Annotated in this window: 56 protein-coding genes, 2 tRNA genes and 4 rRNA genes (2 of these 62 only partly in view); 1 reads left to right on the forward strand and 61 read right to left on the reverse strand. The window is 40.1% G+C overall.

Annotated elements, in window-relative coordinates; translation table 11 throughout:
- The 49 genes from ACVIJU_RS01590 to metG form a co-directional block, all read right to left on the reverse strand.
- Positions 1-1059: ribosomal RNA gene (locus tag ACVIJU_RS01590) — 23S ribosomal RNA — on the reverse strand; it reaches 1873 nt to the left of the window's first position.
- A 138-nt stretch (positions 1060-1197) separates the two neighbouring features.
- Positions 1198-2750 (reverse strand): 16S ribosomal RNA (locus ACVIJU_RS01595).
- The 16S and 23S rRNA genes sit together here, the layout of an rRNA operon.
- Positions 2751-3046: 296 nt before the next feature.
- The gene (gene lysS / locus ACVIJU_RS01600) at positions 3047-4549 is read right to left on the reverse strand and encodes a lysine--tRNA ligase (protein ID WP_063387551.1); all 1503 of its coding nucleotides are present in this window, start codon (positions 4547-4549) and stop codon (positions 3047-3049) included.
- A gap of 89 nt (positions 4550-4638) precedes the next feature.
- The gene (gene dusB, locus ACVIJU_RS01605) at positions 4639-5631 is read right to left on the reverse strand and encodes a tRNA dihydrouridine synthase DusB (protein WP_063387552.1); all 993 of its coding nucleotides are present in this window, start codon (positions 5629-5631) and stop codon (positions 4639-4641) included.
- A 15-nt stretch (positions 5632-5646) separates the two neighbouring features.
- Positions 5647-5862 carry a helix-turn-helix domain-containing protein gene (locus ACVIJU_RS01610; RefSeq protein ID WP_063387553.1) on the reverse strand — a complete coding sequence of 72 codons (216 nt, stop codon included), beginning with the start codon at positions 5860-5862 and terminating at the stop codon, positions 5647-5649.
- Positions 5814-6341 (reverse strand): 2-amino-4-hydroxy-6-hydroxymethyldihydropteridine diphosphokinase, encoded by a 528-nt coding sequence (gene folK, locus ACVIJU_RS01615; protein ID WP_063387554.1) that lies wholly within the window; start codon positions 6339-6341, stop codon positions 5814-5816. The genes ACVIJU_RS01610 and folK overlap by 49 nt, the downstream gene beginning before the upstream one ends.
- Positions 6338-6700, reverse strand: coding sequence for a dihydroneopterin aldolase (gene folB / locus ACVIJU_RS01620; protein ID WP_063387603.1), 363 nt, complete (start codon positions 6698-6700; stop codon positions 6338-6340). Before folB ends, folK begins: the two co-directional genes overlap by 4 nt.
- Positions 6696-7544 (reverse strand): dihydropteroate synthase, encoded by an 849-nt coding sequence (gene folP, locus ACVIJU_RS01625; protein WP_063387555.1) that lies wholly within the window; start codon positions 7542-7544, stop codon positions 6696-6698. Before folP ends, folB begins: the two co-directional genes overlap by 5 nt.
- A complete protein-coding gene (pabC, locus tag ACVIJU_RS01630) occupies positions 7535-8413 on the reverse strand; it encodes an aminodeoxychorismate lyase (RefSeq protein ID WP_066247256.1) in 879 nt (292 codons plus the stop codon). The genes folP and pabC overlap by 10 nt, the downstream gene beginning before the upstream one ends.
- Before the next feature lie 2 nt (positions 8414-8415).
- Positions 8416-9003 (reverse strand): aminodeoxychorismate/anthranilate synthase component II, encoded by a 588-nt coding sequence (pabA, locus tag ACVIJU_RS01635; RefSeq protein ID WP_066247253.1) that lies wholly within the window; start codon positions 9001-9003, stop codon positions 8416-8418.
- Positions 9000-10430 (reverse strand): aminodeoxychorismate synthase component I, encoded by a 1431-nt coding sequence (gene pabB, locus ACVIJU_RS01640; protein ID WP_456687187.1) that lies wholly within the window; start codon positions 10428-10430, stop codon positions 9000-9002. Before pabB ends, pabA begins: the two co-directional genes overlap by 4 nt.
- Before the next feature lie 142 nt (positions 10431-10572).
- Positions 10573-11502 carry a cysteine synthase A gene (cysK, locus tag ACVIJU_RS01645; RefSeq protein WP_066247248.1) on the reverse strand — a complete coding sequence of 310 codons (930 nt, stop codon included), beginning with the start codon at positions 11500-11502 and terminating at the stop codon, positions 10573-10575.
- 85 nt (positions 11503-11587) lie between these two features.
- The gene (locus ACVIJU_RS01650; protein WP_066247246.1) at positions 11588-12469 is read right to left on the reverse strand and encodes a peptidyl-prolyl cis-trans isomerase; all 882 of its coding nucleotides are present in this window, start codon (positions 12467-12469) and stop codon (positions 11588-11590) included.
- A gap of 22 nt (positions 12470-12491) precedes the next feature.
- Positions 12492-13376 carry an Hsp33 family molecular chaperone HslO gene (gene hslO, locus ACVIJU_RS01655; RefSeq protein ID WP_066247243.1) on the reverse strand — a complete coding sequence of 295 codons (885 nt, stop codon included), beginning with the start codon at positions 13374-13376 and terminating at the stop codon, positions 12492-12494.
- Positions 13377-13383: 7 nt separating this feature from the next.
- Entirely contained in the window at positions 13384-14157 is a 774-nt protein-coding gene (locus ACVIJU_RS01660) for a type III pantothenate kinase (protein WP_063387562.1), read from the reverse strand.
- A 128-nt stretch (positions 14158-14285) separates the two neighbouring features.
- Entirely contained in the window at positions 14286-16247 is a 1962-nt protein-coding gene (ftsH, locus tag ACVIJU_RS01665) for an ATP-dependent zinc metalloprotease FtsH (protein WP_456687188.1), read from the reverse strand.
- A 93-nt stretch (positions 16248-16340) separates the two neighbouring features.
- A complete protein-coding gene (gene hpt / locus ACVIJU_RS01670) occupies positions 16341-16883 on the reverse strand; it encodes a hypoxanthine phosphoribosyltransferase (RefSeq protein WP_063387564.1) in 543 nt (180 codons plus the stop codon).
- 20 nt (positions 16884-16903) lie between these two features.
- Entirely contained in the window at positions 16904-18280 is a 1377-nt protein-coding gene (gene tilS, locus ACVIJU_RS01675) for a tRNA lysidine(34) synthetase TilS (RefSeq protein WP_153028084.1), read from the reverse strand.
- A gap of 207 nt (positions 18281-18487) precedes the next feature.
- Complete coding sequence (locus ACVIJU_RS01680; RefSeq protein ID WP_063387566.1) at positions 18488-19462, reverse strand: protein kinase domain-containing protein; 975 nt, start codon at positions 19460-19462, stop codon at positions 18488-18490.
- The gene (locus ACVIJU_RS01685; protein WP_066247229.1) at positions 19431-20162 is read right to left on the reverse strand and encodes a vWA domain-containing protein; all 732 of its coding nucleotides are present in this window, start codon (positions 20160-20162) and stop codon (positions 19431-19433) included. The genes ACVIJU_RS01680 and ACVIJU_RS01685 overlap by 32 nt, the downstream gene beginning before the upstream one ends.
- A gap of 76 nt (positions 20163-20238) precedes the next feature.
- A complete protein-coding gene (spoIIE, locus tag ACVIJU_RS01690; protein ID WP_117017230.1) occupies positions 20239-22722 on the reverse strand; it encodes a stage II sporulation protein E in 2484 nt (827 codons plus the stop codon).
- Between the two features lie 350 nt (positions 22723-23072).
- Positions 23073-23144: transfer RNA gene (locus ACVIJU_RS01695), tRNA-Glu, on the reverse strand.
- A 10-nt stretch (positions 23145-23154) separates the two neighbouring features.
- Positions 23155-23231 (reverse strand) — tRNA-Met (locus tag ACVIJU_RS01700).
- A 170-nt stretch (positions 23232-23401) separates the two neighbouring features.
- Positions 23402-23779 carry a S1 domain-containing RNA-binding protein gene (locus tag ACVIJU_RS01705; RefSeq protein ID WP_063387569.1) on the reverse strand — a complete coding sequence of 126 codons (378 nt, stop codon included), beginning with the start codon at positions 23777-23779 and terminating at the stop codon, positions 23402-23404.
- Positions 23780-23861: 82 nt separating this feature from the next.
- A complete protein-coding gene (locus tag ACVIJU_RS01710) occupies positions 23862-24239 on the reverse strand; it encodes an FtsB family cell division protein (protein WP_063387570.1) in 378 nt (125 codons plus the stop codon).
- Between the two features lie 20 nt (positions 24240-24259).
- The gene (gene yabQ, locus ACVIJU_RS01715) at positions 24260-24880 is read right to left on the reverse strand and encodes a spore cortex biosynthesis protein YabQ (protein ID WP_117017229.1); all 621 of its coding nucleotides are present in this window, start codon (positions 24878-24880) and stop codon (positions 24260-24262) included.
- Complete coding sequence (gene yabP / locus ACVIJU_RS01720) at positions 24877-25182, reverse strand: sporulation protein YabP (RefSeq protein ID WP_063387572.1); 306 nt, start codon at positions 25180-25182, stop codon at positions 24877-24879. Before yabP ends, yabQ begins: the two co-directional genes overlap by 4 nt.
- A 111-nt stretch (positions 25183-25293) precedes the next feature.
- Positions 25294-25557, reverse strand: a complete 264-nt coding sequence (locus ACVIJU_RS01725) for an RNA-binding S4 domain-containing protein (protein WP_063387573.1) — start codon at positions 25555-25557, stop codon at positions 25294-25296.
- Positions 25554-27032 (reverse strand): bifunctional methyltransferase/pyrophosphohydrolase YabN, encoded by a 1479-nt coding sequence (yabN, locus tag ACVIJU_RS01730; RefSeq protein WP_063387574.1) that lies wholly within the window; start codon positions 27030-27032, stop codon positions 25554-25556. Before yabN ends, ACVIJU_RS01725 begins: the two co-directional genes overlap by 4 nt.
- Positions 27025-28644: a putative polysaccharide biosynthesis protein gene (locus ACVIJU_RS01735; protein ID WP_162877047.1), complete on the reverse strand. Its 1620-nt coding sequence runs from the start codon at positions 28642-28644 to the stop codon at positions 27025-27027. The genes yabN and ACVIJU_RS01735 overlap by 8 nt, the downstream gene beginning before the upstream one ends.
- A gap of 705 nt (positions 28645-29349) precedes the next feature.
- Positions 29350-29886, reverse strand: a complete 537-nt coding sequence (gene spoVT / locus ACVIJU_RS01740) for a stage V sporulation protein T (RefSeq protein ID WP_063387575.1) — start codon at positions 29884-29886, stop codon at positions 29350-29352.
- Between the two features lie 190 nt (positions 29887-30076).
- Complete coding sequence (mfd, locus tag ACVIJU_RS01745) at positions 30077-33604, reverse strand: transcription-repair coupling factor (protein WP_063387576.1); 3528 nt, start codon at positions 33602-33604, stop codon at positions 30077-30079.
- A gap of 66 nt (positions 33605-33670) precedes the next feature.
- Complete coding sequence (locus tag ACVIJU_RS01750; protein ID WP_063387577.1) at positions 33671-33898, reverse strand: anti-sigma-F factor Fin family protein; 228 nt, start codon at positions 33896-33898, stop codon at positions 33671-33673.
- Between the two features lie 76 nt (positions 33899-33974).
- On the reverse strand, positions 33975-34532 hold the full coding sequence (pth, locus tag ACVIJU_RS01755; protein ID WP_063387578.1) for an aminoacyl-tRNA hydrolase: 558 nt from the start codon (positions 34530-34532) through the stop codon (positions 33975-33977).
- 80 nt (positions 34533-34612) lie between these two features.
- Positions 34613-35227, reverse strand: a complete 615-nt coding sequence (locus ACVIJU_RS01760; RefSeq protein ID WP_063387579.1) for a 50S ribosomal protein L25/general stress protein Ctc — start codon at positions 35225-35227, stop codon at positions 34613-34615.
- 190 nt (positions 35228-35417) lie between these two features.
- The gene (locus ACVIJU_RS01765) at positions 35418-36374 is read right to left on the reverse strand and encodes a ribose-phosphate diphosphokinase (RefSeq protein ID WP_063387580.1); all 957 of its coding nucleotides are present in this window, start codon (positions 36372-36374) and stop codon (positions 35418-35420) included.
- Positions 36375-36393: 19 nt separating this feature from the next.
- Complete coding sequence (gene glmU, locus ACVIJU_RS01770; RefSeq protein ID WP_063387581.1) at positions 36394-37773, reverse strand: bifunctional UDP-N-acetylglucosamine diphosphorylase/glucosamine-1-phosphate N-acetyltransferase GlmU; 1380 nt, start codon at positions 37771-37773, stop codon at positions 36394-36396.
- 663 nt (positions 37774-38436) lie between these two features.
- On the reverse strand, positions 38437-38730 hold the full coding sequence (gene spoVG, locus ACVIJU_RS01775) for a septation regulator SpoVG (protein ID WP_063387582.1): 294 nt from the start codon (positions 38728-38730) through the stop codon (positions 38437-38439).
- A gap of 160 nt (positions 38731-38890) precedes the next feature.
- Complete coding sequence (gene ridA, locus ACVIJU_RS01780) at positions 38891-39265, reverse strand: 2-iminobutanoate/2-iminopropanoate deaminase (protein WP_063387583.1); 375 nt, start codon at positions 39263-39265, stop codon at positions 38891-38893.
- 35 nt (positions 39266-39300) lie between these two features.
- Positions 39301-40122: a pur operon repressor gene (gene purR / locus ACVIJU_RS01785; RefSeq protein WP_063387584.1), complete on the reverse strand. Its 822-nt coding sequence runs from the start codon at positions 40120-40122 to the stop codon at positions 39301-39303.
- 56 nt (positions 40123-40178) lie between these two features.
- Positions 40179-41048, reverse strand: coding sequence for a 4-(cytidine 5'-diphospho)-2-C-methyl-D-erythritol kinase (gene ispE / locus ACVIJU_RS01790; protein WP_063387585.1), 870 nt, complete (start codon positions 41046-41048; stop codon positions 40179-40181).
- A 149-nt stretch (positions 41049-41197) separates the two neighbouring features.
- Positions 41198-41386: a small, acid-soluble spore protein, alpha/beta type gene (locus ACVIJU_RS01795; RefSeq protein WP_063387586.1), complete on the reverse strand. Its 189-nt coding sequence runs from the start codon at positions 41384-41386 to the stop codon at positions 41198-41200.
- Positions 41387-41522: 136 nt separating this feature from the next.
- The gene (gene veg, locus ACVIJU_RS01800) at positions 41523-41789 is read right to left on the reverse strand and encodes a biofilm formation stimulator Veg (RefSeq protein WP_063387587.1); all 267 of its coding nucleotides are present in this window, start codon (positions 41787-41789) and stop codon (positions 41523-41525) included.
- A 189-nt stretch (positions 41790-41978) separates the two neighbouring features.
- On the reverse strand, positions 41979-42875 hold the full coding sequence (yabG, locus tag ACVIJU_RS01805) for a sporulation peptidase YabG (protein ID WP_063387588.1): 897 nt from the start codon (positions 42873-42875) through the stop codon (positions 41979-41981).
- Positions 42876-42950: 75 nt separating this feature from the next.
- Positions 42951-43829 (reverse strand): 16S rRNA (adenine(1518)-N(6)/adenine(1519)-N(6))-dimethyltransferase RsmA, encoded by an 879-nt coding sequence (gene rsmA, locus ACVIJU_RS01810; RefSeq protein WP_066247210.1) that lies wholly within the window; start codon positions 43827-43829, stop codon positions 42951-42953.
- Complete coding sequence (rnmV, locus tag ACVIJU_RS01815) at positions 43783-44391, reverse strand: ribonuclease M5 (RefSeq protein WP_186439261.1); 609 nt, start codon at positions 44389-44391, stop codon at positions 43783-43785. The genes rsmA and rnmV overlap by 47 nt, the downstream gene beginning before the upstream one ends.
- A gap of 129 nt (positions 44392-44520) precedes the next feature.
- Complete coding sequence (locus ACVIJU_RS01820; RefSeq protein WP_117017234.1) at positions 44521-45708, reverse strand: ubiquitin-like domain-containing protein; 1188 nt, start codon at positions 45706-45708, stop codon at positions 44521-44523.
- Positions 45709-45943: 235 nt separating this feature from the next.
- Positions 45944-46711, reverse strand: coding sequence for a TatD family hydrolase (locus tag ACVIJU_RS01825; protein WP_063387590.1), 768 nt, complete (start codon positions 46709-46711; stop codon positions 45944-45946).
- Between the two features lie 96 nt (positions 46712-46807).
- A complete protein-coding gene (gene metG, locus ACVIJU_RS01830) occupies positions 46808-48751 on the reverse strand; it encodes a methionine--tRNA ligase (RefSeq protein WP_094244833.1) in 1944 nt (647 codons plus the stop codon).
- Between the two features lie 315 nt (positions 48752-49066).
- On the opposite strand from metG, the gene ACVIJU_RS01835 reads away from it, so the two are divergent.
- Positions 49067-49351, forward strand: a complete 285-nt coding sequence (locus tag ACVIJU_RS01835) for an AbrB/MazE/SpoVT family DNA-binding domain-containing protein (protein ID WP_063387592.1) — start codon at positions 49067-49069, stop codon at positions 49349-49351.
- A 31-nt stretch (positions 49352-49382) separates the two neighbouring features.
- Here ACVIJU_RS01835 and rsmI read toward each other — a convergent pair whose 3' ends face one another.
- The 12 genes from rsmI to ACVIJU_RS01895 form a co-directional block, all read right to left on the reverse strand.
- Positions 49383-50258 carry a 16S rRNA (cytidine(1402)-2'-O)-methyltransferase gene (gene rsmI / locus ACVIJU_RS01840; protein WP_063387593.1) on the reverse strand — a complete coding sequence of 292 codons (876 nt, stop codon included), beginning with the start codon at positions 50256-50258 and terminating at the stop codon, positions 49383-49385.
- A gap of 48 nt (positions 50259-50306) precedes the next feature.
- Positions 50307-51044 carry a tRNA1(Val) (adenine(37)-N6)-methyltransferase gene (locus ACVIJU_RS01845; RefSeq protein ID WP_063387594.1) on the reverse strand — a complete coding sequence of 246 codons (738 nt, stop codon included), beginning with the start codon at positions 51042-51044 and terminating at the stop codon, positions 50307-50309.
- A 72-nt stretch (positions 51045-51116) separates the two neighbouring features.
- Positions 51117-51482, reverse strand: a complete 366-nt coding sequence (gene yabA, locus ACVIJU_RS01850; protein WP_063387595.1) for a DNA replication initiation control protein YabA — start codon at positions 51480-51482, stop codon at positions 51117-51119.
- A 13-nt stretch (positions 51483-51495) separates the two neighbouring features.
- A complete protein-coding gene (locus ACVIJU_RS01855) occupies positions 51496-52323 on the reverse strand; it encodes a PSP1 domain-containing protein (RefSeq protein WP_063387596.1) in 828 nt (275 codons plus the stop codon).
- Positions 52324-52325: 2 nt separating this feature from the next.
- Complete coding sequence (gene holB, locus ACVIJU_RS01860) at positions 52326-53318, reverse strand: DNA polymerase III subunit delta' (protein ID WP_456687189.1); 993 nt, start codon at positions 53316-53318, stop codon at positions 52326-52328.
- A gap of 16 nt (positions 53319-53334) precedes the next feature.
- Positions 53335-53775 carry a YaaR family protein gene (locus ACVIJU_RS01865; protein ID WP_063387598.1) on the reverse strand — a complete coding sequence of 147 codons (441 nt, stop codon included), beginning with the start codon at positions 53773-53775 and terminating at the stop codon, positions 53335-53337.
- 12 nt (positions 53776-53787) lie between these two features.
- The gene (locus tag ACVIJU_RS01870) at positions 53788-54117 is read right to left on the reverse strand and encodes a cyclic-di-AMP receptor (RefSeq protein ID WP_456687190.1); all 330 of its coding nucleotides are present in this window, start codon (positions 54115-54117) and stop codon (positions 53788-53790) included.
- Positions 54118-54226: 109 nt separating this feature from the next.
- Positions 54227-54862, reverse strand: coding sequence for a dTMP kinase (gene tmk / locus ACVIJU_RS01875; RefSeq protein ID WP_063387600.1), 636 nt, complete (start codon positions 54860-54862; stop codon positions 54227-54229).
- A 5-nt stretch (positions 54863-54867) separates the two neighbouring features.
- Positions 54868-56307: an aminotransferase class I/II-fold pyridoxal phosphate-dependent enzyme gene (locus ACVIJU_RS01880; protein WP_456687191.1), complete on the reverse strand. Its 1440-nt coding sequence runs from the start codon at positions 56305-56307 to the stop codon at positions 54868-54870.
- Between the two features lie 81 nt (positions 56308-56388).
- Positions 56389-56592, reverse strand: a complete 204-nt coding sequence (locus ACVIJU_RS01885; RefSeq protein WP_063387602.1) for a sigma factor G inhibitor Gin — start codon at positions 56590-56592, stop codon at positions 56389-56391.
- Positions 56593-56716: 124 nt separating this feature from the next.
- Positions 56717-56832: ribosomal RNA gene (rrf, locus tag ACVIJU_RS01890) — 5S ribosomal RNA — on the reverse strand.
- Between the two features lie 139 nt (positions 56833-56971).
- A 23S ribosomal RNA gene (locus tag ACVIJU_RS01895) occupies positions 56972-57500 on the reverse strand; it runs 2403 nt beyond the window's last position.

Here is a 57500-nt window from a genome sequence, read left to right on the forward strand (position 1 = left end):
TATACTTTGGGACCTTAGCTGGCGGTCTGGGCTGTTTCCCTTTTGACCACGGATCTTATCACTCGCAGTCTGACTCCCAAGGATAAGTCATTGGCATTCGGAGTTTGACTGAATTCGGTAACCCGATGGGGGCCCCTCGTCCAATCAGTGCTCTACCTCCAAGACTCTTCCCTTGAGGCTAGCCCTAAAGCTATTTCGGAGAGAACCAGCTATCTCCAAGTTCGATTGGCATTTCACCCCTACCCACACCTCATCCCCGCACTTTTCAACGTGCGTGGGTTCGGGCCTCCAGCAAGTGTTACCTTGCCTTCACCCTGGACATGGGTAGATCACCTGGTTTCGGGTCTGCGACCTCGTACTATTTCGCCCTCTTCAGACTCGCTTTCGCTGCGGCTCCGCCTTTCGGCTTAACCTTGCACGAAATCGCAACTCGCCGGTTCATTCTACAAAAGGCACGCCATCACCCGTTAACGGGCTCTGACTACTTGTAGGCACACGGTTTCAGGTTCTCTTTCACTCCCCTCCCGGGGTGCTTTTCACCTTTCCCTCACGGTACTGGTTCACTATCGGTCACTAGGGAGTATTTAGCCTTGGGAGATGGTCCTCCCTGCTTCCGACGGGATTTCACGTGTCCCGCCGTACTCAGGATCCACTCGGGAGGGAACGGAGTTTCGACTACAGGGTTGTTACCTTCTCTGACGGGCCTTTCCAGACCTCTTCGTCTACCCCGTTCCTTTGTCACTCCTTAATCGAGTGTCCTACAACCCCAAGAGGCACGCCTCTTGGTTTGGGCTGTTCCCGTTTCGCTCGCCGCTACTCAGGGAATCGCTGTTGCTTTCTCTTCCTCCGGGTACTTAGATGTTTCAGTTCCCCGGGTTGCCCTCCATACCCTATGGATTCAGGTATGGATACTGCCCCATTACGGACAGTGGGTTCCCCCATTCGGACATCTCCGGATCGACGCTTACTTACAGCTCCCCGAAGCATTTCGGTGTTTGTCCCGTCCTTCATCGGCTCCTAGTGCCAAGGCATCCACCGTGCGCCCTTTCTAACTTAACCGTTTCTTCCTAACATGAGCGATCTATTCGTGAATGTCTTTCCGTTATCCAGTTTTCAAAGAACAATCAAGAAGGATATGATCCTTCAAAACTAAACAAAACGGAAAAGCGTACCCTATTTCAATGTATATATCCTTAGAAAGGAGGTGATCCAGCCGCACCTTCCGATACGGCTACCTTGTTACGACTTCACCCCAATCATTTGTCCCACCTTCGGCGGCTGGCTCCCGTAAGGGTTACCCCACCGACTTCGGGTGTTACAAACTCTCGTGGTGTGACGGGCGGTGTGTACAAGACCCGGGAACGTATTCACCGCGGCATGCTGATCCGCGATTACTAGCGATTCCGGCTTCATGCAGGCGAGTTGCAGCCTGCAATCCGAACTGAGAGTGGTTTTTTGGGATTCGCTCCACCTCGCGGTTTCGCTGCCCTTTGTACCACCCATTGTAGCACGTGTGTAGCCCAGGTCATAAGGGGCATGATGATTTGACGTCATCCCCACCTTCCTCCGACTTTTAGCCGGCAGTCACCTTAGAGTGCCCAACTGAATGCTGGCAACTAAGGTCAAGGGTTGCGCTCGTTGCGGGACTTAACCCAACATCTCACGACACGAGCTGACGACAACCATGCACCACCTGTCACCCTGTCCCCGAAAGGGGAACGCCCTATCTCTAGGGTTGTCAGGGGATGTCAAGACCTGGTAAGGTTCTTCGCGTTGCTTCGAATTAAACCACATGCTCCACCGCTTGTGCGGGTCCCCGTCAATTCCTTTGAGTTTCAGCCTTGCGGCCGTACTCCCCAGGCGGAGTGCTTAATGCGTTTGCTGCAGCACTAAAGGGTGGATACCCTCTAACACTTAGCACTCATCGTTTACGGCGTGGACTACCAGGGTATCTAATCCTGTTCGCTCCCCACGCTTTCGCGCCTCAGCGTCAGTTACAGGCCAGAGAGCCGCCTTCGCCACTGGTGTTCCTCCACATCTCTACGCATTTCACCGCTACACGTGGAATTCCGCTCCCCTCTCCTGCACTCAAGTTCCCCAGTTTCCAATGGCCGCTCGCGGTTGAGCCGCGAGATTTCACATCAGACTTAAGGAACCGCCTGCGCGCGCTTTACGCCCAATAATTCCGGACAACGCTTGCCACCTACGTATTACCGCGGCTGCTGGCACGTAGTTAGCCGTGGCTTCCTCGTCAGGTACCGTCAAGGTACCGCCCTGTTCGAACGGTACTTGTTCTTCCCTGACAACAGAGCTTTACGATCCGAAGACCTTCTTCGCTCACGCGGCGTTGCTCCGTCAGACTTTCGTCCATTGCGGAAGATTCCCTACTGCTGCCTCCCGTAGGAGTCTGGGCCGTGTCTCAGTCCCAGTGTGGCCGGTCACCCTCTCAGGTCGGCTACGCATCGTCGCCTTGGTGAGCCGTTACCTCACCAACTAGCTAATGCGCCGCGGGCCCATCCTGCAGTGACAGCTAATGCCGCCTTTCAACCGAAAACCATGCGGTTTTCGGTGTTATCCGGTATTAGCTCCGGTTTCCCGAAGTTATCCCAGTCTGCAGGGCAGGTTGCCCACGTGTTACTCACCCGTCCGCCGCTAACCTAAAGGAGCAAGCTCCCTTCGGTCCGCTCGACTTGCATGTATTAGGCACGCCGCCAGCGTTCGTCCTGAGCCAGGATCAAACTCTCCAAAAAAAGTTTGTCACCAAATGCTCTTTTAGAATCAACAGGCACGCTTTTCGTTTTGTTCAGTTTTCAAAGATCATGTTGAAAAAAAGACGACTTTTTTATAATATCCTTAAATTTTTATTTTGTCAACAGATTTTTTTATCATTGTATCATTGGTCATCAATAAGGACGGGTATTAATATAACACCATTTTCATAACAAATCAATAGTTTTGCATAAAAAAATTTATTTTATATAAAAAAATTATTCAATTTCCAGCAGGAAGACAAAAGGGAGACCAGCCGTCTCCCTTTTGAAAATCATCATTTGTTTCTCATCTGCGGGAATAAAAGAACATCGCGAATAGACGGAGAATTGGTTAAAAGCATGACTAATCTGTCAATGCCAATGCCAAGCCCACCTGTTGGAGGCATGCCATATTCAAGAGCTTCAATGAAATCTTCGTCCATCATATGCGCCTCGTCATTTCCCTGCTCTCTTTCTTTTAATTGAGCTTCAAAGCGTTCACGTTGATCAATAGGATCGTTTAATTCCGTAAAGGCATTTGCATGCTCGCGGCCGACAATAAACAATTCAAAGCGATCTGTGAATCTTGGATCCGCTTCATTCTTTTTGGCGAGCGGAGAAATTTCAACAGGGTGACCGTAAATAAATGTCGGCTGAATTAGTTTATCCTCGACTTTTTGCTCGAAGAACTCATTGACAATATGGCCGTATTGCATATTTTCGTTAATTTCTACTCCGTGTTCTTTAGCTAATGCCCGCGCTTCTTCGGTAGATGTAACATTCCAAAAATCAACATTTGTATATTCTTTAATCGCATCTACCATGTGAAGTCTCTTCCATTTTGGTTTCAAGTCCACTTGATATTCATCGTATTGGATTGTCGTTGTACCTAATACTTCTTGTGCAATATGAGCAATCATGTTTTCTGTCAGTTCCATAATATCATGGAAATCTGCATATGCCTCGTACAGTTCGAGCATGGTAAACTCGGGATTATGTCTTGTTGAAACGCCTTCGTTGCGGAAAACGCGGCCGATTTCATAAACTTTTTCTAAACCGCCGACAATCAGCCTTTTCAAATGAAGCTCAATAGCAATTCTCATGTACAAAGGCATATCCAAAGCATTATGATGAGTGATAAACGGACGTGCTGCCGCTCCTCCAGCAATGGAGTGCATCATTGGTGTTTCTACTTCCAAATACCCGTGACTGTCTAAATAACGGCGCATGGATTGGATGATTTTGCTTCTTGTTATAAATGTGTTTTTGCTGTCAGGGTTCATAATAAGATCTAAATAACGCTGGCGGTAGCGCTGTTCAATATCTTTAAGGCCATGGTATTTATCAGGAAGAGGGCGCAAAGCTTTCGTGAGCAGCACAAATTCCGTTGCTTTTACCGAGAGCTCGCCTACTTTTGTTTTAAAAACCGTTCCCTTCACGCCAATAAGATCACCTAAGTCAGCCATATCAAAAATTTCATACTGATCCTCGCCGACGCTGTCCTTCCGAACATAAATTTGAATTTGGCCCGACAAATCTTGGATATGGGCGAAACCTGCTTTCCCTTTTCCACGTTTTGTCATAATTCTGCCAGCTATAGAAACAAAAATATTTTTTTCCTCAAGTTCTTCCTTTGTAAACTCGCCGTACTGCTCTTTTAGTTCAATCGCCTGATGCGAGCGTTCAAATTTTTTTCCGAAAGGGTCGATTCCTTTATCTTTTAATGCATGAAGCTTTTCCCTGCGAACCTGCAATTGATCATTCAACTCTTCTTGGTTATGCAAACCTTCTTTGCTCATACGTATCCACTCCAATAATCTTAAAATTTAACATAGAAAACTGCCAGATTACTGGCAGCCGTCAAAGTATAAGAGAAAGCAGATTGTCTTTATGCGGATTGACGCTCTTTCTCTTCCACTTCACTTGCAAAACGTTCAAGAAGGGAGACCAGTTCTTCTTTTGTTTCACAGTTATTAATAGCATTTCTCACTTTTGCATTGCCTCGAATACCTTTTAAATACCAAGCGGCATGTTTACGCATCTCTCTAACAGCGATGTGCTCACCTTTTAAATTGATTAAACGTTCTAAATGCAGTTTGCATACATCAATCTTTTCCCGAACTGTCGGCTCTTCAATTAATTCTCCCGTTTCTAAATATTTAACAGTGCGATAGATCATCCATGGGTTGCCTAATGCAGCACGGCCGATCATAACCCCGTCTGCACCCGTCTCGTCCAGCATTCTCTTTGCATCTTGAGGGGTTTTGACATCCCCGTTGCCAATCACCGGAATATTCACAGCCTGCTTAACTTCTCTAATAATGTCCCAGTTGGCTTCTCCCTCATACATTTGAACACGGGTTCGTCCATGCAATGCAACAGCCTTGCCCCCTGCCCGCTCAACGGCTTGGGCATTTTCCACCGCATAAATATGTTCTTCATCCCAACCCATGCGCATTTTGACAGTTACCGGTTTTTTCACTGCATCCACAACAGCGGCAACCATGTCATAAATTTTATTGGGATCAAGAAGCCATTTTGCTCCGGCATCACATTTCGTAATTTTCGGTACAGGACAGCCCATGTTAATATCGATGATATCTGCTGTTGTATTGTTATCGACAAATTTTGCCGCTTCCACTAATGTTTCTTTTTCACCGCCAAAAATTTGCAAGCTTAATGGTTTTTCCCGTTCATCAATATAGAGCATGTCCATTGTTTTCGCATTTTTATATAAAATGGCTTTATCGCTGACCATTTCAGCACAAACTAAACCCGCTCCAAATTCTTTGACCGTCAGCCGAAAAGCCGAATTGCATACGCCGGCCATCGGAGCAAGCACAACACGGTTTTTCAATTGAATATCTCCTATTTTAAACAATTTCACCTGCCTCCTTTATTTTTCAGTATCCTCAGGCATCAGCTCGTTCACGCTTACATTCAGCTTAGCAGCAATAATTTCTACTAATTCCTTGCTGGGAAGTCTGTTGCCCCTTTCAACTTCACCAAGAACCGATACAGAAACGCCTAAGTCTTTTGCAAGGCTTTCTTGTGTATAGCCTTTTAGCTTTCTAAAAGCGCGAATCCTTCTTCCCCATTTTTCTGCTTCCATATTCGCACTCCTTTTTTATCTTTTAATTGATCTATTAAAACCAGTAAAGAACGATGCTGATTAGGCCATTGTACATCTCGATCAATTTCAAACAAAGGAATCAATACGAAAGATCGTTCAAACATTCTCGGATGAGGTATGGTAAGCTGTTCTGTTTCAATATTTTCGTTATTATATAATAAAATGTCAAGGTCTATCGTTCTAGGCCCCCATTTAACTTCCCTTGATCTTCCTAAATCATATTCGATTTTTTGCGTAAATGCCAGCAGCTCATACGGCGTGAAATTCGTCGCGATTTTAATGACCATGTTCAAAAACAATTCTTGGTCAATATAACCAACCGGATCGGTTTCATAAATAGAAGACATTTTGATAACCTCAACATCTGGATGCCTGTTCAATTGATTGATGCTTTCTTCCAAATAATATTCCCGATCGCCGATATTCGATCCTAAAGAAATATATGCATAGTTTTTCATGTTCTTCCCCTTTTGATTTCTACTGCTACAGACTTGTAATGACCCGGGATTGGCGGATCCGGCTTTACCACTTTTACTGTGCAATACAAAACAGTCGAAAACTCTTTTAAAAGTTCAGATGCTAAATTTTCTGCAACGGCTTCAATAAGCTTATAGGGCTTGCCTTCCACAATTTCCTTGCAAACCGTGTACACTTTCGCATAATTCACTGTATCATCTAGTTCATCCGTTTTTCCTGCTTGCTTTAGATCCGTCTCTAAAATAACATCAACTCGAAATCGCTGTCCAAGTTTATTCTCTTCAGGATAAACGCCATGATAGCCCCAAAACTCCATTCCCGTTACATAGATCTTATCAATCGTGATCGCGCCCCTTTCCGAGCATCGCATCCATCATTTTCACCATCCGCGCAATCGGTTTAACGTCATGAACCCGAACGAATTGACAGCCCTTTTGCACTCCTAAGCATACGGTAGCCGCTGTGCCTTCCATACGCTCCTCTACCGGTAGATCGAGAACTCGTCCGATAAATCTTTTTCTCGACGTACCCAGCAAAACAGGGAAACCAAGGTTTGTAAATTCCTCCAGATGACGCATGACGTAGAGATTATCTTCAAAAGTTTTGGCAAAACCGATTCCTGGATCAAGGATGATTTGTTCGTCCCGAACGCCTGCTTTTTTGGCGATCTCGACACTTTCCATTAAATCGGAAATCATGTCTTTAATCAGATCGTTATACCCTTCTTTTTCTCGATTGTGCATTAGAATGATTGGGACGTTATATTCTGCTGCCACGCGAGCGATGTCCGGCTCCTTTTTCGCCCCCCAAACATCATTGATGATGGTTGCTCCAGCTTCCACCGCTTTTTTTGCCACATTCGCTTTGTACGTATCAATGGAAATAGGAACATGAATTTCTTTTGATAATTTTTCAATGACTGGAAGAACTCTGGCCAGCTCCTCCTCTTCTGAAACGGGTTCATGGCCCGGACGGGTTGATTCACCCCCGACATCAATGATATCGGCGCCATTTTCCACCATTTCTTTTGCATGCTTTAAAGCTTTCTCGATATCATTAAATTTTCCGCCGTCCGAAAAAGAATCAGGCGTAACGTTTAATATTCCCATTACTTGGGTTTTATCTTCGTAGTGTAATTGATACGGTCCGCACTGTAATATTTTTTCTTTCTCTATTACACCCATTGTTCATCACCCACTTCGAATTCAGATCTTGTCAAAATATGCTGCCGCACCTTCTTATAAATGGTGATTAATCGATTGGTCAAAATTCCCTGTTCACCTGCAAATGCAGTCTGACCAATATGTGTAATTGGGACAATCTCCTGCAAGGAATTTGTGATAAAAGCTTCTTGTGCAGATAACAGATGATCCAATGGATACAATCCTTCTTCATAAGGAATGCGATGTTTTTCAAGGATGGTTAACACGAACTGTCTAGTAATTCCGTTTAATATTCCTGTGCTGACAGCCGGTGTATAGACGGTGTTGTTTTTTACCCAAAAAATGTTGGAAACAATCCCTTCTGCGACATATCCTGAATGTGTTAAAAATATACCTTCCGTTTTCGGATGATCTCCAATTTCTCTCTTTGCCAGCACATTATTTAAAAAATGGTGCGATTTTATGCGAAATGATCCTTCCGGCGTGTTTCGCCGAACCGAAAGAATGACCCCCTGTTTTGTCAATCTTTCCGGCAAATTTAACTCTTTTATAAAAAAGATTAACACCGGATTTTTATAAGGAGCCGCCGACAACCCCAGCTCCTCTGCACCCGCTGAAACATTTATCCGGATATATGCATTATTTAAATGATTTAATTCAAGCAGTCTTTTAATAATTTGTTCTGCTTCCGAGTAAGAAAGAGAAAAATCTATGCCAAGCTCGCGAACCGCTGCATTTAAGCGATCGATATGATCATACAGTAAAAATGGATGACCGTTATAAGTCCTTAATGTTTCAAAAGCGCCGATTCCGTATAAAAATCCATGATCGAACGGAGAAATATGCAGCTCATCCTGCTTTTTATATTCACCATTTACATATAAGTACACTTTTATACACTCTTTTCTTCCGTACGATAATAGGAAAGGAAATGCTTTAACATCAGTTTTCCATGTTCAGTCATAATTGATTCCGGATGAAACTGCACGCCTTCAACCGGCAAAGATTTATGGCGGATTCCCATAATCTCTCCGTCATTCGTCCATGCTGAAATTTCAAAGCAATCCGGAAGCGTTTCTTTTTTGACAATTAAAGAGTGGTACCTTGTAGCGGTGAACGGGTTGTCTAAGCCGTCGAAAATAGTTTTTCCGTCATGATAAATTTGCGATGTTTTCCCGTGCATTAATTTGTCTGCGCGAACAACATCACCACCGAACACTTGAGCTATTGATTGATGACCTAAGCATACGCCAAAAATCGGAATTTTCCCTGCGAAATACTTAATTGCCTCCATGCTGATCCCCGCCTCATTCGGCGTACACGGACCGGGAGAAATCATCAAATAGGCTGGATTGAGCTGTTCAATTTCCTCAATCGTAATTTCATCATTTCGTCTGACAACAAGCTCTTCGCCGAGCTCACCAAGGTATTGGACTAAATTGTACGTAAAAGAATCATAGTTATCAATCATTAAAATCATCTCTTCTCACCTCTAACTAACTTATTCTCATCTTCGCTCAAATCTTTTGCTTTCCATAACGCTTTTGCTTTTTTCAAACACTCTTTATATTCATATTCTGCAACAGAATCAATGACGATTCCAGCACCTGCTTGCACATAACTCCAACCGTTTTTAGCCAGTAGCGTCCGTATTACAATATTAAATTCTAAATCTCCATTAAAGCCGAGCCAGCCGATCGAACCAGTATATAACCCTCTTCTAGTCGGCTCCAGCTCTTCAATTATTTCCATTGTTCGAACCTTCGGCGCTCCCGTGATTGTGCCGCCCGGAAATACAGCACGCATAATGTCGTAAAATCCTTTTCCTTCTTGCAGCTCGCCGCGAACATTTGACACGATATGAATGACATGTGAATATTTCTCAATAGCCATCAGTTCGTTAACTTCAACACTGCCATATTTACATACCCGCCCTAGATCATTTCGTTCTAAATCTACAAGCATGATATGTTCTGCACGTTCTTTTTCATTGGTGATTAATTCCTCAGAAAGCTGGCGGTCTTCTTCATCGCTTCTTCCTCTTGATCTCGTTCCAGCAATCGGACGGGTATTCAGTACATTTCCCCTCTTTTTTATGAGCAGCTCTGGAGATCCACTGGCAATTTGAAACTCAGGAGTATGAATATAGGCCATATATGGGGATGGGTTAATTTTCCGTAATGCTTTATAAATTTCAAACGGATGCGTCGAAAGCGGTTTTGCTTGTCTGACGGATAAGTTGACTTGAAATACATCACCGCTTGCAATATAATCCTTTACTCTTTCAACAGCTTTTTTAAACGGCTGTTCCATAAACATTATCGGCTCATAGCTGAGATCAGCTGAATTCGTATAGCTGAAAATCGTTTCCTCACTTTGCTTACACCATAAAGCTTTCATTTCTTCCAGCCGCTTTTGTGCAGCATCTTTTTCCCCATGTTTATGATACGTTATCAGCCAAAGTGTTTTTTCAGTATGATCAAAAACGGCGATATCTTGAAAAACGATAAAATAAATGTCGGGCACGTGTAAATCGTCCACAGCTATATTGGGTAATTTTTCGAAATAACGAACTGCATCATAGCTAATAAAGCCGATAGCGCCTCCTTGAAAGTCGGGAAGGGAAGGATCGCTTTCACATTTAAACTGTTTCATCCATCCTTCAAAGAGCAAGAGCGGATTTCCTTCCTTTACTTCTTTTTTGTTCCCGCTATAGATCGTAATTGCCCCGTTTTTTCCTTGTATGACGGCAAAAGGGTTTAAACCAGCTATGCTGTAGCGGCCGCCTCTTCCGCTTTCGAGAAGAGCGTAATGTTGTTGTTGTTTTGCCAGCGTTTCAAAGCGATTGAAAAATCGTTCTTTTTCAAAAGGTATTTGGACTGCCAGCAGTTTTCTCACAGATTCCATCGTTCACTCTCCTTCACCCATAAACTTATTTTACAACAAGAAGGAGAGCTTGGCATCAACAGTATTATTTTTCCCCTTCACATAAAATCCAAAAGGCTGCCGACAAATTTCGTCGACAGCCTTTAAACTATTATTCATTCTATTATTCTTCGTCAAACTTATATAATGGAGTACTTAAATATCTTTCTCCATTACTTGGGATGACTGCTAGTACCTTTTTGCCTTTTCCTAGCTCTTTCGCCACTTTCAATGCAGAGAAAATGGCAGCACCTGAAGAAATTCCTCCTAATACTCCTTCTTCTCTCGCAGCTTTTCTAGCGGTTTCAAAAGCTTGCTCAGTTGTAACAGTAATGACTTCATCATAAATCTCTGTATTTAAAATATCCGGAACAAATCCTGCTCCAATACCTTGAATTTTATGCGGACCTGGTTTTCCGCCCGATAATACAGGTGAATCAGCCGGCTCAACAGCATAAATTTTTATGTTCGGATATTTTTCTCTTAATACTTGACCAGCACCAGTAATCGTACCTCCAGTACCGATTCCGGCGACAAATGCATCCAATTGATCGCCCATTTGCTCAACGATTTCCGGACCAGTTGTTAAACGGTGAATTTCTACATTTGCACGGTTTTTAAATTGCTGCGGCATGAAATAGCCGTGTTTTTCCGCAAGCTCTTCTGCTTTTTTAATAGCCCCTTTCATGCCTTCTGGACCAGGAGTTAAAACAAGCTCTGCTCCATATGCACGCAATAAATTACGGCGCTCTAAACTCATTGTTTCTGGCATAACTAAAATAGCATGTAAACCTTTTGCAGCTGCCACCATTGCTAAACCGATCCCTGTGTTTCCGCTTGTCGGTTCGATAATTGTGTCTCCTGGTTTTAGTTTGCCTTCTTTTTCTGCCGCTTCAATCATTGCTAATGCAATACGGTCCTTTACACTTGATCCAGGGTTAAAAAATTCAAGCTTTAAATAAACGTCTGCACTGTCCTCTTCTACAATTTTTCCTAATTTTACAACAGGAGTCTTTCCAATTAGATCTAATATAGAGTTTGCAACAACTGCCATCTTATACACCTCTATTTCCGAGTAATTATATTGGTTTTATTGAAAATAATATACCAATAAATTTATGAATTGTCAATCTTTTTCTTCATTTTTCATAAAACCATGTTACGCCGATGTCATCCCACAGCTGCTTTGCTGATACATTTCCTTCCATCTGTTCCAAAGCGATTTGCCTGCGAATCTGATCCTTTACTTCGTCAAACTCCAGCTGTTCTCCTTTTATTTTCTCATGCAAAAATATAATCGCATATCCTCTTTCCAGCGGTATTGGTTCCGACCACTCATTGACCTTCATTGTTTTAGCTTGTTCAATATATTCCGGCGGTACATCGCTGGAACCTTCGGAAACATAACCGAGGTCTCCGCCTTCCTTCGCCGTCAACTGATCCTTGGACCGTTCAGCTGCAATCCCTTCAAAGCTTGATCCGCCTTTTAATTCATTTATAATTTGTTGGACTTCTTTTTTTGAATCAACCACGATATGGGAAAGATGATACGTGTCATTCATAATATATTGATGTTTATTTTCTTCATAAAATTTCTTCAATTCATTCTCACTAATGTTGACATCTTTCGTTAAAAGCTCTTCTAATAAAATACTATAGCGAATTTGTTTTCTCAGTTCTTTGTCGTTAAGCACGCTATCGCCGTATGATTGAGACGATATTTTATACATTTGTATTTCACGTTCAACTGTTTTTTCATCTACATCAATATGATTCTTTTTTGCAAGCTCGTCCACAACTTGAATATTGATCATTTCCTCAAGTGTTGTTTTCCCAAATCGTTTTTCCAGTTCACTTAACCATTCCTGCCTCGTAATGCGGCTATCGCCGATTTTGGCAACAATTTCATCATTTTTCTCTTTTTGCGCTTCTCTTGTATAAGCACTTACCAAAAAGGCAATCGTCACGCAGTTCGTTAATACAAGACTGAAAATTATGACCAAAAGCGCTTTTTTACTCATTCCTCCAGCTCCCTGCCATAAGCTATTTTCTAGATGCCGCTTCTTTTAATTCCTGCAACTCTTCTTTTGAAAACACATATATCTCATTACAAAAATGGCATTGAGCTTCAGCTTTTTCATCCTCATCGATGATTTGTTGAATTTCCTCTTCTCCTAGACTAATAATGGCATTTGCAAACCTATCTTTAGAACAGCTGCAGTGGAAGCTGACAGGCATGCGATCGATCACTTTCATATTCCCTTCGCCCAGAACACCTTCCAATATTTCTTCAGGAGTCAGCCCTTTTTGAATTTGCTTAGAGATCGGCTCTATTGTTTTTAACCGCGTCTCAATTTCCGTAATGATTGATTCTTCAGTTCCCGGCATAAGCTGAATAATAAATCCGCCAGCAGCCAGAACAGAGTTATCAGGATTGACTAAAACTCCCACTCCTACTGAAGACGGGACTTGCTCTGACGTCACTAAATAATAGGCAAAATCTTCTCCCAGCTCCCCGGAAATAATAGGGACTTTACCGGAAAAATGCTCCCTTAATCCTAAATCCTTAACAATCGACAATGTACCGTTTTTCCCGACTGCGCGGGCTACATCCAGTTTTCCATGTTTATTTAATTCAAAATGGGTCTTAGGATTGGATACATAACCTCTCACTTGACCTTTTGAATTACTGTCAATAACAATGGCTCCTATTGGACCGCCGCCTTCTATTTTTATCGTCAGCTTCTCATCACCTTTCAGCATCGAACTCATCATCACGCCGGCTGTCATTGCTCTTCCAAGAGCAGCGGTAGCAGTCGGCCATGTTTGGTGGCGACGTTGAGCTTCACTCACTGTATCAGTCGTCTTCACTGCATATGCACGCACTCCTCCGTCATAGGCCAAAGATTTGACTAAATAATCGTTCATTTGTTTCCTACTCCCTTCCGAGATTTCGTTCGTAAATTAACCGCAAGCCTGTTAATGTTAACAATGGATCAACGATTTCGATCATGTCAGATTCATTGGCGATTAACCCAGCTAGACCGCCTGTTGCAATAACTTTCGGTTCTTTTTTAGCTTGCGCTTTCATCCTTCTGACAATTCCTTCTACTTGGCCAACATAGCCGAATAAAATTCCTGATTGCATGGCGGCTACTGTATTTTTCCCAATAATATGATCGGGTTTGGCGATTTCGATTCTAGGAAGCTTCGCGGCTTTTGAGTATAAAGCTTCGGTGGAAATGTTAATCCCTGGTGCAATGGCACCGCCTTCATATTGTCCTTTTTCATTAATGTAGCAATAAGTTGTTGCTGTGCCGAAATCAACAATAATAAGCGGACAGCCATATAAATGAACACCGGCAACTGCATTGACGATCCTGTCCGCCCCAACTTCACGCGGATTATCATACTTTATATTAAGGCCTGTTTTAATTCCTGGGCCGACAATAAGCGGATCTACATGAAAATATTTCTCGCACATTTTTTCCATGGCATACATAATCGGTGGAACGACAGAAGAAATAATGATTCCCGTTATGTCCGAAAATTTTAATCCTACGTATTCAAACAATGATTTAAACATCATTCCGTATTCATCTTCGGTTTTATGTCGATTGGTTTCAATTCGCCAATGGTAAAGCAATTGTTCTTTTTCGTATACTCCAATCACGGTGTTTGTATTCCCAACATCTAAAGCTAAAATCATGTCCATCACCTTTTCCCTTCGTTCAAACATTCCCTCATCATCATATCACATATTGATCGCAGTAGGCTGCTATCGGGCACGAAGGCAATAGAAAACCGCCAACTTTGTATAGTTGACGGCTTTATTACTTATTCTTCTTTAAGCTCCGGTTTGATAGAGGGAGCCTCATCTTTCTTTGTCTGAATATTGACTTTTACAGCTTCATCTTTTTGGTTGTTCTCTTCTTTTTTCACATTTTCTGAAGCTGCTTTTTGTTCAGACTTATCAGGCAATGAACCGTGTTCCACCAGATGTTTAATTTGTTCTGCATCAAGTGTTTCCACTTCTAATAACGTTTTTGCAATTAGTTCAAGTTTATCGCGATTTTCTGTCAAAATTCGTTTTGCTTTTTCATAACATTCTTTAATGATGCGCTGAATTTCTAAGTCAATTTCATAAGCAATCGCATCACTATAATTTTGCTCACTTTGGATGTCACGCCCTAAAAAGACCTGGCCTTGAGAGCTTCCAAATTGCAATGGACCCAATTTTTCTGACATTCCAAATTCTGTAACCATTCTGCGCGCAATATTCGTCGCACGCTGGAAGTCGTTATGGGCACCGGTGCTAACCTCACCGAATACAATTTCCTCTGCAACCCGACCGCCAAGCAATCCAGTTATTTTGTCAAGGAGCTCAGGTTTTGTCATGAAATAGCGGTCTTCTTTCGGCAGCATGACAGCATATCCTCCAGCTTGACCTCGAGGAACAATCGTTACTTTATGCACCATTTCCGCCTCATCGAGAACGAGACCGATAACGGTATGTCCTCCTTCATGATAGGCAACAATACGGCGCTCCTTTTCCGAAATAACCCTGCTTTTTTTCGCAGGCCCTGCAATTACACGATCGGTTGCCTCGTCTATATCCGTCATATCGATTTTCTTTTTATTTTGGCGAGCAGCAACGAGAGCAGCCTCATTCAATAGGTTTTCCAAGTCTGCCCCCGAAAAACCTGGCGTTCTCATCGCAATGTTCCGCAAATTCACCGATTCATCCAACGGTTTATTGCGTGCATGCACTTTGAGCACTGCCTCGCGCCCGTTCACATCCGGACGATCAACCGTAATTTGACGGTCAAAGCGACCTGGGCGGAGTAGAGCCGGGTCTAAAATATCCGGACGGTTTGTCGCCGCAATAATAATGATTCCTTCATTGGAACTAAATCCATCCATCTCAACGAGAAGCTGATTTAACGTTTGTTCACGTTCATCGTGACCGCCGCCTAAACCTGCTCCTCTTTGGCGTCCAACGGCATCAATTTCATCAATAAAAATGATACACGGGGCATTTTTCTTAGCCGTTTCAAACAAATCACGAACACGAGAAGCACCTACACCGACAAACATCTCAACAAAATCAGAACCGCTTATGGAGAAAAACGGCACACCTGCTTCTCCTGCCACCGCGCGGGCCAGCAATGTTTTACCAGTACCCGGAGGTCCAACTAAAAGAACTCCTTTTGGTATGCGCGCTCCAAGCTCAGAAAACTTGCGGGGATCCTTTAAAAATTCCACTACTTCCACCAGTTCAGCCTTTTCTTCATCGGCTCCTGCAACATCTTTAAATTTTACTTTTTTCTTGTCGTCGTTATACAGCTTTGCCTTGCTCTTCCCGAAGTTCATAACTCGGCTTCCGCCGCCTTGAGCCTGATTGAGCACAAAGAAGAACAAAATAAAGATTATAATAAATGGGATAAGGGATGTGAAAAATTGCACCCATCCGTTTGTATCATCTGCTGGGGACCATTTAACTTCCGTTTGATTTTTTGAAGCAGCAGTATTGATGAGGTTTAATGCGTCATCGCCTGATAAATAGGTGATAAAGAATTGATTTTCTTCATAACCCTTCAGCTGTCCTCTGACTTCATATACTCCTCTTACTGGTTTTAACGTTATATTTTCAACATCCCCGTTTTCCAAATTGGAGATGAAGGTACTATATGTCATTTGTTCAGTTTTTTGGTTACCGCCTTGAAAAAAATTCACAACGCCGATAACCACTAAAAAAATCAGCAAATAAAATACGGTGTTTCGGAAAATCCGATTCATTCCTTACCTCCTCCCACAATGAAACAAACTATATTCAATAGTATCATAGAAAATCATCCCAGCACAACTGATACGCTATCTTTTCAACGATCACTATTTATTTTGATAAACTTTAGGCTTTAATATCCCTATAAACGGAAGGTTGCGGTATTTTTCCGCATAATCTAAACCATAACCGACAACGAACGCATCCGGAACTTCAAAACATACATAATCTGCCTTAATATTTGCCTTTCGTCCGCTCGGTTTGTCCAAAAGGGTTACAATTTTAACAGATGCTGCTTTCCGGTACCGGAAAAGATCGACTAAATAGCTTAATGTCAATCCGCTATCAATTATATCTTCAATGATTAAAAGATCCCGGCCTTCGACGGAAGTGTCTAAATCCTTAATAATTTTCACCTCACCCGATGAAACGGTTTTGTTTCCATAACTGGAAACGTCCATAAAATCAATTTCCAAATATGTATTGATATGCTTTATTAAATCCGCCATAAACGGCATGGCACCTTTTAAAACCCCGATAGCGAGGGGAAACTTATTTTTATATTCCTCCGTTAATATCGCCCCTAATTCTTTTACTTTTTCTTTGATTTCTTCTTCAGAAATTAAGACTTTTTCAATATCTTCGATCATTTCCTTTCCTCCTGATGAGATCACTGCTCTTTATATTGTAATACAATATAAGATTCATTGGTAATGCTAATTTCCTCTAAATTTGATTTTTTTACAAGCGGGATCCATATGATCTGGCCGTTGCCATTTTCAACGATTGGGAGAAGGTTGCGCTCTTCCCTTGGTATTTTTTTATCAATAAAAATATCTTTTACTTTTTTGGTACCGTTCATGCCTTTAATTGTCATCTTGTCTCCTTTTTTTCTGCTCCGAATAATTAAAGGCGGGACGTACCATTTTTTAGGAAGGTAGAAAACGTCATCACCTTTATACGAAGGAATCCCAAAAAAGGTTTCAGTAAAAAATATTTTTCCGTTCGGCAAATGTAATTTTCCCGGTACAGGCATCGTGTAGCGAAAAGATTCACTATTTGGCGAATGAAACGTAAATGTGCATTCATCATAAGATTTTATGACTTTGAGCCCCATTGGCAGATGAAGCATTCCCGAAGGGTGCGCTTTCAACAAAAATTCGTTCACATTTTCAATATGAACAGCCGAGAAGGAGCCGCTTTTTATCAGATCATTCAATATTTGATAAACCGCTCTCCTTTTAATCGGATCAGGAAGCTTTTTATATTCTTGTTTATGAATAGTAACGGAAGAATTCGTTTTTCTTATCACTACTTTATTTAATTTTTCCTTCGTTAATTCCTCCAAAAATCGCTCATCATCCAAAAAGACCTCACTGAAATATTGGAAATGTTCATGCAGCCTTTTGTTCTCCTTTTTCAAAAACGGCAAAACATATTTGCGAAACCTGTTCCGTGTATACGTATCTTTTTCATTGCTTGGATCAAATCGGGGCGCCAGCTGAAATTCTTCACAATACTTTAAAATTTCTTCCTTTGTTGCGGCTAAAAAGGGGCGTATGATTCTCCCTCTGCCGAAAGGCCGTATGACAGGAATTCCCGCTAGTCCCTTCCCTATTGTTCCGCGAACAAGATTCATTAAAATCGTTTCAATTTGGTCATCTCCATGATGAGCTAGAGCCAAAGCATCCGACTGAAGCTGATCCATCAACTCTAAGAAAAATTGGTAGCGGCATTCTCTAGCAGCCTGCTGGGCATTTAACCGGTGTTTCTCAGCATAACGGGCCGCATTGATTTGCTTAGCGTAACAAGGTATGTTTAATTCCCGGCAAAAATTGATGACAAATTCCATCTCTTTTTGTGATTCTATGCCTCGGAACATATGATCAACATGTGCTGCTATAACAGTGATGCCATATTGATCTTTAAATGTATTTAAAAAATGTAGAAGTGCCAGTGAATCCGGGCCGCCGGACACACCTACTATGACCGTACTATTTTTTTGGAGCAATTGATGTTTTTCAATAAACGCACATACATTTTGAATCAAAGACCGTCACATCCAATATTTCTCTAGTTATCTTTATCCTATCATTATTTGCATGCCTTCTGCAAAGACAAAGCCTTTTGCATTTTATTGTTATTTTCCTAAAAGGGAAGCTGTTCAGATCGGACATTTTTTGAAATAGGCGGGGCACTCGCGGAAGCATGAGAAGGGGGAAAAGCACTGCCGCTTTAAACAAGCAGCAGCCATTTACAGAAGTGTCGCAAAAATATATAAAGAATATAGAAATGCCAGGCAAACCATGATCACCAATGTTTCGATCAGCCCTTTGCTTTTCTTTTTCTTTCTTTTTCGATTGTTAGCTGTTCTTTTCGGTTTAGATTGTGCTTGTACATTTCTCTTTCTTTGCAAATTAGCGTTTGAAACATGATGCAAAAGATCCTGCTTCATTTCCAAAGCGGATGAATAGGAGCCAAATAAAGCTTTCGTCAACACTTGTTTTCTTTCGTTTAAAAAAGGATGGGAGTTAATGATTTGCATCAATTGCTCCTTACTGTTTCCTTTTTTTGAAAAGCGTTTTTGAAAAACAGCATTGATAATAATCATACCGACTGCAAAAAGATCATATTTCGGTTCAGCTTTTCTCGTCCCCAATTCCCAGTATCCCCTGTCAAAAAACTCTGTAAATTCTTTAATGGATCTTCCGTTTATCGTTGTGCCACCTACATCAATACAGCGAATTTTGGGAGGAGGTCCTGTAACAATTAGATTGTCAGGCTTTAAATCACCAAAAACCCAGCCTGACTGATGAAGCTCCTCCAAATTGGACAAAAGCTGCAAGATTAGCACGTCAATCCAAATCGCACCATTATTTTTAATAAACTGGATAAAATGTTCACCTTTAACATACTCCATAACATAAAACGGAAGCATCTTTCCGCTAGCTGTGTTAAACCAATCGTCCACATCGATCAAAGAAGGTCCAAGGCACGAACCTTGGACCTTGGCCAGTCTCTTTAACACGTTTACTTCTGAAGTGATTCCCATGCTATTTTCACTTATTTTTAATGCTGCATACCCTTTACTGGATTCAATAAGGTAAACCGACCCTGTTGCTCCGCACCCCAGCATTTTTAATATCCGATACGTGTTTCCATGCCATTTTCCTTTAATAATGGTACCGGGAAGAACTTTACATGCTTTGTTCATCGAGGTATTCATCATCGAGCATTCCCCTCAATGAGCGTTTTTGTTTAAAATGTTGTATAGCTCCTTTTATCGCCGGACCAGTTGGTGTCAATCCTTCTGTCGTTAATTTTGGAAAAATGGTTGATAAAGAATCCAGTTTCGGAGTCCAATCCAATAAAATTTCTGTTTCTGATCTTTTCCCAGGAAATATAAACAGCGAATATTGATTATTGCCTATTCTTGAATTTAGGCTAATGGATAAATCAAAAAGCGCTTCTTTTACCGTTGGAAGCTTTGGCCCCATGCTTGCACTCGTATCTACGAGAATTAAAATTTCTAAATTGACCGTTTCACCAAGCTCTTCCACAACCTCCATAACTTCACCACGCTGTTCAGGCGGCAGCTCTTCAATAGAAGTTGATTTTCCTAAAATATGCTTTAATTCACGATTGACAACTCCCTGCAATGTTTGCGTCATCGCTTTTCTAGTGACCATCTGTACTGTTTGTGAAAGCTGATGGGCATAAACTACCTGGCTCACTCCTCCCCCTGCCTCAGCAATTCCTTCTATTTCCTGCATTGCATCTTGATCTATCACATTCTCTTCTAAAATCCCAATTACGTTGACAGTAATCCCATGCTCCTTAGCTAAAGCCGCCATAGCAATTGGATCTTCACCATGATTTGAGCATCCGTCAGTTAACAACAAAATTTGTTTTAATGTCCCTTTTCTCATTTTTCCTCCTCCTGGTCAATGATTTATTACCATCCTCACCAGAAGGAAAACGTTTTATACTAAGCATGGCAGAAAATCAGCTTATCTTTTTCGATTTATAAAAATTTGAAACAGGGATCGCCGCCCATTTCGGTGTATTATGATTAATTCGAGCCACCACAACCGTCATATCGTCATCGATTGCCCCCGATCTGGAGCGGATCACCTCCTCCATAATTAAATCGGCTATTTCTTGTGGATCATCTGTCTCTATTTCTTTTATTTTTCTTTTCATCCATAAATCATAATTTTCTACATGCCTTGGTCCCTCAAATATTCCGTCACTCATCATAATTAATAAATCTCCTGCTTTTAGCTGTTCGTCTACAATGTCCACCTCAAAATCATCGATAATGCCGATCGGCAAATTACTAGACTCGATTTTGATAATTTTATTTCCACGTTTAATAAAACTCGGAGTAGATCCGATTTTCATAAATTTGCAATTGGCGCTTTGTAAATCAATGATAGACAAATCTAATGTTGCATAAATTTCATCTGTCGTTCTCAGCGACAATATAGAGTTGATGGTTTTGATAGCAATTTTTTCATCAATGCCTGATTGAAGAATTTTTTCCAACAATTTAATCGTTTCATTGCTTTCAAAATGAGCCCTTTCCCCGTTCCCCATTCCATCGCTAATGGCTATGGCAAATTTTCCGACGCCCAATTCAATCATGGAATGGCTGTCGCCTGAAACAAGACCTCCTCCTTTTGCAGCATGAGCAACACCCGTTTCCACTTTGTATGCTTTTGCAGAACCGAACACAACGTGACAAAATCCATTTGGATAACCTGCACATTCTTCATTTTTCACGATGATCATTTCGTTTAATATATCGGAAAGCATCGGAGCAATAATTTTTTCACATTCTCCATGGCCGCCGCAATACGGAATGCTCATTTCTATATCGACGTTCCCTTTTTCAAGGCTGTATATATCAATATGGCCAATTTCTAAACCGAAGTTTTGAAGAGCATAGAAAATTTGCTCTTCCTGCAGAAAATGATGTTCCCGTTCCTTTTTCATTTCCCGAGAAAAGTCGGACATTACTTGAGCAACTCCTAGCAGCTGTTCAGCTACCAATCTTCTGCTTTCTTGCACTTGCTTTTTTAATTTCCGATTCGCTTCTAAAAAGTGCATTTCCTGCTCAATCGTCCCGACCACTAGATTAGCTTTCGAACAATGCCTGTGAAGCTTTTTCTGCAATCTGCGATTATTTGCATACGTCTTTTCTTTCGTTTCATTCATCACTTGCTTCATTAATTGATATGTCTGGTCAAAATTGTTGACCCAGCATTTCTCCTTCTTAAAACAAGTTTGGCATGTCTTTCCGGTGATCTTGCTTAAAAATAAATCCGTTTCTCTTTCTATATCCTCTCCATCCTCCGGGTAAAAAGTCGAAAAGCTCTCAGATAATGCCCGAAAAACGTTAGAAAATTGATCAACCCGCCGAGCAGTTATATCACGTATATTTCGAACATACTTCTGCTGCTCCAAAACATGCTCGTTTGTTCCAGGAATATGCTTTGCCAGCTGTTCTGTAAAGCTTTTCGGGGTCAGTAAAAACAGCAAAACCGCGGTGCCCGATTCCCATAAGGTTGTCCAAACATCAGCCGATCCTTCTCCATATAGCGTGATTAAAAGTGAGCCAATGATCAGGCCAACTGACGCTCCTGCTTTTTGTCCTTCCTTTAGCAGACCTCCCAATAAACCTGAAAATGCAAGTAGGCTCATATGATACAAATTGGAGACATTCGCCAGGCTAAGCACCAAACCTGTTACAGCACCAACTGTACATCCGATGCCTGCACCTCCGGTAAAAGCGATCAATAGGACAATATATCGTGAAAGAACGTGTTCCGCCTGTATATTTTGGTAACTGATTCCAACTAAGCCCGTCATGACGGACGCAAGCAAAATCATCAAGCAGATAATCTCTTCGACTCGTAAAGTTTGTTTATATTTCCGCACTGAAAGAAGCGGGATGCTCTGCAAAAAAATCAACGTCAGGATGATCGACAGACCTGCCTCAACCCCTGTCATTAAAAGATCGTACGTGCTGATAAATCCTGCAGTTAACTTTGAATATAAAAGGCGGCTGGCAGCAAGTCCCGAAAAAATCGTAAAAGGCAATATTTTTATTTCATCTGTTTTAATGAAAAAACTAGTCATTTTATGAAGCAAAAGAAATATACATATAGAAGAAAGCACTAACAAACATAATTCCAATGAGATGGTGAATGCCCCTGCAATTAGTGATAGTGCAGCAAGCAATGCCTTGTCCCTTTTTAAAAGCCATACAGCTCCAAAAAAAGGAAGGGCGAACGGAATAATCTCAGATAAAATAAAAGCTCTCCCCAGCAAAAACCCGACCAATACATAAACAAACCCTTTGTGAAACAGAAAAGAATGCAAATGCAGCCCCGCTCTTTTCCAAGATCTCCATAGAAGTGATTGTGTTCTTTCCAATTGGACATTGGCAAAAGGTATCAGAAATCTTCTCTCAACTTTTTCCATTATAGCGACACTCCTCCTACTACCGTAATTGATAGTCATTATACAAGCTTTTCATAAAGGAATTTGTCAAAAGGAGGAAATTGTTCATAAGAATATTTCGACGATTTCTGTTATAGACGACAAATCTTTAAAAGGAACAGAGCAGCCCATTGAGACATTGAGTCGCCGTCATTTCAAAGAGATGATTGTAACAGCGTGTTGGTCCGTTTTAAAAGCAAAAGCCGAAAAACATGAGTCGGAACTTGTTGAAATCGGTGAAAAATTAAATTTATCTATCCTATATAAATACAAAATTTTAAACTTTTCCATAAAAAAAAGACTCTTTCTTTTAAAGAAAGAGCCTCTTCTCATGACCCGTACGGGATTCGAACCCGTGTTACCGCCGTGAAAGGGCGGTGTCTTAACCACTTGACCAACGGGCCAATATTCAATTGGTAGCGGCGGAGGGAATCGAACCCCCGACCTCACGGGTATGAACCGTACGCTCTAGCCAGCTGAGCTACGCCGCCAAATCAACTGCATCTTTATGTTCATGTAAAATACGCACATGTTCTATAATACATATGAACATGAGAGCCGTCAACAATAAAATAAAAAAATAATTTTCGGACAATTTAAATACACCACCTGAATCTTCAGGTGGCGGTCTGCGATCATCTATAACATTAACAGCAGCAAGTTACCCCCTTCTTGCTCCTCTCCCTCCTCGTCTTGATTCAGTGTGACGCCGAAGTGAAGCAAGACGGTCCTCGCTCTCTTTTAAAAAGCGGCTCATTTTTTGCTCAAAACTTTCTTTGGAACGATGATCATGTTTTTTTGGACGATCTTTTGCCTTTTTGATGGACAATCCGATTTTTCCGTCTTCTTCTACATTAATAACCTTGACTTCAACCTCATCACCGACTTTTAAATGATCATGAATGTCTTTCACGTAATTGTCAGCAACTTCACTAATATGAACAAGTCCTGTTGAGCCTCCTGGCAGCTCCACAAATGCTCCAAAATTCGTAATGCCAGTTACTTTACCTTGTAACTTGCTGCCAACTTCAATTGACATAAAAAAAATGCTCCTCCTTAAATCATAAAAAAATTAAAAATAATTTATTTAATTATACAAAAATAAAAAAACGGGGTCAATATTACTGTTCATTCCCCGGAATATTAAAAATGACTTCTCCTTCATCAGATAAAAAATAATCTTTTCTTGCAAGCTTTGTGATATATTCTTCATCCTTCAGCTTGATGATTTCTGCCTTCAAATCTTTTTCCTCTTCTTTTAAATTCTCCAGTTTTGTTTCAAGCTGTTTTTTTTCTTCAAGCTTCTTATTAATAGCAATTGATTGAGAAACGAGCGTTGACGCCATAATCGCAATACAAGTAACAGCCATTATACCAAATGCAGCTAACCGTCGAATTAGCCCTCGTTTTCTTCTTTGTCTCATCTCAGCTTTAACTTCTTGTCCGGGTTCATTTGTTTGCTGCAGCATAGCTACATTCAACTCTCGTTTCTCTCTCATTCCTGCAATCCCTCCTAAATTTAGCGGAACCGACGATACAGCTTACGTAACATATTCTTTATATTTATGAATATTCCTTCTATGATTTGTTTCGAATGCAGCATCTTTTGCTTTATTGGTTGAGGAGCTTTTCCCCAAAGTATGTTCAATCCCCATAGTAATGGCGCTAATAAAATTTTACATAACTTGAATAAGAGTTGTGAAGACCATTTGATAACCTTCCATAAAAATAGTAAAAGAGACATAGAACATGCTATCGCCATATGAACTATCCATTTAATAGGATTGATAAGAAGCAGTAAAACGATTTTTACAAAAAATTGGTATATAGAAACAGCGATTTTTATCATAATCCGCAAACATGCCATGTATCCGTTCCGTAGGAGGCTTTGATAGGCGGCAAAACCGCATAAAAGTGCTAAAAATACATAAAATCTTAATTCCCCTTGATTTACATACAATAGAACATAAAAAGTTAAAAGTCCTTGAACCGCCCAAAATACTAAATCGTTTAAAAAAACAACCCACCTTTTTCGATCCCATCTTTTTAAAAAAAAATTGTAAGTATCAAGTGCGGCGCCTAGAAAACTGCCCATGCCGATCATCGCAATCATGGTGTAAAATTGAGTGGTAAGGGTCATTTAAACAACTTGCTAAAAATGCCTTTAGCCTTCTCCGAGCTGAAATCATCTAAATAAGAAACTTCATAAATTTTTCCTTTTATGGATACGACGCCTTTATCGACATCCAAGTTTTTCATTTGTAAATGTTCTCCCCGAACCGCGAGCGGACCCATTACCGTCTCAAGCAAAAATTCCTCATTATCAAAGCTTTCCACCTGCTTCACGCCAGAAATATCTAACAGCTTCCGGTCCTTCATGACTACATTATGCTCCTGCACGGTTTCTTTATGTGAATGGTTACCGCCATAATACTGGCTCATTATCATCCCCCCGCACTCTAATTAATGGATGCTTTCCTTTTACATTTTTATGTAAGATGTGCAGGGTTTAGAACAAGCCTTGTTGTTTCCTTGTACAATACAGGGAGCGTTTTATAAATCTGTCCTTTGTTCTTCCTTCAAAATGGTATAAAGATTTTTTGCCTCTTCCTTCTTTACTGTTTCATTTATAGATTCGATTTTTATTGTCACTACCTTATGTCCAAATTGAATGGACAGCTCGTCGCCAACCTTCACATTGGAGCTCGCTTTTGCTGGATGCCCGTTGATTGTCACTCTTCCTTGATCTGCCACTTCCTTGGCAAGCGTGCGTCTTTTCACCAGCCTCGATACTTTTAAAAATTTATCTAATCTCATGTCCGATCCCCCTCTTTCATTTTAGCCTCTTCCCAATATTGATCCATTTCTGCCAAAGACATACTTTTTAAATTTTTCCCAGCATCACGGGCCTTTTGTTCTATAAACCGAAATCTCCGCGAAAACTTTTCGTTTGTCATGACTAATGCTTCTTCAGGCTCAATTTCGTAAAATCTTCCAACATTAATAAGAGCAAACAGAATATCGCCGAACTCTTCTTTTGCTTTTTCCGTTCCGCCATCTCCATTATCGATTTCCTTTTTAAACTCCTGCAGTTCTTCTGACACCTTCTCCCAAGCATCCAGTACATCAGGCCAATCGAAACCGACTTTCGCCGCCTTTCTTTGATATTGATAAGCTTTTGACAGAGCTGGGAGCGCCTTTGAAACAGAATCTAAAAGTGATTCGCTCTCATTCCTGTTTTCAGATTTTTTTGCCTCCTCCCAGCTCTTTACAGCTTCTTCTGCATTTTGTGCCTCGACATTGCCAAAAACATGGGGATGGCGGCGGATCATTTTATCTGTTAACATGCGAATCACATCATCAATGGTAAAAAATCCTTCGTCATCTCCAATTTGGGCATGAAGCACCACCTGAAGCAAAACGTCTCCGAGCTCTTCAATCATATGATCAATATCATTTTCATCAATAGCTTCAATCAGCTCGTAGCATTCTTCAATTAAGTACCGCTTTAATGATTGATGGGTTTGCTTTCGATCCCACGGACAGCCGTTTGGCCCGCGAAGTGTTCGAATGACGTTTCGCAACGCTGAAAAGCGATGATACAGCAATTGTTCATCCTTGACCGGCGGGATGTATAACGATGTTAAATTGCTCAGTTCTACACATCTATCCATTTCATATAATCGAACTTTTTTAATGTCCTCGTATTTGCTCCCTGCAGCCGTTACGAGGTAAACTTCATAATCGAACGGCAAGTCTTCCATTAACGTCAATTTCACATCCGATGCAATCATCTTGTCATAAACCTGGCAAATAATCAAATGCTGCCGAAAGGAAAGCTCTTCCCGTTTCATATCCTGCGCATCAATGAATTGCAAGCCTTCGACAGGATCGATGCGCAGAGCTTGAAACATTGCATCCAAAAACGATTGTCCGCCCTGTATCGACACATTTACTTTTCCTTGCTCCATTTCCTTCAGCAAAAGCTGAACGGTTTTTTCTGCAACAAGCGGATGTCCAGGTACCGCATATACGATATGCTGATATTTTTCTGCTTCCTCCAATAGTTTTTTTGCAATTTCCGCATAAACATCTTCAAATTGATCAAACATTTCATAAACGGAATCGAAAGACTGAAACGAGCCAATTTCGTCTTTAATTTCACTTAAAACAGGATGATCCTCTGTTCTTACAAATAGCGGCAGACTGGAGGTCAAAATTTTAAAAACCCCTAGCGGCAGCTGATCGACATCCCCCGCGCCCAGGCCAACAATCGTAATTTGCTTATCCATTTTCCTTCCTCTCTTTCCATGCACTGATCAAACAAACCAGTTTATTTTTAAAAGGCAAGCTCTCTATTTCCTTCCCTGTAAAAATGGTTGATTGGATGATGAAAAACAGGTACACAACCGCTCCGAAAACGACAGCTGTCAATGATTGAATGGAAGCGCTCATACGCGTTTCGTCTGATATAAAAAAATCAAACAGAAAAAAGTAAAGCTTGATCGATAAAAACATGACAACAGCAGAGCCAATCATTTTCCATACAACCTTGAAAGAAGCTAACTTATATTTTTTCCGATTTAAAACCACTAGATTCAACAAGCACACGACCCCATATCCGCATACAGTCGCCAATGCCGCCCCGTATGTATGGAAAAACGGAATGAAGCATTCATTGAGTAAGATTTTCACAGCTACTCCGGCTAAAACAGATAAAGCCGGCCAGACGGTTTCATTGACTCCTTGCAAAATGCCGGCAGACGTTATCGCAACCGAGCTAAATAAAATCGAAATGCTGAACACCGATAATACGCCCGCCCCTTTTGTATCGGCAAACAGCATGAAATCAACTTGCTCGATGATGGAAATTAAACCTGCCGTAGCCCCGATGGCGACAATCAAACAAATTTTAAAAGATAAGGCGACATGCTGCTGAATATATTGAAATGCTTTATGCCGGAACGATGAAATAAGCGGAACAAGAGACAATGCGAGAGATGTAGCTGCAACCGTGCCTACCTGCAATAGCGGTTGTCCCCGATCATATATGCCTTTTGCTATTTTCGCTGCTTCAGGATCTGCACCGCTGTTGACCATCAGTTTATACAGCTGAAATGAATCTGCCAATTGCATAAAAATCATCAGCATGCTCGTCAAACAAAAGGTCACAGTATAAATCAGCAATTTGGTTAAGATCTTTTTCACAGATACAGCCGTTTCTTTCGATGAGCGGGAAAGCAGTAACGGCACTCTTTTTTTCCAATATACAAGCAAAAGCATAAACGCCCCGATATACCCAATGAGGGAGCTAAAAATGGCGCCGGCAGCTGTTTCATAAAGATCGAATCCTTTATAAACGAAAAAGCAAGTGATCGATAAAAAAGCACCGACCCGTATAGCTTGTTCAACGATTTGCGACAAAGATACCGGCAGCATTTCATGGCAGCTTTGAAAAACGCCTCTTAGCATTGAAATAAATGGAAAAAACAGAAACGAACATGCAGCCGCTTTTAATAAAAGCGCCAGTTTCGGATCACCCATCCAACGGGCAAGCTTGTCAGCTCCTAAAAACAAGCTCGTGAACGAAAACAGACTGATCAAAGCAAAAAAAGAAAAACAGACGACCAATATTTTCCGGAAATTTTTAAAATTGCTGCCATCGCTATACTCATTCAGCAGCTTTGACAGAATAACCGGAAATCCCGTTGTCGATAAAACCATGACAATTGCTAAAAACGGATATATTTGCTGATAAATATAAAAACCGATATCCCCTACAATATTTTGATAAGGAACTCGGTAGATAGCACTTAATCCTTTCGTAATGATTCCAGCAGCCGTCAATAAAACCGCACCTTGCAAAATTTTGTTCGTTCTTGCTTGAGGCACATTTTGAATCACACGTTTACTCCTTCCAAAATTCATGTTTCATCTTTTTCCAGCATATTATAACATAATCTCGTTCACATTCGGCTGAAAGAGAATCTTTAGAAAAAGAGTGCTCGGCTAAACTTCACGGCTTTTAAGTTCAAATTCCGGCATAAGTTCCGTAAATAAAAAAAATCCTAACACATACCCCATTTAACCTTCGTGGTTATCGCAATACTAGAGACACCTTACCTGAAAGGTTTATTTTCTGCTCCTTGCCACGCTCAATAAAATTTAACAGCGATGAAATGCCTGCTATCCTGTTGACTATTGTGAAGGGAATTGGCTGTCCGCCCTTCGAAGTGATGAGCTTTCTTGGCAAATTCATCGGCAGGATTTTAGAAAAATTCCCCAAAATAAGAAGGTGAATTAGAGGAACAAAAGGTTTTAGTCTGTTCCTAAAGAGGAAAAACAAAACTTCAACAAACCGTGTCGAAATATCATATAGATGAACTTTGAAAATGATGGAAATAAATCCATCCAACACAATCATGTTTTACGTTGTAGCTTTCCATCCGAAAGATGTTTTAAACAGGTAGCGCCGTCGTTCGTTAAATACGTGAAGAGTGGAAATAAAGAAGAGACCACAGAAATTGTTGTGAATTCTGTGGTCTCTTTTATTAACGTGGTGTTGGAGACAGTCTGCTTGTGGAAGAAGTAAAAAAGTAATTATTCCCTTTATTGTTCCATTTGTCTTGCCAAAAAACTAGCGGCTGTCTCAACTGCCTTACTTTCTACTTCTGTTAAAGGCTGCTCTTTCGAAAATATGACAACAGCCCCGATAGGATCACCGTTTGCAATGATCGGTCCAATGCAATAAGATTTTACTTGTTCTGTTACACCATCAGCGATTTCAATTTCTTCTTCTTCTGAAATGAAAACCGATTGCCGTTCATCCATCACCCGTTCCAGCAGCTCGCTTATATTTTTATTCAAATACTCTTTTTTCGAAACTCCGGAAACAGCAATAATAGCATCACGATCACATATGAGAACGGGGCTGTTTAAGCTATCGAATAACGCTTCAGCATATTCTTTCGCAAAATCACTCAATTCACTGATTGGGGAGTATTTTTTCAGTATTACTTCACCATCTCGGTCAACGAAAATTTCTAATGGGTCGCCTTCACGGATACGCAATGTTCTTCGAATTTCTTTAGGAATGACTACACGGCCTAAATCATCAATCCGTCGAACGATACCAGTTGCTTTCATCTTATGCTGCCTCACTTTCATCTAAAGATTAGTAAAGTAGCGATTGCCCTTTTTCCATTTTTGGAACAATCACCATCGTTGAAATTAGTATCCTTCACTAACCACGTAATATACATGATGAAAGCGAATTTTTTCCAAACACGGCTTAAAAACCCATTGCCAGCATTTCCATTTTAACCCTGTTTCAATATTAGCCGGCAGAAACTTCTTCTTTCTTTGCGTCTTTTAAGCCTGCCAACAGCTTCATTAAAATAGACAGCCATTTTTCAGTTTCTAAATTATGAATTTGCAATGTTAATTTCAGCCTTTTCCCTTCCATGCCAAACCCGACTATGCGACCGAATTCATCCGTTAGCTCGAACAATTTTTGTCCGTCAAAGGAGCTGCTTGCTTCCTCTGAAATAAGAATCGTGATAAGATCTTTCGTTTGTTTAATGACTTCGACTTTTTCTTGCCGTGCATATAACTTTAGCTTCGCTACTTTAAACAAAAAGTCTACTTCCTTTGGATACTCGCCAAATCTGTCCAATAATTCTTCATGCAGTTCCTGTAAATCATCAAACGTTTCGATGCCTCTAAACCTTTTGTACATGTCAATCTTTTGTTTTCCATCATCAATGTAAGACTGCGGAATGTAGGCATCTAATTCAAGCTCAATTTCAACTTCCCTTTTTGTCTCTTTTGGCCGTTCACCTTTCCGTTGTTCGATCGCTTCCTTCAGCATTTGGGAATATAAATCAAAACCTACCGAATCAATGAAGCCATGCTGTTGAGGACCTAACAAATTACCGGCTCCCCGAATGGCCAAATCACGCATCGCAATTTTAAAACCTGAACCTAATTCAGTAAATTCTTTAATGGCCTGCAATCGTTTTTCAGCAACTTCTGATAAAACTTTGTCCTTCCGGTAAGTAAAATATGCGTAAGCGACACGATTGGAACGACCGACACGCCCGCGCAATTGATAGAGCTGAGAAAGCCCCATTTTATCGGCGTCATAAACAATCAATGTATTTACATTCGGAATGTCCACACCTGTTTCAATAATAGTTGTGCTAACAAGCACGTCATATTGGCCATCCAAAAAGTTTAATATTACCGATTCAAGCTCATTTTCAGACATTTTTCCATGCGCAAAGGTTACTCTTGCATCTGGAACAAGCATAGAGATTTCATTGGCTTTCCGGTCGATATCCTCAACCCGGTTATATAAAACGTATACTTGACCTCCTCGCGCTAATTCACGTTCGATCGCCTCTTTCACAAGCATTGGGTTATATTCCGCTACATATGTTTGAACAGGAAAGCGATTTTCTGGAGGAGTTTCAATGATTGATAGATCACGCACGCCGATCATGGACATGTGGAGTGTTCTTGGAATCGGAGTTGCCGTCAAAGTTAACACATCAATGTTTGCTTTCATTTGTTTTATTTTTTCTTTATGTGTAACTCCAAATCGCTGCTCCTCATCAATAATCAACAAGCCTAAATCTTTAAATTGAACATCTTTGGAAAGCAAACGATGTGTTCCAATGACTAAATCGATCGTTCCATTTTTCAAGCCTTTAATCGTTTCATTCTGCTCTTTTCTCGTCCGGAAGCGGCTTAATACACCAATGTTAATTGGGTAATCTTGAAAACGATCCCTGATCGTTTCGTAATGCTGCTGCGCTAAAATGGTTGTCGGAACAAGAAAGGCAACTTGTTTTTGATCCATAATCGCTTTGAAGGCAGCCCGAATCGCCACCTCGGTTTTCCCATATCCGACATCTCCGCAAAGAAGTCGATCCATCGGCCGCTCCCGTTCCATATCCTTTTTCACCTCTTGAATGGAACGAAGCTGATCTTCTGTTTCTTTATAAGGGAATGTTGCTTCAAACTCCCTTTGCATTTCCGAATCAGGGCTGAACGCATAGCCTTTGCTTGCTTCCCGCTCAGCATACAGTTTAATTAAATCGTCAGCAATATCTTGAACAGACGATTCCACTTTTTTCTTGACTCTTTTCCATTCGTTTCCGCCTAATTTGTAAATTTTCGGCTCTTTTCCTTCTGTGCCCACATATTTTTGAACTTGATCAATTTGTTCAACTGGAACATACAGTTTGTCATTTCCTTGGTAACGAATGTGCAGGTAGTCTTTGTGTATACCGTTAATTTCTAAAGTTTCAATTCCAAGATATTTTCCGATCCCATGATTAACATGTACGACATAATCTCCCACTTCAAGCTCAGAATAGCTTTTAATTCTTTCTGCATTTGAAAGCTTCTGCCTTTGCTGTCTTCGTTTTACCCTCTTTTTGAAAAGTTCTTCTTCCGTTATGACCGCAAGTCGTCCTAAAGGAAGTTCAAAGCCTGTCTGTAAATCTCCTTTTAAAATGTGCAGCCCCTTTGACAGAATGTGGTTTGAATCAGAAATGACTGCTTCAATCTCATAGTCTCCAAGCACCCGTTCAAGTCTTTTGGCCCGTTCATCATTTGCACCGAGAAAAACTACGGTGTAATTTGCCTTGATCCAGCGATCAACTTCTGATTTCAACAAGTGCATTTGTCCATGGAAATTTTGCATCTGCTTGCAAGACACGTTCATCAAATTTTGCGGGTTTGTATAGGGGACGTGCCGCAAAAACAGTGATAAATAAACAATTGGATAAGATGTGTCACGTATAAGCTGGTAGTATTTATGGGACACTTTCGCATCATGGACAATTTTCCCTTGTTCCAGTAAAGAAGTAAACCATTCTCCTTCTTCATTCTCAAGATGATCAACCATTTCATGCACACGGCTTACTTCATCAATGACAATAACTGTATCCGCAGGGAAATAATCTAGCAAACTAGCAGGTTTGTCATAAAAGAATGAAAAATATTTAAAGAACTCCTGATCCTTCTGCCTATTTTGCAATTTTTCCAGATCATAGCGGATATTTTCTATAAATAAATTTTTGTGCTCATCTTTTTTCAATTTCTTTAAGCTGTTTGATAAAGCCGTTTCTAACTGCTTCATTCCTTTTTCATAATGGCTGTCCGTTAAAATGATTTCCTCTGCCGGTCCGATTGTCACTTCTTGAATCATTTCAATCGATCTTTGGTCTTCAAGACTGAACGTTCGGATTGAATCTACTTCCGTATCAAATAGTTCGATGCGAATAGGATGTTCCTCCGTTAAAGGATAAATATCAATAATTCCACCGCGCACGCTGAATTCCCCAGGAGCAGACACCATGGAAACACGTTCATATCCCATTGAGTGAAGATGCGGAAGCTTCTCGTTTAATTCAAATGTTCCTCCAACAGAAATAGAAAGCTGATGGCTTTTCCATAACTCTTTCGGTGGGAGCATTCGTCTTAATGCAGCAACGGGGGCTACAACGATGCTTTTTTCACCTTTACATAAACGATTCAACACTTCCATCCTTTGTGCTTTTAGCTCTGGACTTGCGACTGCGATCTCAGATGCGATCAATTCATTTACAGGATACAAATAGACGGAATCGCCTAGTAAATTATTTAAATCTTCATAAATGATCTGAGCTTGATAAAGGTTATGAGTCACAACCAGCATCGGTTGTTTGATATCTTTGTAAAAAGCGGAAATAAATACAGACCTTGCTGAGCCAGAAAGTCCGGCTACCATTTGCTCTTTCAAACCTTCTTTTATACCGTCTACAACTGCTTGAAAGTCGTTTTGCGCATAAAAAAATTGATACAGGCTTTCCAATCTCCAGCCTCCTCTCGACAAATATAAAAATGCTTTGGAAATTTTGAAATCAAGTTTCCAAAGCTTTTACTGTATAAAATTTTCATATTGATGAAAATCGGGATTTCGCTCTAGCGCCTCCTGACAATCTTCACAAATACTTTTGACATGAATATCACCGTTTGGAAGATACTCGATCATTTCTTTCCGCTCTTCGTTCGTTAAATGATGAAATCCTAAATCGACGCTAAAAACAGATTTTTCAATGCTACCAATTTTGACGCCGCAATGGCGGCAATAATAATGAAGCGGCATCCTCCAACCTCCTGCACTTGTGGAATGAAAGGTTTTATGATTATTATGAACGGCAGGAGCCATTTTTATACGTTTGTTAATTGTATTCGTTCATGACTTCTAAGAATGGCGTGTGTATCCATTTTTCACATGCACTAGCCGATCGATCAACGGAATGTTGAATATGGTGCATTTCTTCTTCTGTAAATTTTCCTAATACATAGTCGACGATATCCATCGCGTGTTTCGGACGGCCAATCCCAATTCGAATCCGTTTAAAATCTTCCGAACCTAAATGCTGAATGATAGATTTCATTCCGTTGTGACCACCAGCACTCCCTTTCATTCTAAGGCGAATCTTGCCTACAGGCAAATCTAAATCGTCATATATTACAACCAACTGTTCAGTTGGGACATTGTAATAATTCAGTAAAGGACGAATGCATTCACCCGATAAATTCATAAATGTAAGCGGTTTTATCAATAATATCTTTTCATTTGAAAAATGACCGATACCGTATATCCCGTTAAATTTGCTTTCATTTAAAGATATGTTTAAACGCTTTGATAATTCATCAATTACCATAAACCCAACGTTATGTCTAGTTTGTTCATATTTTTTTCCAGGATTGCCAAGCCCTGCTATTACTTTCATGAAATGTCCCCCAATTTTTTATGATAGTGAGATGACAATTAATAGCATAAAAGACGTAACCAAAATAGGTTACGCCTAATTTATTCTTCTACAGCTCCGTCTTCCTTCTCTTCACTTTTTTGCTCATCAGCCGTATCCAAGTCTTCATTTTCCGGCGGCAGGATGGTTGCCACAACCGTTTCAGGCTCATCTAAAATTTTAAACTGTCCATCTGTTTGAATATCTTGTACATGGATTGTATCATCTATTTCTAAGTTTGTTACATCGACTTCAATCGCCGAAGGAATATGAGCAGGTTTCGCTCTCACTTCCACCTCATGTGTTGTCTGCTGCAGCACACCGCCCTCTCTTACTCCTTTTGCTTCTCCAATTAAGACAATTGGTACTTCGATATCTACTTCATCATCCATATCGACAACATAAAAATCCGCATGTATAATCGTGTTTTTCATTGGGTCATGCTGCAGTTCGTACAGGAGGGCTTGATGGTTTTCGCCGTCAAGCTGAATGTTCAACATCGCATTGCGCCCTTGTTCGCGCAAAATTTTTAACAATTCCGATTCGCTCACTAAAATCGCTTTGTTCTCTTGTTTTTTTCCGTAAATTACGGCAGGAATTTGTCCTTGCTTTCTAGCTTTTCTTCTTGACGAATTGGTAAATGATTTTCTTTCTTTTGCATGTATGACTGCTGTCATGGTAATCCCCTTTCTTTCAGACTTTTTTTCTAACAACTCAATTCGAAAAAAGCCTTCTTACTACTATTGGTTTCCCATCATCACAAAGTCTAAACATGCTAATGAAAGAAATAATCAACTCACAACTCGCAAGGAAGATCCCTATAATATTATAATCTGCTAAAATCGTTTAAAAGTCAAAGACAAAATATTAGTCAAAAAGCACGCTGACCGATTGTTTTTCATGAACACGGATGATCGCTTCACTTAGCAATGGAGCGACAGAAAGCTGAATCAGCTTTTCAATTTTTTTCTCTTCCGGCAAAGCGATTGAATTCGTTACGACTAACTCTTTAATCTTCGAGTTTTGAATTCGTTCTATCGCAGGTCCAGACAACACCGGATGTGTACAGCAGGCATAAACTTCCCTTGCCCCATGCTCTACTAGAGCATTTGCCGCAAGCGTAATCGTTCCTGCTGTATCGATGATATCATCAATTAAAATGGCTGTTTTGCCTTCGACATTCCCAACAATGTTCATAACTTCAACCATATTTGGCTTAGGACGGCGCTTATCGATTATGGCAATTGGCGCCTTCAGCCGATCTGCCATTTTTCGTGTTCTCGTCACACCGCCATGATCAGGAGAAACAATGACAATATCATCAAAGCGTTTTTCCAAGAAATAATCTGCTAAAATCGGCACTCCCATTAAGTGATCGATAGGAATGTCAAAGAAACCTTGGATTTGCGGAGCATGCAAATCAAGAGTAATCATCCTTGTCGCGCCTGCAGTTTCCAATAAATTCGCAACAAGCTTAGCAGTAATAGGTTCTCTTGCACGTGCTTTCCGATCCTGCCGCGCATAACCATAGTATGGCATAACAATATTAATGGTTTTGGCAGATGCACGTTTAAGCGCATCAATCATAATGAGCAATTCCATTAAATGCTCATTGACTGGATCACTTGTCGATTGGATCACGTATACATCGCAGCCGCGAATGCTTTCTTCAATATTAATTTGAATCTCCCCGTCACTAAATCTCGTAACCGAACTTTTTCCCAAATCGACTCCTACTATATCCGCGATCTCCCTGGCAAGGGCTGCGTTTGAGTTTAAAGAAAAGATTTTTAAATTTTCGTCTTTATAACGATTTTTTGTCATTGTAAAGGGACCCTCCAAATTACGATTTTTTACCATTCATTTTTTCGATGACGTATCTCTCTTTATTCACTTGACGAGCCCTTGCGATCGATAATGCGCTGCCAGGGACGTCATCTGTAATAGTTGATCCGGCTGCTACATATGCTCCTTCGCCAATCGTAACCGGCGCAATAAGGTTTGAATTACATCCAATAAAGGCTCCGTCTTCGATTTTCGTTAAATATTTATTTTTCCCGTCATAGTTAACTGTTATCGAACCGCAGCCAAGATTCACCCCATTCCCAACTTCTGCATCTCCAATATAGCTTAAATGGGATGCTTTCGATTCTTTTCCAATTTTAGATTTCTTGACTTCGACAAAATTCCCAATTTTTACTCCATCGTCAATAACGGAGGCTGGGCGAATGTGTGCGAACGGACCGATGTTAACCTGATTTCCGATCTGACTGTCATGAACAACAGAATGACGGATGTTCGTATTATGGCCAATTTGGCAATCTTTAATTTCGGAGTTGGGACCGATTTCACATTCCTCTCCGATGACCGTTTTACCGATAATGACTGTACCCGGATAAATGACAGTATCTTGTCCGATCTCTGCATCTACTGATATATATGTATTATCAGGATCGACAATTGTAACTCCGTTTTTCATATGCTTTTGATTGATTCGCCTTTTCATAATAAGCTCCGCTTGCGAAAGCGCTATGCGGTCGTTTACCCCTAACGTTTCTTCAAAAGAATCTGTTTGAAACGCTGAAATGATTTCGCCTTTTTCCTTCAAAATCTCAATTACATCCGGCAAATAATATTCGCCTTGCGCATTGTCATTATTGACATGCTTTAAAGCTTCAAATAAGGAAGCGTTATCAAAGCAATAAGTTCCCGTATTAATTTCTGTCACAAGACGTTCACTTTCTGTAGCATCTTTATGCTCAACTATTTTTTCAACCAGCCCTTCTTCATTGCGGATCACTCGTCCATATCCAGTCGGATCATCCGCTTCTGCTGTCAGAATGGTGGCTTTTGCTTTCGTTTCCAGATGATGCTTTAACAATTTTTCAAACGTCTCGCTGGTGATCAGCGGCGTATCGCCACAAACAACAATTGTCGTTCCTTCTTTCCCCTCAAGATATTGAGCCGCCTGCAAAACAGCGTGAGCAGTTCCAAGCTGCTGCTCCTGCAAAACATACAATGTCTGTTCGCCGAGCTCTGATTTTACTTTTTCCGCACCATGACCGACGACGGTAATGATTTCGTCAACTTGAAGCTTGGAAACATTGTCTATCACATGCTGTACCATAGGTTTACCGCAAACAGGATGCAGCACTTTATAGAGCTTTGATTTCATTCTTGTTCCTTGCCCGGCTGCTAAGATGACTGCAAAACATTTCTCCATTTATAGGCCTCCAATACCCTTTTTATCCATAAAAATCTTATCTTAAATAATGTTCTATTTCAAGAAATCTTGTGTGATTCCGTAAATTTCCGTTTCACTCTATTTTTCTCGAAAAAGGTACAGAAATAGGATAGGAATTTTATTAAAAATCTACGAGGAAGCCCTAAATTTTATGCTTCTTCCCTCTTCTCTAAAGGCCGGTTTTGATACTTTGACGAAAAAACAAGAAGGAAAAGAACGCCTGATTGGAGGCCTTAACACAAAAAAAAATTCATTTCAGCAGAACAACATTGCCTAAAGTTTTTTTGATTCATTCGATTGCTTCCTTTCGATGAACCAGATTTTCTGACGGTGGCTGAACGTAGAAGGTTATACTTGGATGCATTGTTGTTCAACGAAGTTGATTTACGATTTACAGCTCTGCATTTCTTCGTTTTTTCAAATGCCGATGTATGAACATTAATTTTTGAAACAAATACCATTTCCTATACAACCATCAGACTTGATGATCAATAGCTGCATAACAATTGAGTATGTAAGAAAAACAAAGGAGGCCATCTATTCTTTTGCAAACGTTTACTAAATCGTATTAGTGAACAGATCCTTTAAAAAAGAAAGGGTCTTAAGCTGAATGCTTTAAGCCCCTTCTTTTACATCATATTTTTATGAAGCCCCTGCTTCTTCATATTCAAAATCTTCCGTCTCACCTAAACGGTGATATTCAGCTAGAACAGCGTCTTGAATTTTACCGCGAGTATTTGAATTAATAGGATGTGCAATGTCTCGAAACTCTCCATCCGGTGTACGTTTACTAGGCATTGCTACAAAAAGGCCGTTATTTCCGTCAATTACACGTATATCGTGGACGACAAATTCATTATCCAATGTTATGGACGCAATCGCTCTCATCCGACCTTCTGTATTGACGCGGCGCAATCTTACATCTGTCACTTCCATCCTGTTCACCACCTTTTTCTTCGCAAAAACTTTAGTAACCATAATTCAACAATTCAACGGATTTTTAAATTTTCCTTCTTTTCACACAAAAAATTTTTGGGAAAAATAAAAAAATAAAAAAGGATCCGATTCGCAAAACGGATCCTGAACAATCAACCTTTTATTTAACTAAAGCAATCACTTCAATTTCAACGAGGACATCTTTCGGAAGTCTTGCAACTTCCACACATGACCGAGCAGGCTTATGCGTTTGAAAATATTCCCCATATACTTCATTAAAAGCAGCAAAATCGTTCATATCTTTTAAAAATGCGGTTACTTTGACAACAGTTTCCAACGAAGCGCCTGCTTCTTCCAATACACCCTTTAAATTCGCGAAAACTTGGTGAGTCTGTTCTTTAATATCTCCTTGTACCAAGTTTCCTTCAGGGGTTAAAGGAATTTGTCCAGAGCTATAAAACATGTTATTCACAATAATTCCTTGAGAGTATGGTCCGATTGCAGCCGGAGCCTTTTTTGTTGAAACGACTTTCATTTTGAAACACTCCCTTACGATTCATTATTTTTATGCTAGAGGAAATCGAAATAATTTCCTTTACTAACTTGTATGGATCGTTCCTTTTCATTCATATCGGAAAGTTTTAAAATGGAAATATATTCATTTACAAGCCGTTCATCCACGCTTTCTGATTCCACAAGAACCCCAATTCCTGAAACATTTGCGCCAAATTCAGACAGCATGCTGATCATGCCGTTGATCGTTCCTCCGGCCTTCATAAAGTCGTCAACAATTAACACATTCGATCCTTCTTTTAAGCTCCTCTTTGCAAGCGTCATAGTTTGGATTCTTTTCGAAGAGCCTGAAACATAATTAATGCTTACCATCGGCCCTTCTGTCACTTTATTGTCACGGCGAACGATGACAAAGGGAACATCCAAATAGCTGGCAACTGCATAAGCAATTGGGATCCCTTTCGTAGCTACAGTCATGACGACATCAATTGTACGATTCGCAAAAACCGAAGCAAATAAACGCCCGATTTGATTCATCATTTTTGGATTTCCCAGTAAATCTGTTAAATATAAATAACCTCCAGGCAAAAGCCGGCTGGGGTCTGAGACTTTCTCGCACAGTCTTTGAATAATTCCATTTGCTTCGTCCCTCGTCACCTTCGGAATAAATTTGACACCGCCAGCTGCGCCTGGGGTTGTGATTAAAGTTCCGATCCCTTGTTGCTCAAAGGTTTGCTTTATGATCACTAAATCCTCGCTAATGGAGGATTTAGCTGATTCGTACCGTTCAGAGAAAAAAGTTAATGGGATGAGCGCATGTGGATGATGAAGCAAATAGTGTGTCATATCGACAAGTCTCCCACTGCGTCTAAATTTCATAGACGAACCTCCAAATCCCGAATGTTTTTAAAGTAAATATAACTTAATATTCGCATTTAATCAAGGGCTATCCGATCCCCAAGCATTCTGACTGCATACACTTGATCGCAAAATCCCCTCAAGCCGTTATAAACACGATGAAGCCTCGACTCGTGTTGAACAAGTCCATATACTGTCGGTCCGCTTCCGCTCATTAAAACAGCATCAGCTCCAAAACGTTTCATTTGTTCTTTAATCAAAGCAACTTCCGGATACATCTTCATTGTGACCGACTCAAGGACATTTCCAAGCTTCGCACAGATTTCTTGATAATTTTGATCCTTTATCGCTTTGACCATTCCACTAACATCAGGATGCTCAATGTCATTTATCTTCAAATGTCGGTAAATTTCAGCAGTGGACACACCGATATCAGGCTTCGCCAATACGACCCAGCAATGCGGAGGAGGATCAATCAGCTCAATTTTTTCGCCTCTTCCGGTCGCCACAGCTGTGCCTCCGTAAACACAAAAAGAAACATCTGAACCAATTTCTGCTCCAAGTTTCGCAAGATCATCAAGGGAAAGATCCAAATTCCATAGTTTATTTAATCCCCTTAACGTTGCTGCTGCATCACTGCTCCCTCCTGCAAGGCCCGCAGCAACAGGGATGCACTTTGAAATCGTGATTGCCACACCCTTTTGAATCCCGAAACGGTCCTTTAAAAGCTGTGCCGCTTGGTAAGCTAAATTCCGATCATCATCTGGCACAAATCGATTATGCGATATGATACGTATTTTATTTTCATCAAGAAGCTTCAGCTCGATTCGATCAGCTAGATCTATGGTCGTCATGACCATATTCACTTCATGGTATCCGTCAGATCTTTTATGTAAAACATCTAAAGATAAATTAATTTTTGCCGGAGCTTTTTCCAATACTCGCAAATACATTCACCTACTTTTTCGTTCTGACAAAATGTATTCACATTGTACCATAAATAGGGATATAATAGCATAATTCGACAAAATCCGTCCATTGAAAACATAAAAAAATGCCGGCCCAAACTATGAGCCGGCCACCCGAATGTCTGCTTTTAAAAAGTTTTGCCGTTTTGCTTAGCCAATTGCTCTTCTGCAATCTCGATCGCCCGTTTTACCATGTTTCCGGCATCACGAGCCCGAATGGCTCCCCATCCTTCATTTTTGACCGTTTCATAAAAGCCCAATTCCTTAGCCAATTCATACTTAAAGCTTTCTGACATAATGCCTCGGCGTCTAGCCATTCTTTGACTCCCCCTTAAATAAAAACAGACATTCCCGCGGATTTTATCCGCTTACTGTTAGTTTCAAGCGAAAAGCTTGATTTATGCTTTTAAAAAAATGCCAGAGAAAAAAATAAAAGCAGCAAACAAATTTCGTTTACTGCCCGCCCATTGCAACATTGTTGTTTTCATCTATAAAAGTAATTTGGACTGTTTCCGTTAACACATCTGCATAGCTGTATGAAACGCGTTCAAAAGCATTTTCTTCCTGGTCAAGTTCAATCACAAAAACCGATGGATACGTCTCGGCTAAAACGCCTGAACGTTCAATTGTTTTTCTACGTCCGCCATTCGCTTTTAATGTTAATCGACGGCCTAGATTAGAATCGAGAGCTTGTTTAATATCGGATAACGTTTTTGCCATTGGAACCACCTCACAAAGTTCATTATACACAGAATCGACTAATAAGTCAAATAAATTTTTTATTATAACAGCCTTTAAACATCTGTGTCAACGTTTTCTTTTCAACAAATTTCTCTAATACTTGTCATAGTTTTCCCGTTTTTGCAAAAATTATATGGATTTATCCAAAAAAAAAAGCAGTCCAAACGTTTATTCGTTTTGACCTGCTTCCTCAATATATCGGTTAAATGGTAAACCTGACCGCATGACGCCCTTTGTTTCAATGCCTCCTAATCCTTTTTCCCGCGACAAGGTGTTTCGAAGTACATCCCAAACATTAATTCGTTCAACAAAAGGAGTAAAGCTGATTTTAGAAACAATATACACAGGATCTAAAGCATGAATGTTCACTCTTGACGGTGAACTTGCAAAATTAGCCCCAGCTCTTATTAATGACTCAAAATGAGATTGGCATGCACCGGCAAAAATAATCAGCTGATCAAGCCCGGGAATTTTTTTCCGTGCCTTCCTGACCGTTTTAATAAAATCCTTCGAGTGTCGGTAAGCATTCAAATCCAATATTGTCCCTTTATGCTTCGAATAAGAATCATGTCCAGTAATGACAAGTATATCCGGCCGATATTTTTCTAAAAGCTCATCAATATGATCAGCCATTTCGTTTTCTTTTAAATGTATGCCGTGAACAGGAACACCAATTTTTTCGTATAAATTTAAACATTTTTCCAAATAATTGGGGTCGCCATCTACATGTAATACTCTGCCTGGAATATGAAAACATTCATTTTGATATTCAAATTCGGACGAAGCGTAAAATTCTTGTTTTTCACGAGATAGATCATAATCTTGCTTCAGGAGATAAAGCGTATTTTCTATTTTTTCCCTTTCTTGTTTTTCACGTATTTTTTGTTCTTCTTTATTCATGATGACTAAGTCGTCATACGGGGCATCAGCAATTAAACGGACGTCCTGTCCTGAAATAAGGGCAATCAGACGGCCAGTATGATCCTTTTTTATTTCTAAGATCCGAAAAAGCAAATCGCACTGATAAGACTTTCTGGCCACTATCATCCCCGGCTTTATTAGCATAATGTTCACTCCGAACGGGAATAGTTTTCTTTTCTTCTTTAACGTATGTCTTGCTTTTCAAAATGGTGATTTACCCTATTTAAATATTTCGTAAAGTCTGTCGCTCAATAAAGCAAATTCTTCAATGGTCAATGATTCCCCCCTGCGCTTTCCATCGATTCCTGCTGATGTCAAACATTCTTCAATTATGTTTTTATTCGCCTTCCCATTGGGTAAGTTGTTGAGTAAATTGTTCAATAACGTTTTTCTTCTTTGAGCAAAACTTGCTTTTACTACTTGAAAGAAAAATGCTTCATTTTTGACATGAATAAGCGGTTCTGGACGCAAATCGAGGCGAATGACAGACGAATCCACGTTTGGCTGAGGGATGAATACTGTCTTCGGCACCGACATAACCGTTTTCGCTTCAGTGTAATATTGGACGGCAATGGATAATGAGCCGTAATCTTTTGTTGACGGTTTGGCTGTCATTCGTTCTGCCACCTCTTTTTGAAGCATGACGACGATCGATTTTAGTGGCAAACGGTTTTCCAAAAGCTTCATAATGATCGGCGTGGTGATATAGTATGGCAAATTGGCGACTACCATGACTTCACGGCAATTGTTCAATTTTTTTTCAATGATTTCGTGGAGATTTGTCTTTAATACATCTTGATAAATGATTTCGATATTTGAATATGGAGCTAAATTTTCTTCAAGAATCGGAAGCAGTCTGCCATCGACTTCAAAGGCAACAACTTTCTTAGCATTTTTTGCTAATTGTTCTGTTAATGCGCCGATCCCTGGGCCTATTTCGATGACTCCTGTTTCTTCTGTTACACCTGCACGCTCAATCATTCGATGCAATATGTTCGGTTCCACAATAAAGTTTTGCCCTAGGCTTTTTTTAAAAGAAAAGCTGTATTTTTCAAGAATTTGTTTCGTTCGGCTTAACGTTGCTATTTCTTTTTCCATCTGCCTCTTCCTCCTTTAAGATCGCCTCAATTGCCTCCAAAAACGCTTCTTTCGTAATATGAAACATTGCCAAGCGTTTCATTAGCTGTTTTCCGTTAGCATAGCCGATTTTTAGCCGCTCTCCAAGCTTTTCCCTCCGCTTTTTTGCCGTTGGACCGCCAATTAAACCATAAAAAATCAAATCTAACATGGAAATGCTGCTTTTCCATTCGTTCATTTCCTCTCTCACCGAACGCAGCGCTTTCCGAATAGATTCTGCGCTGGCATGCTCAACGCCAATTCCTCTCCCGTTTTTTGCTCTGGCTTCATTGCGTGGCAAAAAGGCATGTTTGCATCCAGGAACATGTTCAGCTATTGTTTTGCGAATTTTTTCTCCCGGAGCGTCAGGATCCGTAAAAATAATAACTCCCCGCGTGTTTTGGGCAAGGCGTATTTGTTCAATAATCGATTGATTAATGGCAGAGCCGTTCGTTTCAATCGTATCGGCATCCACTGCTCTTTTTATTGCCAGCGTATCATCTTTACCTTCAACGATAATAATTTCTTTTATTTTTTTTTTCATTTTTTCCTCCAAAACTTGAAACCTTTTTGTAATATTTGTCGTCAAATTGTATAAAAGGCTACTGATTTCCAATTATAACGTAAAAAAACAGAGGGTCGAAACCCTCTGTCAAAACAGCACTCGATAAAATTAACGTAAAACCCTTATTTTGACCTTTTTTCGACCCCATTGATATGCTTGAGACTTATTTGGGAAAAATACGTCAATTTTATTTCCGAAAATTGCTGAACCAGTATCGGCGGCAACTGCATATCCGTATCCTTCAACATACACCTTTGATCCGAGCGGAATGACAGACGGATCAACTGCGATTACCTTTGCATTTGGATTTGAGCGCAAATTGTACCCCGTTGCTGTTGTGCCTGAACAGCCATTGCAGGATGCTGTATATGCAGTAGCCGTCACATAAAATTCTTTAGACTTGCTGCCAGTTCCTCTTGAAGCTAGTGCAGGCTGCGAAGAAGCTTTTGTCCCGACAACAACAATTTTATCTTTGCTTTCCTTCGTTGTTACAGTTTTTATAAGCTTACGGGAAATTTCTTTTCCATTTTCCAAAATGACTTCAAACTGTTTTTGGCGTGTTCCTTTTTCGCCTTCTTGAATCACTTTTTTCGTTCCTTCAGCTAAATTTTTATCTGTACGTTGAACGATTTTAAATACAATTGGTTCTTCCACTACATCGGTGACTTTTTCTACTCTGGTAATTTCTACATTTGTGTTTTTATTTAACACTGTTGTTAGCCCAGGCTTTACTTTATCCATTGGATTCAATTTTACGTTATGTTCCTTTAAAAAGTCAGCGACAGTAGTCGAAGTAGACCAAATCTGTTGGTTTTTCCCACCAATATTTAAAGTGATAAGATGCGCTTTATTCACCTTTAGTTCCATGTTTTTTTCAATTTTTGCATCTAATGCTGGTAGAACTTCATCTTTTTCGGTAATGGAAATTTTTTGCTGCCTTAAAACATCTTCTACCGTATCAGCAGTTGTGAAAATCTTCCTTCGCTCATTGTCTACAATCAGCTGGACAGGTTTGGCATATTTTATCACTATATTCATGTTGTCTTGAATGTCCCGATGTTTCGCATGAGAAATATAATCATTAGCTTGTAATTTTATATCTAATTCTTTCAAAAGATCACTGACTTGGTCTGCATGGGTCCTTACTTCCTCTGTTTTCCCATCAATAGTGACTCTAACAGTATCTTTTGTTCCTTCATAGCCCCCATACGTTGCTCCTGTGCCAATTAAACATACACCGACTGCAGAAAGGACATACTTTTTTCTCTTGGAAAGGTTGGATACCATATTTTTCATGTTTTCAATCACGAAAACGCCTCCTTCTCCTCCGTGAGATTATATAGAGTATTTTTAAACCTGTCAACCCTCCTGCACTTTTCTCGTTTTTTGTAACTATTATCTTGAAGTTTGAACAAAAAGTGAAGAAAGACTTCTCGACACGTTTATCCTATGAGGAAAAGAAGACGTGTAGAACTTTTTTGAATCATTCTTTTTTCAGACAAGCTTGTACAAGCTTCGACAGAAATCTTTATCATGAAATGCCGAATAATTTTTTTCCATTTCTGGTTGTAATTTTTGCTATTTCTTCAAAGGTGAGTCCTTTCAGCTCTGCAATTTTTTCTGCGATATATTTGACATAGCTTGGTTCATTCCGTTTGCCACGGAATGGATGAGGGGTTAAATAAGGACAATCGGTTTCAATTAATAATCGGTCCAATGGAATTTCCGCAGCTACTTCTTTTGGTTTTTTTGCATTTTTAAATGTAACAGGACCGCCGAACGAAATATAGAAATTCATGTCCATACATTGCTTGGCAACCTCTAAGCTTCCGGAAAAGCAATGCATGACTCCGCCTACTTCCTTCGCATTTTCCTCTTTTAATATTTGAACAATGTCTGCAGTTGCTTCTCTGTTATGAATAATGATCGGCAGCTGTACTTCCTTTGCTAATGCAATCTGCTTGCGAAACACTTCTTTTTGCACATCCTTAGGTGATTTATCCCAATGATAATCCAGGCCCATTTCACCTAGTGCGACAACTTTCGGATGGCTGGAAAGCTCTCTTAACCAATCTAAATCGTGATCCGTCATATCAATGGCATCAACCGGATGCCAGCCGACAGCTGCATATATAAAGTCATACCTTTCAGAAAGCTCTATAGCCTTTGGAATTGTTTCGCGGTCAAAGCCGACAACAACGATAGTTTCCACTTTTTCTTGAAGTGCCCGGTCAATTACTTCGTTTAAATCCTCCTCAAATTGCACCGCATTTAAATGTGCATGAGTATCAAACAGCATATTTTGACATCCTTTCCAATCATTTTTTCCCTTTTTCGATAAAAGGGAAAGAGGTGTTCCACGTGAAACACCCCAAAAAAACAATCTCCGACAAATTTATTTGATTTTCGTTCCATTCGGTAAATCTGAATCGACGGTAGCAAGCGACAAGGTTCCGTTTTCTTCCCCTGCCAAAATCATTCCTTGCGACAATTCTCCACGCAATTTTACCGGTTTTAAATTTATTGCACAAATAACTTTTTTGCCGATTAATTGTTCAGGCTGATAATATTTAGCAATTCCAGAAACAACTTGGCGTTTTTCAGATCCTAAATCCAACTGAAGTTTTAACAGCTTGTCTGCTTTTTCTACTCTCTCCGCTTGAATAACCTCCGCCACGCGTAAATCCACTTTCATAAAATCATCAATTGTAATTTCATTCTCATCATCTGCTGTTTCTTTTTTAGCCTCAGGTGCCGATCCTTTCATCTGCTCTTTTATATAGTTCACTTCCTGTTCGATATCTAAACGTGGAAACAGCGGCTCTCCTTTTTGCACCCGAACCTCTTCCAGCTGCCCAAACTTATGAATGGATTCCCAATTTTTCAAATGATCGTCCTCTACACCTATTTGCGCAAAAATTTTATCCGGTGTTTTTGTTAAAAATGGTTTTAATAAAACGGCTATATGTCGAAGCGACTCAGCCAAATGATACATGACGGATGCAAGCTGATTTCTTTTTGACTCGTCTTTTGCCAGTACCCAAGGCTCCGTCTCATCAATGTATTTATTTGTCCGGCCAATAAATTGCCATAGGGCTGTCAGCGCAACGGAAAACTCCATTTTATCCATGGCTTCTTCGTACTTTTTAACTGTTTCGGTTCTGAATGTGCGAAGAGCCTCATCGTAAGGCGTTTCATCCGCTTGTTCTTTTTTTACAATGCCGTCAAAATATTTATCGATCATGGCCACCGTTCGGTTTAGTAAGTTTCCTAAGTCATTAGCTAAATCATAGTTAATGCGCTCCACAAAGCCTTCAGGAGTAAATACTCCGTCCGCTCCAAACGGAACTTCACGCAGCAAATAATAGCGCAAAGCATCAAGCCCATAACGGTCAATCAATGTAACTGGATCCACAACATTTCCTTTTGATTTAGACATTTTTCCGTCCTTCATTAACAGCCATCCATGTCCAAACACTTTTTTAGGAAGAGGCAGATCAAGCGCCATGAGCATAATCGGCCAGTATATCGTGTGAAAGCGGACAATCTCTTTCCCTACTAAATGAACATCTGCAGGCCAATATTTTTTAAATTTTTCTTCATTCTCGGTTCCGTAGCCGAGCGCCGTAATATAGTTTGTCAATGCGTCAATCCAAACATAAATAACATGTTTTGGATTACCAGGAACTTTAATGCCCCAGTCAAAAGTCGTCCGGGATACCGCCAAATCTTCCAGCCCAGGCTTTATAAAGTTATTGATCATTTCGTTTTTTCTTGATTCCGGCTGAATAAACTCTGGATTTTCTTCATAAAATTGCAGAAGCCTGTCGACATATTTGCTCATTTTAAAGAAATAAGACTCTTCTTTTACCTTCTCAACAGGGCGGCCGCAATCAGGGCAATTTCCGTCCACTAGCTGTCTTTCTGTAAAAAACGATTCACAAGGCGTACAGTACCATCCTTCATACTCATCTAAATAAATATCTCCCTGCTTTACTAGACGGTCGAAAATTTTTTCTACTACCTTCTTATGTCGCTCTTCAGTCGTTCTTATAAAATCATCATAGGAAATATCTAATTTTTTCCATAATTCTTTAATCCCTGAAACAATATCATCAACATACTTTTTAGGAGATACTCCTTTTTCCTCCGCTTTTCGCTGGATTTTTTGCCCATGCTCGTCAGTTCCCGTTAAATACATGACATCATAACCGCGAAGGCGTTTATATCTCGACATGGCATCGCCGGCTACCGTTGTATACGCATGACCGATATGTAATTTATCGCTCGGATAGTAAATGGGCGTCGTTAAATAAAATGTTTTTTTTCTGTTTTCCACAATATTAATCCTCCTTTGCCACTACATTACAGAAAAGCTCTCGTCAGTTGGACGAGAGCGACAAAACCAAGCATTGATTACATATTCTATGATACCATCATAACCTGTTTTATCAAGAAAATATACATAATCTTTCATCATCTTATAAGATTTGAACAGTTATTTAAATTGAACAGTATTTCGAATCAAAAGGATTGACGTTTATTGGAAAAACTGTTATTCTATTAATTGACAATCGCAAATGTCGAATAATGGCGAAAAAGGGAGTATATAGGCGATAAATCTTTATTTTACAAATGGGAGGAGACAAATTTTATGAAATCTACTGGAATTGTTCGTAAAGTTGATGAGTTGGGACGCGTAGTTATTCCGATTGAATTGCGCAGAACATTAGGAATTGCTGAAAAAGATGCTTTAGAAATTTATGTGGATGACGACCGCATCATTTTGAAAAAATATAAGCCTAGCATGACTTGTCAAGTAACTGGAGAAGTTTCTGATGATAACTTCCAGCTTGCAGGCGGAAAAATTGTTCTTAGCCGCGAAGGTGCAGAGCAAATTTTAAAAGAAATCCAAACCATTTTGGAATCTTCTAAATAAAAAGTTAAAAGTCCCTACTATTCAGGGACTTTTATTTCAAATGATACTCCTGATACACTTCCCGTTTTGGCAAATTTCGATCCAATGCGGCCAATTTTATCGCTTCTTTTGATGGATAGCCTTTTTCTATATAATGTTCGACATGTTCTTTAATCGTCCATTTACTCCACCATGTTTCTTTGTTATCATCGGGAGTATTTTCTTTACTGCCTTCAATGATTAAACAAAACTCCCCTTTGATTTCATGATTTTCCGCCCAATCTAATAGTTCATCAACTGACCCCCTCACAAACTCCTCATACATTTTTGTTAACTCTCGAGCAACAGCCATTTTCCTATTGCCAAAAAATTCATGAATATCCTTTAACGTTTCAACGAGTCGATGAGGAGATTCATAAAGGATAATGGTTTCTTTCTTATTTTTTAATTGCTCCAATTGTTTTTTCTTTTCTTTTTTCTTGTGATGTAAAAATCCAAAAAAATAAAAAGGCTGAGGCGCAATTCCTGAAGCGATCAATGCCGTTAATGCAGCATTAGCCCCCGGAAGCGGTATAACCGGATAATGATGGTCTAAAACTAGCTGAACAAGCTCACTTCCTGGATCAGAAATGGTTGGCATGCCGGCATCGCTGACAAGTGCAACTTTTTTCCCCTCTTCAATCATTTTCATGATCTGTCTTCCACTCGAATTTTTATTATGTTCATGATAGCTGATGATGTTTGTATCAATATGATAATAATGACATAATTTTTTCGTTTGTCTCGTGTCCTCCGCTGCAATAACGTCACACTCTTTTAACACACGGATTGAACGGAACGTCATATCTTCTAAATTTCCGATCGGCGTCGGCACTAAATATAGTGCGCCCTTCTCTACATCTTCCGCATAGCTTTTTTGCTGCCACATCCCTATTCACCACCATAATTTATACATTCCGCTTTGGTCACATTTTATTTACCCGTACAATATTTTTTGAACTTCATCCGTATAATTGTTTTGATCATCGTAAACGATCAATGGGGGTAGAATTTTTAAATCAGGATTCCCATCTTTTATTCCTTCTACTAATAAAGTATTTGCTTCCTTTCCAAGCTTTGGATATACAAAGCGAATTCTTTTCGGTTCCACTCGATATTTTTTCATGAGTTCGATCATTTCTAAAAATCGTCCTGGACGATGGACAAAGGCAACTTTTCCCCCCGGCCTTACCAATTGGCTGCTTACACGTATAGCATCTTCAAGAGTGCATAATATTTCATGCCTTGCAATCGCAAAATATTCGTTTTTATTTAACTCTTCTTGTCCCGGCGTTTTGAAATAAGGGGGATTGCATGTTACAACATCGAACTTCCCATACCCAAGCTGTTTCGGCATGTCCAAAATGTCGCCGTGAATGATCTTTATTTGATGTTCAAGGTTATTATATTGGACAGATCTCACAGCCATATCAAACAGCCGCTTTTGTATTTCCACTCCTGTGATCGTTCCTTTTGTTCTTGTGCTTAATAAAAGTGGAATCACCCCGTTTCCTGTACAAAGGTCAATCAAATTCCCTTTTTGGATCGGGACATACACAAATTTTGCGAGAAGAACTGCATCGAGAGAAAATGCAAAAACTGAAGGACTTTGAATGATGCGCAAATCTTCCGCTAACAAATAATCCAGCCTTTCATCATCGTGCAAATATACCATGTAAATTTCCCTTTCTTGAGATTACTTACTCGTCCTAGTCATAAGAAAAGCCTCCTGAAAAGGAAGCTGCACTTACTTTTTATTTAAAAATGAGAGGCAGAACAGGCAATCTCCATCTTTCCTTACACTGCCATAATGCAGATTACAAATATGAAATCCTTCCTGATAAAGTCTTGCCAGGTTATCATACCCTTCGCCAATATCTATATGTCCAAGCTTTTTTTCCTTCTTCTTAGCGCTTTTCAATTCTTCTTGTTTCAAATTCATTTGATCAAAAGAAGACATTCGTTTGCGCAAGTGGTCGTTTTCCAATTTTAAATGTTGGTTTTCTTCAATTAATTCTCCTATATGCTGCTTTAATTCTCCTAATTGGCGGTACAAATAACCAATTTGTTCCTCCAGCAATGTCACAGCATCAAAAATTTCTTTTTTGTTCACTGGTTTTCCACCTCTAATCTGTGAACTCCATAGAAACAGCATCGTCTTGTATTAATTCTTCCCATGTGTATTCAACGACGCGATCGCGATTGATCAGTTCAACTTGCAGCACACGTTCTAAAATATTTAGTCCGACAACCTTTCCTGTTCCATTCGGAGTTTCTATAGTATCTCCAATATCCGGAAGTTGCTCTTTTGCTGTTTCATATTCATCATTCTCATATTTTAAGCAGCACATTAATCTTCCGCATAACCCCGAAATCTTTGTAGGATTCAAAGACAAATTTTGATCTTTCGCCATCTTAATCGAAACAGGCTCAAAATCCCCTAAAAATGTGGAGCAGCATAGCATTCTTCCACAGGGGCCGATTCCGCCAAGCATTTTCGCTTCGTCTCGCACCCCGATTTGTCGAAGTTCAATTCTCGTTTTAAAAATAGAGGCCAAATCTTTTACAAGCTCGCGAAAATCAATACGCCCGTCAGCAGTAAAGTAAAAAATGACTTTGTTGCGGTCAAATGTATACTCTACATCGACAAGCTTCATCTCTAAACCGTGTTCTTCTACTTTTTTTAAACAAATATCCATCGCTTCTTTTGCTGCCCTGTTGTTTTCTTGGACAATCATCCGATCCTTTTCATCAGCTTTCCGAATGACTTTCTTTAATGGAAGCACAATATCATGCTCTTCCACTTGTTTTTTGCTGACTACTACTTTTCCATATTCAATCCCTCTGATTGTTTCAACAATGACATAATCATCAAGCTGTATATCAAAACCATTTGGATCAAAATAATAAATTTTTCCCGCCTTTTTAAAGCGAACTCCTACAACATCATACAAGCTTATCCCTCCTGCAATGTTAAAACCAAATCTTCCATAAGAAGCTGCGGATTAACATTGAAATTTAACCGTTTTTTTGCATTCAAAATGGAGACGATTTGGTGTAAAACAGTTCGTTGGCCAAGCTTTAGCCCTTGCTGTTTTAACATTGGCAATATATCTAAATAAACAACGTCATCTTCATTTCCGATTTGAATTGATAATAAATCTTTATATAAAAATAGGAGAAAATCCAGTCCCATTTCCATTTGCTCTTTATCTGCAAAAAAAGGCACCCAATGATTATGAATAAAAAGCAATGCATGGTCGGGACGGGAGTCCAATACTTCATATAATTTTATCACTTTGGTTCTTGCTTCCGCAAACCAATCGTCACGGCTAAGTGAAAATGCTTCTTCAATATTATTGGTAACTTGACTGACGAGGGCAGCTATATGACTTGGAGTTCCTTTTTTCTCAAGTTCCTGCTGAATCATTTTTGGGGGAATGGGTTGGAAGGTTAATATTTGGCATCTAGAAAGAATTGTCGGCAACACTCGATGAACTTGATTTGTTATTAATATTGCCATTGTTCCTTCCATCGGTTCCTCCAAAAATTTCAATAAACTGTTGGCCGCATTGACAGTCATCTGGTCACATCCAGATATGATATAAAGCTTCCGGTTCGATTCAACGCCCGTTTTTGCAAATTCCTTCTGCAATGCTTCTATTTGTTCTTTTTTGATTGATAAGCCATCAGGCTCTATAAAGTGAAGATCAGGATGATTTCCGCTCTCAACTCTCTTGCAGTTTGAACATTGGCCGCACGGTTTATAATTTTTCTCCAAATGCTCGCAAAAATAACTTTTTGCAGTTAAAAAAGCAGCATCCTTTTTTCCTGTGCCCTTTTTCCCTTGAAATAAATAGGCGTGGGCCAATCTATTTTTCTTAAAAGAATTTTGTATTATTTTCAATACTTTTGGCTGAAGCTTTTCGAGTTCTTCCCATGTTTTCATTTATTGTACCACTCGCTTACGTATATAAATTCACGATCAGCCCTTTTATTTCCCCTATTTTCCCTAAAATGTTTACGGCATCTTTTTCTTTATTTAAAATTTCTTCGGTCAATTCCACCAGCTTTTGGTCAATTTGGGAAACGATTTTTAAATTCCGTCTGTTTCCATAAAAATCCCAGCTCTTTGATTCTTTGACACCCATTCCGAATTCAATCGTTTCACGAATAAGCCGCTTTACTAATCTTTTAAACTTAGACAAATCATGCATATTTCTCGATTTACTTAGACGTTCTCCGGCTTCCTCCAGTTCATTTAAAAGCTGTTTCCATTGTTCTTCATGGAGCTTGGATTCATGCTTTTCAACCATTTGAGAAAATATTTTAGATCTGTTTTGTGTTCCGTTCTGTTCAATTGTTTGTTTAGGCAGTATTGTTCTTAAATCTTCATTTACTTTCATTTGCTCTCACCTTTAAAATTGATGAAATTGTTCAACTGGAAGGACAAAAACAGTTGCACCGCCAACCTCAATTTCAAGCGGATAGAGAACGTAAGAGTCGGTATTCCCGCCTATCGGTGAAACTGGAGCAACAAGCTGTTGGCGAGATTGGCAGTTCGTTTTAATGATATCGAGCGCTTTTTGCACACGAATGTCTTCTGTTCCAATAATAAAAGTAGTGTTGCCGGACTTTAAAAATCCCCCGGTGCTTGCAAGCTTTGTCACACGAAAGTTATGTTCCGTCAGGGCTTTTAATAAGCGGTTGCTATCTTGATCCTGGACAACAGCCATAATCAATTTCATACGGAAAAGCCTCCTTATTAATAAAAACGGAAAAGCAGGACATCTTGCCAGGACATTTTGCAGCGAATATCAATTTTTCTTCATTATATCAAGCTTGAGAACGATATGACTACAATGTTTCCTTCCAAAATAAGTCCAATGCACTCTCCGCTTCAAAAAAAACTTTTTCTAAAGGCTGATCTGCATTGATCACTTTTATTCTATTCGGAAACATTTCAATGATTTTCTTGTATCCTTCATAAACCTTTTGATGGAAATCCAATTTTTCCAAGTCAAGTCGATTGATTTCTCGATTTTGATTGCTAGTTATTCTTGCTAATCCTTTTTCCGGCAAAATATCAAAAAACAGCGTAAGATTGGGCATCATGCCGGTTATTGCAAATTGATTTATTTCAAGCACCTCTTGAATCCCGAGACCTCTTGCATACCCTTGATAGGCTAAAGAACTGTCAACGAATCGATCGCAAAGTACAATTTTTCCTTTATGAAGAGCGGGAATTACTTTTTCGACTAAATGCTGTCTTCTCGCGGCAGCATAAAGAAGCGCCTCGGTCCTTGCATCCATCTCTGTATGTTCTTTATGAAGAATGATTTCCCGAATTTTCTCGCTGATGACAATACCGCCTGGCTCGCGCGTCACGACAACGTCTTTTCCTTCTTTTTCTAACTTTTTTTCAAGCTTTTTAATAATTGTCGTTTTCCCCGCTCCTTCAGGTCCTTCAAACGTAATAAAAATTCCTTTCATTAAGATCACCTTTTCCTGAAAATAGAAATAAGGCCTTCTGCTAATTTCTTTCCTCCTTGAAAATTAGCACGCAGCTTTATTAACCTTTTCAACGCTTCAATTTGATTTTTTGTAATTTTTTCTCCCCTCATCAAAAGCGGTATTCCCGGCGGATAAGGAATAATCATTTCAGCAGAGATCTCTCCTATCGCTTCTTCTAATGATACAAATGTTTTTGTACAGTTTTCCATTGCCTCGTAAGAAATAGATAGCTGGCTGATTTCGTCTATTTGTACTTCCTTCTGAAGACCCCATTCCATCTTGCTTGTTTGGGTACTTTTTAATATGTCATTGACTTTCGAAAAGTGTCCAGTATCTTGAAACTCTTTAGCAAACGGAAGCACAAACAAAACATTTAGAGGATCGGCAAGCTCAGGATAAATACGTGCTTTTTCAAAAAGCTTCATTAAATCATAACCTGACATGGCATTTTGTGAACGAATTGTCAGCTTTAAAGGATCAACAGCCACAAAAGGATCCTTCGAAGACACTATATCGATATAGTCAAGCTGTTGAAAGATCTCCACATATTTATGTAAAGTTTGATTCAATTCCTCTTCCTTCGTTAACATATCCTCGACATACGCTCTTGCTAAATCAAGTGAGGCCATAATCAAATAAGACGGACTGCTTGTTTGCAGCATATGTATATAATGGCTAATTTTTTCCTCATTCACCAATTTGCTGTTTACATGCAAAAATGCTCCCATTGTCATAGCAGGCAATGTTTTATGGGCAGATTGTACGACAACATCTGCACCAACCGAAACAGCTGATTTCGGAAACGAAGAACTTGCGATCAAATGAGCCCCATGAGCTTCATCGACTAATACCGGAACACGGCGGGAATGAGCAAATTGAATAAGTTCATTTAATTTTGTATATGTTAAACCGTAATAGGTAGGGCTTGTCAAAATGATCGCTTTTACTTGAGGATATTTTTGAAAAGCTTTCTTTACCGTTTCAACTGGTACATAAGAAGGCACTTGAAAACCTTCATCGAACTTGGGAGATAAAAAAACAGGCTTTGCACCGGCCAGCTCTAATCCATGCATCACTGATTTATGACTATTTCGTTGAACGAATACGACATCCCCCTTTTGGCAATTTGCAAGAATCATTGCCAAGTTTCCGACCGTTGAACCATTCACTAAAAAATATGTTGACGATACTCCATATAGTTCTGCTGCAAGCTGCTGCGCCTCTTTAATGATCCCTTCTGGCGCATATAAATCATCTAAATTAGCAATCTCAGTCAAATCCAGCTGAAGCGTTTGCCGAAAATGCGGAAACTGATTTGGATCATAAAGAATCCCGTTTTTATGACCAGGTACATGAAATGAAAGAGGATTTAACTGACGATGTTGAATTAAAGCATTATACAAAGGAGTACGAATTTTTCCCATCTGCTTTCATCGCCCTTTTCTATTTGCTGCATAATTTCATTATAACAAAAAGAAAAACTTGACCATCTGTTTATAGCCAAGTTAAGAATAAATTTTGGAAGCTGCCGCTTTTTTTAATTGCTCAACAAAATATTGATATTTCCGGTCACTCGTATCAGTCTGCACCATGTCCTTTTCACAATCTGTGCAAATAAAACTTGAATATAAATGAATGCCCTTCTCTTTTTGCTTATCACAGATCACACACGTTTCCCCAATTATTTCACTCTGTTGACTGTAAGTCATTCCTTCTCCACCTCCACCTTCATTATGTCCAAAATAAATATAATCTATGCAATTTTTGGAATTTTTTATTTATTTTCATATAAAAAAAGAGCAGCATCGATCGCCGCTCTTTTTCTTTCAATTTGCCTGGCAGCGTCCTACTCTCGCAAGGGACAAACCCTCACTACCATCGGCGCTGAAGAGCTTAACTTCCGTGTTCGGGATGGGAACGGGTGTGACCTCTTCGCCATTGCCACCAAGCAATTTTTTTCTATTCATTGTTCCATTCAGTTCGATGGACAACTACTATTATAACTTTTTGATCACAGTTGTCAACACTTTTTTGAATATCATTCTTTCAAAACTAGATAACGGTTCCTTCACGAATAGATGCTCTTACTTGGTTAAGTCCTCGATCGATTAGTATCCGTCAGCTCCACGTGTCACCACGCTTCCACCTCGGACCTATCTACCTCGTCATCTTCAAGGGATCTTACTCGCTTATCGCGATGGGAAATCTCATCTTGAGGGGGGCTTCACGCTTAGATGCTTTCAGCGCTTATCCCTTCCGCACATAGCTACCCAGCGGTGCCCCTGGCGGGACAACTGGTACACCAGCGGTGCGTCCATCCCGGTCCTCTCGTACTAAGGACAGCTCCTCTCAAATTTCCTGCGCCCGCGACGGATAGGGACCGAACTGTCTCACGACGTTCTGAACCCAGCTCGCGTACCGCTTTAATGGGCGAACAGCCCAACCCTTGGGACCGACTACAGCCCCAGGATGCGATGAGCCGACATCGAGGTGCCAAACCTCCCCGTCGATGTGGACTCTTGGGGGAGATCAGCCTGTTATCCCCGGGGTAGCTTTTATCCGTTGAGCGATGGCCCTTCCATGCGGAACCACCGGATCACTAAGCCCGACTTTCGTC

It is taken from the genome of Aeribacillus sp. SP014, assembly GCF_054055575.1.

What these genes read in the sequence shown, in the direction of transcription:
- lysS (WP_063387551.1), bottom strand. Translation starts at nt 4,549, where the DNA reads ATGAGCAAAGAAGGTTTGCATAACCAAGAAGAGTTGAATGATCAATTG.
- ACVIJU_RS01610 (WP_063387553.1), bottom strand. Translation starts at nt 5,862, where the DNA reads ATGGAAGCAGAAAAATGGGGAAGAAGGATTCGCGCTTTTAGAAAGCTA.
- folK (WP_063387554.1), bottom strand. Translation starts at nt 6,341, where the DNA reads ATGAAAAACTATGCATATATTTCTTTAGGATCGAATATCGGCGATCGG.
- folP (WP_063387555.1), bottom strand. Translation starts at nt 7,544, where the DNA reads ATGGGTGTAATAGAGAAAGAAAAAATATTACAGTGCGGACCGTATCAA.
- pabA (WP_066247253.1), bottom strand. Translation starts at nt 9,003, where the DNA reads ATGATTTTAATGATTGATAACTATGATTCTTTTACGTACAATTTAGTC.
- pabB (WP_456687187.1), bottom strand. Translation starts at nt 10,430, where the DNA reads ATGGAATCTGTGAGAAAACTGCTGGCAGTCCAAATACCTTTTGAAAAA.
- cysK (WP_066247248.1), bottom strand. Translation starts at nt 11,502, where the DNA reads ATGGCAGTTGTTGCAAACTCTATATTAGATCTAATTGGAAAGACTCCT.
- ACVIJU_RS01650 (WP_066247246.1), bottom strand. Translation starts at nt 12,469, where the DNA reads ATGAGTAAAAAAGCGCTTTTGGTCATAATTTTCAGTCTTGTATTAACG.
- hslO (WP_066247243.1), bottom strand. Translation starts at nt 13,376, where the DNA reads ATGAACGATTATTTAGTCAAATCTTTGGCCTATGACGGAGGAGTGCGT.
- ACVIJU_RS01660 (WP_063387562.1), bottom strand. Translation starts at nt 14,157, where the DNA reads ATGATTTTAGCTTTAGATGTTGGGAATACAAACACCGTGATTGGAGTA.
- ftsH (WP_456687188.1), bottom strand. Translation starts at nt 16,247, where the DNA reads ATGAATCGGATTTTCCGAAACACCGTATTTTATTTGCTGATTTTTTTA.
- hpt (WP_063387564.1), bottom strand. Translation starts at nt 16,883, where the DNA reads ATGATCGAAGATATTGAAAAAGTCTTAATTTCTGAAGAAGAAATCAAA.
- ACVIJU_RS01680 (WP_063387566.1), bottom strand. Translation starts at nt 19,462, where the DNA reads ATGATGAATACCTCGATGAACAAAGCATGTAAAGTTCTTCCCGGTACC.
- ACVIJU_RS01685 (WP_066247229.1), bottom strand. Translation starts at nt 20,162, where the DNA reads ATGAGAAAAGGGACATTAAAACAAATTTTGTTGTTAACTGACGGATGC.
- spoIIE (WP_117017230.1), bottom strand. Translation starts at nt 22,722, where the DNA reads ATGGAAAAAGTTGAGAGAAGATTTCTGATACCTTTTGCCAATGTCCAA.
- ACVIJU_RS01705 (WP_063387569.1), bottom strand. Translation starts at nt 23,779, where the DNA reads ATGTCAATTGAAGTTGGCAGCAAGTTACAAGGTAAAGTAACTGGCATT.
- ACVIJU_RS01710 (WP_063387570.1), bottom strand. Translation starts at nt 24,239, where the DNA reads ATGAGAGAGAAACGAGAGTTGAATGTAGCTATGCTGCAGCAAACAAAT.
- yabQ (WP_117017229.1), bottom strand. Translation starts at nt 24,880, where the DNA reads ATGACCCTTACCACTCAATTTTACACCATGATTGCGATGATCGGCATG.
- yabP (WP_063387572.1), bottom strand. Translation starts at nt 25,182, where the DNA reads ATGAGCCAGTATTATGGCGGTAACCATTCACATAAAGAAACCGTGCAG.
- ACVIJU_RS01725 (WP_063387573.1), bottom strand. Translation starts at nt 25,557, where the DNA reads ATGAGATTAGATAAATTTTTAAAAGTATCGAGGCTGGTGAAAAGACGC.
- yabN (WP_063387574.1), bottom strand. Translation starts at nt 27,032, where the DNA reads ATGGATAAGCAAATTACGATTGTTGGCCTGGGCGCGGGGGATGTCGAT.
- spoVT (WP_063387575.1), bottom strand. Translation starts at nt 29,886, where the DNA reads ATGAAAGCAACTGGTATCGTTCGACGGATTGATGATTTAGGCCGTGTA.
- ACVIJU_RS01750 (WP_063387577.1), bottom strand. Translation starts at nt 33,898, where the DNA reads ATGCCGCTTCATTATTATTGCCGCCATTGCGGCGTCAAAATTGGTAGC.
- pth (WP_063387578.1), bottom strand. Translation starts at nt 34,532, where the DNA reads ATGAAAGTAATAGCAGGGCTTGGCAATCCTGGAAAAAAATATGAACAA.
- ACVIJU_RS01760 (WP_063387579.1), bottom strand. Translation starts at nt 35,227, where the DNA reads ATGACAGCAGTCATACATGCAAAAGAAAGAAAATCATTTACCAATTCG.
- ACVIJU_RS01765 (WP_063387580.1), bottom strand. Translation starts at nt 36,374, where the DNA reads ATGACAAAAAATCGTTATAAAGACGAAAATTTAAAAATCTTTTCTTTA.
- glmU (WP_063387581.1), bottom strand. Translation starts at nt 37,773, where the DNA reads ATGGAGAAATGTTTTGCAGTCATCTTAGCAGCCGGGCAAGGAACAAGA.
- spoVG (WP_063387582.1), bottom strand. Translation starts at nt 38,730, where the DNA reads ATGGAAGTGACAGATGTAAGATTGCGCCGCGTCAATACAGAAGGTCGG.
- ridA (WP_063387583.1), bottom strand. Translation starts at nt 39,265, where the DNA reads ATGAAAGTCGTTTCAACAAAAAAGGCTCCGGCTGCAATCGGACCATAC.
- purR (WP_063387584.1), bottom strand. Translation starts at nt 40,122, where the DNA reads ATGAAATTTAGACGCAGTGGGAGACTTGTCGATATGACACACTATTTG.
- ACVIJU_RS01795 (WP_063387586.1), bottom strand. Translation starts at nt 41,386, where the DNA reads ATGGCTAGACGCCGAGGCATTATGTCAGAAAGCTTTAAGTATGAATTG.
- veg (WP_063387587.1), bottom strand. Translation starts at nt 41,789, where the DNA reads ATGGCAAAAACGTTATCCGATATTAAACAAGCTCTCGATTCTAATCTA.
- yabG (WP_063387588.1), bottom strand. Translation starts at nt 42,875, where the DNA reads ATGCTAATAAAGCCGGGGATGATAGTGGCCAGAAAGTCTTATCAGTGC.
- rsmA (WP_066247210.1), bottom strand. Translation starts at nt 43,829, where the DNA reads ATGGAAAAAGAAATAGCAACGTTAAGCCGAACGAAACAAATTCTTGAA.
- rnmV (WP_186439261.1), bottom strand. Translation starts at nt 44,391, where the DNA reads ATGAAAAAAAAAATAAAAGAAATTATTATCGTTGAAGGTAAAGATGAT.
- ACVIJU_RS01820 (WP_117017234.1), bottom strand. Translation starts at nt 45,708, where the DNA reads ATGAAAAATATGGTATCCAACCTTTCCAAGAGAAAAAAGTATGTCCTT.
- ACVIJU_RS01825 (WP_063387590.1), bottom strand. Translation starts at nt 46,711, where the DNA reads ATGCTGTTTGATACTCATGCACATTTAAATGCGGTGCAATTTGAGGAG.
- ACVIJU_RS01835 (WP_063387592.1), top strand. Translation starts at nt 49,067, where the DNA reads ATGAAATCTACTGGAATTGTTCGTAAAGTTGATGAGTTGGGACGCGTA.
- rsmI (WP_063387593.1), bottom strand. Translation starts at nt 50,258, where the DNA reads ATGTGGCAGCAAAAAAGCTATGCGGAAGATGTAGAGAAGGGCGCACTA.
- ACVIJU_RS01845 (WP_063387594.1), bottom strand. Translation starts at nt 51,044, where the DNA reads ATGGTATATTTGCACGATGATGAAAGGCTGGATTATTTGTTAGCGGAA.
- holB (WP_456687189.1), bottom strand. Translation starts at nt 53,318, where the DNA reads ATGAAAACATGGGAAGAACTCGAAAAGCTTCAGCCAAAAGTATTGAAA.
- ACVIJU_RS01865 (WP_063387598.1), bottom strand. Translation starts at nt 53,775, where the DNA reads ATGAAAGTAAATGAAGATTTAAGAACAATACTGCCTAAACAAACAATT.
- ACVIJU_RS01870 (WP_456687190.1), bottom strand. Translation starts at nt 54,117, where the DNA reads ATGAAATTGATTATGGCTGTTGTCCAGGATCAAGATAGCAACCGCTTA.
- tmk (WP_063387600.1), bottom strand. Translation starts at nt 54,862, where the DNA reads ATGAAAGGAATTTTTATTACGTTTGAAGGACCTGAAGGAGCGGGGAAA.
- ACVIJU_RS01880 (WP_456687191.1), bottom strand. Translation starts at nt 56,307, where the DNA reads ATGGGAAAAATTCGTACTCCTTTGTATAATGCTTTAATTCAACATCGT.
- ACVIJU_RS01885 (WP_063387602.1), bottom strand. Translation starts at nt 56,592, where the DNA reads ATGACTTACAGTCAACAGAGTGAAATAATTGGGGAAACGTGTGTGATC.